The sequence below is a fragment of the Clostridia bacterium genome (assembly GCA_034926675.1).
Lineage (GTDB): Bacteria > Bacillota > DTU025 > DTU025 > DTU025 > JAYFQW01.
Genome location: JAYFQW010000062.1, coordinates 1 through 40,884, shown reverse-complemented (window position 1 = coordinate 40,884; position 40,884 = coordinate 1). Strand labels below are relative to the sequence as shown.

The 40,884-nt window shown below is 59.6% G+C and carries 31 protein-coding genes, 4 tRNA genes and 1 other RNA gene; 28 read left to right on the top strand and 8 right to left on the bottom strand.

Annotation, left to right across the window (positions count from 1 at the left end; genetic code table 11):
* Window positions 1–1,051: 1,051 nt before the first annotated feature.
* Window positions 1,052–1,127: transfer RNA gene (locus VB144_13295), tRNA-Arg, on the bottom strand.
* A 24-nt stretch (window positions 1,128–1,151) separates the two neighbouring features.
* A tRNA-Arg gene (locus VB144_13290) sits at window positions 1,152–1,227 on the bottom strand.
* A gap of 369 nt (window positions 1,228–1,596) precedes the next feature.
* On the opposite strand from VB144_13290, the gene VB144_13285 reads away from it, so the two are divergent.
* The 6 genes from VB144_13285 to VB144_13260 all read left to right on the top strand — a co-directional run bounded on the left by VB144_13285 (window position 1,597) and on the right by VB144_13260 (window position 10,396).
* Window positions 1,597–3,846 (top strand): methyl-accepting chemotaxis protein, encoded by a 2,250-nt coding sequence (locus VB144_13285; protein ID MEA4884600.1) that lies wholly within the window; start codon window positions 1,597–1,599, stop codon window positions 3,844–3,846.
* 226 nt (window positions 3,847–4,072) lie between these two features.
* Window positions 4,073–5,392, top strand: coding sequence for a solute carrier family 23 protein (locus VB144_13280; GenBank protein MEA4884599.1), 1,320 nt, complete (start codon window positions 4,073–4,075; stop codon window positions 5,390–5,392).
* Window positions 5,393–5,588: 196 nt separating this feature from the next.
* Window positions 5,589–6,161, top strand: a complete 573-nt coding sequence (locus VB144_13275; GenBank protein ID MEA4884598.1) for a hypothetical protein — start codon at window positions 5,589–5,591, stop codon at window positions 6,159–6,161.
* Between the two features lie 79 nt (window positions 6,162–6,240).
* Window positions 6,241–8,019, top strand: coding sequence for a phospho-sugar mutase (locus tag VB144_13270; protein ID MEA4884597.1), 1,779 nt, complete (start codon window positions 6,241–6,243; stop codon window positions 8,017–8,019).
* 509 nt (window positions 8,020–8,528) lie between these two features.
* Complete coding sequence (locus VB144_13265) at window positions 8,529–9,908, top strand: TrpB-like pyridoxal phosphate-dependent enzyme (protein MEA4884596.1); 1,380 nt, start codon at window positions 8,529–8,531, stop codon at window positions 9,906–9,908.
* 56 nt (window positions 9,909–9,964) lie between these two features.
* Complete coding sequence (locus VB144_13260; GenBank protein ID MEA4884595.1) at window positions 9,965–10,396, top strand: ParB N-terminal domain-containing protein; 432 nt, start codon at window positions 9,965–9,967, stop codon at window positions 10,394–10,396.
* Window positions 10,397–10,416: 20 nt separating this feature from the next.
* Here the strand turns inward: VB144_13260 and VB144_13255 are convergent, their stop codons facing one another.
* Both VB144_13255 and VB144_13250 read right to left on the bottom strand, forming a co-directional pair.
* A complete protein-coding gene (locus VB144_13255) occupies window positions 10,417–11,364 on the bottom strand; it encodes an SWIM zinc finger family protein (GenBank protein ID MEA4884594.1) in 948 nt (315 codons plus the stop codon).
* Entirely contained in the window at window positions 11,357–14,935 is a 3,579-nt protein-coding gene (locus tag VB144_13250) for a DEAD/DEAH box helicase (protein ID MEA4884593.1), read from the bottom strand. The genes VB144_13255 and VB144_13250 overlap by 8 nt, the downstream gene beginning before the upstream one ends.
* Window positions 14,936–15,285: 350 nt before the next feature.
* Between VB144_13250 and VB144_13245 the strand changes: the two genes are divergently transcribed.
* From VB144_13245 to VB144_13180, 14 genes are all read left to right on the top strand, one after another.
* Window positions 15,286–16,914: a transglutaminase-like domain-containing protein gene (locus VB144_13245; protein ID MEA4884592.1), complete on the top strand. Its 1,629-nt coding sequence runs from the start codon at window positions 15,286–15,288 to the stop codon at window positions 16,912–16,914.
* Window positions 16,915–17,180: 266 nt separating this feature from the next.
* Window positions 17,181–18,071 carry a hypothetical protein gene (locus VB144_13240; GenBank protein ID MEA4884591.1) on the top strand — a complete coding sequence of 297 codons (891 nt, stop codon included), beginning with the start codon at window positions 17,181–17,183 and terminating at the stop codon, window positions 18,069–18,071.
* 7 nt (window positions 18,072–18,078) lie between these two features.
* Window positions 18,079–18,642 carry a PRC-barrel domain-containing protein gene (locus VB144_13235; protein MEA4884590.1) on the top strand — a complete coding sequence of 188 codons (564 nt, stop codon included), beginning with the start codon at window positions 18,079–18,081 and terminating at the stop codon, window positions 18,640–18,642.
* A gap of 4 nt (window positions 18,643–18,646) precedes the next feature.
* Window positions 18,647–19,873, top strand: coding sequence for a polysaccharide deacetylase family protein (locus tag VB144_13230; GenBank protein MEA4884589.1), 1,227 nt, complete (start codon window positions 18,647–18,649; stop codon window positions 19,871–19,873).
* A gap of 281 nt (window positions 19,874–20,154) precedes the next feature.
* Complete coding sequence (locus tag VB144_13225; protein MEA4884588.1) at window positions 20,155–21,942, top strand: hypothetical protein; 1,788 nt, start codon at window positions 20,155–20,157, stop codon at window positions 21,940–21,942.
* A 91-nt stretch (window positions 21,943–22,033) separates the two neighbouring features.
* The gene (locus VB144_13220) at window positions 22,034–22,741 is read left to right on the top strand and encodes a hypothetical protein (protein ID MEA4884587.1); all 708 of its coding nucleotides are present in this window, start codon (window positions 22,034–22,036) and stop codon (window positions 22,739–22,741) included.
* A gap of 199 nt (window positions 22,742–22,940) precedes the next feature.
* A complete protein-coding gene (locus VB144_13215; GenBank protein ID MEA4884586.1) occupies window positions 22,941–24,590 on the top strand; it encodes a hypothetical protein in 1,650 nt (549 codons plus the stop codon).
* Window positions 24,591–24,651: 61 nt separating this feature from the next.
* Window positions 24,652–25,887 carry a secretin N-terminal domain-containing protein gene (locus tag VB144_13210; GenBank protein MEA4884585.1) on the top strand — a complete coding sequence of 412 codons (1,236 nt, stop codon included), beginning with the start codon at window positions 24,652–24,654 and terminating at the stop codon, window positions 25,885–25,887.
* 20 nt (window positions 25,888–25,907) lie between these two features.
* On the top strand, window positions 25,908–26,813 hold the full coding sequence (locus tag VB144_13205; GenBank protein MEA4884584.1) for a hypothetical protein: 906 nt from the start codon (window positions 25,908–25,910) through the stop codon (window positions 26,811–26,813).
* 73 nt (window positions 26,814–26,886) lie between these two features.
* Window positions 26,887–28,350: a HAMP domain-containing sensor histidine kinase gene (locus VB144_13200; protein MEA4884583.1), complete on the top strand. Its 1,464-nt coding sequence runs from the start codon at window positions 26,887–26,889 to the stop codon at window positions 28,348–28,350.
* Window positions 28,351–28,640: 290 nt separating this feature from the next.
* Entirely contained in the window at window positions 28,641–29,684 is a 1,044-nt protein-coding gene (gene argC, locus VB144_13195) for an N-acetyl-gamma-glutamyl-phosphate reductase (GenBank protein MEA4884582.1), read from the top strand.
* A 48-nt stretch (window positions 29,685–29,732) separates the two neighbouring features.
* A complete protein-coding gene (gene argJ, locus VB144_13190) occupies window positions 29,733–30,989 on the top strand; it encodes a bifunctional glutamate N-acetyltransferase/amino-acid acetyltransferase ArgJ (GenBank protein MEA4884581.1) in 1,257 nt (418 codons plus the stop codon).
* A 15-nt stretch (window positions 30,990–31,004) separates the two neighbouring features.
* Window positions 31,005–31,907, top strand: a complete 903-nt coding sequence (gene argB / locus VB144_13185) for an acetylglutamate kinase (protein ID MEA4884580.1) — start codon at window positions 31,005–31,007, stop codon at window positions 31,905–31,907.
* A gap of 29 nt (window positions 31,908–31,936) precedes the next feature.
* Window positions 31,937–33,175 carry an acetylornithine transaminase gene (locus tag VB144_13180; protein MEA4884579.1) on the top strand — a complete coding sequence of 413 codons (1,239 nt, stop codon included), beginning with the start codon at window positions 31,937–31,939 and terminating at the stop codon, window positions 33,173–33,175.
* 195 nt (window positions 33,176–33,370) lie between these two features.
* Here the strand turns inward: VB144_13180 and VB144_13175 are convergent, their stop codons facing one another.
* From VB144_13175 to VB144_13160, 4 genes are all read right to left on the bottom strand, one after another.
* Window positions 33,371–33,664: a zinc-ribbon domain containing protein gene (locus VB144_13175; GenBank protein MEA4884578.1), complete on the bottom strand. Its 294-nt coding sequence runs from the start codon at window positions 33,662–33,664 to the stop codon at window positions 33,371–33,373.
* A gap of 257 nt (window positions 33,665–33,921) precedes the next feature.
* Window positions 33,922–34,674 (bottom strand): SagB/ThcOx family dehydrogenase, encoded by a 753-nt coding sequence (locus VB144_13170; GenBank protein ID MEA4884577.1) that lies wholly within the window; start codon window positions 34,672–34,674, stop codon window positions 33,922–33,924.
* A complete protein-coding gene (locus VB144_13165) occupies window positions 34,667–35,452 on the bottom strand; it encodes a PRC-barrel domain-containing protein (protein ID MEA4884576.1) in 786 nt (261 codons plus the stop codon). Before VB144_13165 ends, VB144_13170 begins: the two co-directional genes overlap by 8 nt.
* A 21-nt stretch (window positions 35,453–35,473) precedes the next feature.
* The gene (locus tag VB144_13160) at window positions 35,474–35,923 is read right to left on the bottom strand and encodes a helix-turn-helix transcriptional regulator (protein MEA4884575.1); all 450 of its coding nucleotides are present in this window, start codon (window positions 35,921–35,923) and stop codon (window positions 35,474–35,476) included.
* A 137-nt stretch (window positions 35,924–36,060) separates the two neighbouring features.
* On the opposite strand from VB144_13160, the gene tadA reads away from it, so the two are divergent.
* From tadA to VB144_13120, 8 genes are all read left to right on the top strand, one after another.
* A complete protein-coding gene (tadA, locus tag VB144_13155) occupies window positions 36,061–36,522 on the top strand; it encodes a tRNA adenosine(34) deaminase TadA (protein ID MEA4884574.1) in 462 nt (153 codons plus the stop codon).
* Between the two features lie 15 nt (window positions 36,523–36,537).
* Window positions 36,538–36,627 (top strand) — tRNA-Ser (locus tag VB144_13150).
* Window positions 36,628–36,681: 54 nt separating this feature from the next.
* Window positions 36,682–36,775 (top strand) — tRNA-Ser (locus VB144_13145).
* A gap of 31 nt (window positions 36,776–36,806) precedes the next feature.
* Window positions 36,807–37,071, top strand: an RNA gene (ffs, locus tag VB144_13140) — signal recognition particle sRNA large type.
* Between the two features lie 205 nt (window positions 37,072–37,276).
* Window positions 37,277–39,202 (top strand): DNA polymerase III subunit gamma/tau, encoded by a 1,926-nt coding sequence (dnaX, locus tag VB144_13135; protein ID MEA4884573.1) that lies wholly within the window; start codon window positions 37,277–37,279, stop codon window positions 39,200–39,202.
* 34 nt (window positions 39,203–39,236) lie between these two features.
* The gene (locus VB144_13130; protein MEA4884572.1) at window positions 39,237–39,545 is read left to right on the top strand and encodes a YbaB/EbfC family nucleoid-associated protein; all 309 of its coding nucleotides are present in this window, start codon (window positions 39,237–39,239) and stop codon (window positions 39,543–39,545) included.
* Between the two features lie 24 nt (window positions 39,546–39,569).
* Window positions 39,570–40,169 carry a recombination mediator RecR gene (gene recR / locus VB144_13125; protein MEA4884571.1) on the top strand — a complete coding sequence of 200 codons (600 nt, stop codon included), beginning with the start codon at window positions 39,570–39,572 and terminating at the stop codon, window positions 40,167–40,169.
* Between the two features lie 146 nt (window positions 40,170–40,315).
* A complete protein-coding gene (locus VB144_13120) occupies window positions 40,316–40,627 on the top strand; it encodes a hypothetical protein (protein MEA4884570.1) in 312 nt (103 codons plus the stop codon).
* Window positions 40,628–40,884: the final 257 nt, after the last annotated feature.

Genomic DNA, 40,884 nt, shown 5'->3' with positions numbered 1-40,884 from the left:
GAACTCATCGACTATGGGTCTCCATTTCGCACTCGATAGCGTCTCGGGCATAAGCAAATCCCCCTAGAATCGGTATTCTCAAGGGGGATTATCGCATGCTCGCCGGCATAGCTCCAGGTGGGCGCTATTTGACGCTTACGGCCAAACCGGCATTGTCGCGCGCTCAATGCGACTCAAATGGACATTGACCACGGGGTCAGTGTCCATTTGGTCGACATTGACGGTCCGACTCCCGCGGCCGAGGTTCGCGCAGATTCCATGACGCGCGCGGGCGATTTCCGAAAACACGTCTAGCTGCCAGTCAGCCACGCCACATTATGCCATGATCCCGCCCTCTCGCGCGCAGTGTCGCCAATCTAGCCGGAACGTGCGTCTGGAGGGTCTCAATGCTGGTTTCATCGACATCGCGGGCGTCTCAACGTCGATTCCGTCGACATTGAGCTCATCTCACTGCTGGATTCGTCGACAGTATCGCTCCAGGGCTCGATCGCGTTGGTCACACCTCGTCAGGCGGCGCGGGCGCGCAGCCGGGGGCCATGCATGTGGCGCGCGGCTACAGCAGCGCGCCACGCTGACTACCCGACCCTGGCCAAACAGGGCAGCACTTGAGAAGATCAAGCACGAGAGTCGCCATGTGCTATACGAAATCTCGGGAGATGTGCAGGCTCAAGGAGCAAGAGTATGAAGATCTGAAGCCACTAACGAGGAGTTGCCCATCCCGGGCAAAAAGACAACAAAACGGCCTACAGCACGGATGATCCTAGACTCGTTTGATGCTGTCATCGTTGTTCAGCTTCCCGATGGCAGTCGGCTGCTTTCTGAATCAAAGCTGTTCCCGGACAAGATGTTTCGGGCTCTGGGAGTATCGCACTATCGCCGTCGGTCCCCATCACGATTCCGAAAGAAAATCGCTTCCTCTGAAAACCAAGAGATTCAAGGCCCGAGGGTGCTGAATATGGGCTTGGGCTATCGGGTGTGCAACAGGTGTGGAGAAAACACAGATGCAGCGGGAGTTCATCCTGCTGCACAATTGTCGCACCTAGTGGCATGATGGTGGCCCTGGCAAGAATCGAACTTGCGGCCAACGGTTTAGGAAACCGCTGCTCTATCCCCTGAGCTACAGGGCCACGCAATTCTGTTGTGAGATAAGATGGCGCGCCCGGCTGGATTCGAACCAGCGGCCTGCGGATTCGTAGTCCGTCACTCTATCCACTGAGCTACGGGCGCACTGCCAGATGATCGCGCAGCGCCTTCGAGCGCCGCCTCACCCATGAATTATAGCACGCTCGGCAAATAGGAGTCAATGACATGCGCGGACTGTCATTCATCCCCGTCTGGCGGAGAATGCCCAAGAGTGATGCATTTCTTTTGGCAGCTGCCATCGTGGTTACCCCCTCGGATTGTATTGCATTACACCCGAAGAGAACCACATGGCGGCTGTCCCTATCAATGCTCACAGGATCCTTCCGCTGGATTTACACCACTACCTAAGACACTAACACTCCGCACTGCACTGAACTGCCCCTAATGGGAATCGCGGTGGATGCCGATACTGTTGTGTAACAACATGGCGACACGATGGGGGAGGAATACACCATGTTCAACAGGCTGAAGCTTGGCGCTAAACTCGCTGCCGCTTTCATTCTGGTATCGCTGATCCCGCTTGGTCTGGTGTCGGGATTTGCGTATATGCAGTTCCGGGGCGCCATGAAGAAACAGGTTCACGGAGCTACTCAGGCTTTCTCCCAATCTGTCCGTCAGCAACTCAGTGCTTGGATAGCCGGGAAGGGCAACGATGCATCAGTGCTTTCCACTACGAAAGACGTTCGCGGCAGCCTTGCAGTGCTCGAGGCGTCCGCATGGAACAGCGCGAGCCCGGAATGGCGGGCGATGAAGACGGGTGTGCTGGACCATCTTGCCGACGAAGTAGTGCGCAACTACGGGTACGCATTTGTGTTCATCATGGATCCGAATGGAACAGGTGTGTGGTCAAACGCCAAGTCCATCGAAGGAGCTGACCTGTCATCGCGCGATTACTTCCAGGGCGCCATGGCAGGCAAGGTCACGTATTCGAGCATCTTCTATTCCGGCGTGGTGAACGACAATGTCATCGTCACCGGGGCGCCGATATACGCAGGTGCAGGAAGCAGCCGAATCCTTGGGGTTCTGGGCCTTTCCATGACCACGGCAGACATGGAGCGCAAACTCCAAGCCGGCCTCGAAGAGCTCGGGGAGTCGGCAGATGCCTACATCGTATCTCAAGACGGTACGTTCCTGACCAACACCAAGCACGGCGTCTACTCGAAGGACGCGGTGCTTAAGCAGAAGATCGACACCGAAGCCACGAGGCGTCTTGCCAAGGAGATTGCCGCGGGGAACACGAATTACTCTCAGTCAGTCGAGTATAAGGACTACGATGGCCACACGGCGCTATCCGCGATAGGCGTTGTCATGCTAGGCGATCATCCTGCTGGACTTGTGGTTGAGCTCAATGCCGCGGAGGCTTTCGCCGGCGCAAACACAATGGCGAAGGGGCTTGCCATAGCGGTGGGCGTGGTTGCGGCATGTGTTGCAATGGTTGGGCTGGTCTTCGGACGGCGCCTGGCGAGGCCGCTTTCCACAACTGCGGTGATGCTAAGTGATATCGCGAGTGGCGAGGGCGATCTCACAAGACGGCTCGCGGTTGCAGCCAGCGACGAGATCGGTGATGTGGCAAAGTGGTTCAATGCCTTCGTAGATAAGATCCAGACCGTGGTGAAGAAGGTGCAGGTGAGCTCGGAGCAGGTTGCCGAGGCAAGCGCGCGCCTCTCCGATGTCGCCCAGGAGGTAGGCAAGGCGAGCCTCCAGGTGACATCCGCCATCGACCAGGTCGCACAGGGCACCGGGGAGCAGGGCAAGATGTCGAGTGATGCTGCGGCGATGATGAGCGAGCTTTCGCAGGTGATCGATTCCATAGCCGCTGGAGCTCAGGCACAAGGAAAGTCTGCCGACAACATGGCGTCAGCAGTTCAGAGCATTTCGGAGACTCTTGGCAAATCCCAGGAGGCAGTTGAGAAGACATCGGAGTACCTGAAACATGCCACCGTTTCGGCGAACGATGGTGTTCGGACGGTGCAGATGACTTCAGACGGTATGGCCAGGATAAGCCGAACGGTGTCGGAGGCAGCGGGGCGGGTTGAGGAACTCGGAAGGCACTCCGCGCAGATCGGCGGCATCGTCCTTGCAATACAGGATATTGCGGAACAGACGAACTTGCTGGCTCTGAACGCTGCCATAGAGGCCGCCAGGGCCGGTGAGCACGGCAGAGGCTTCGCGGTAGTGGCAGATGAGGTGAGGAAACTCGCGGAGGGGGCCGGCAGGTCCGCGCGGGAGATCGAGTCCTTGATCAAGCAGATAACTGGGAGCATAGGCCAGTCAGTTGAATCCATGAACGCGAGCGTGAAGGAGATTGAGAACGGGGTGGCGCTCTCTGCCGAGACCCAGCAGGCTCTGTCGAGGATCTCGGAGCAGGTGAAAAGCACAGAGGGGCAGATGGCTCGGCTTGAGACCGCGTTTGAGGAGTTTGCCCGCTCCCAGGCCGTGCTGAAAGAGGCTGCCGACAGCATCGTGAACATAACCGAGGGGAACTCCGCCGCCGCGGAGCAGATGGCGTCCCAGAGCGCGCAGGTATCGGATGCAGTGTCTTCTATAGCAGCTATCATCGAGGAGACGGCAGCCAGTTCCGAAGAGGTCTCAGCTTCATCAGAGGAGCAGCACGCGGCTATTGAGGAGGTTGCGGCATCAGCGAAGAGGCTGGCAGAACTCGCTTCCGACCTCAACTCGATGGTGGGAGGGTTCAAAGCGTAGGGAGCATCGGAGGATCGAGAATCTGATCGCCGGATCGCGAATCCAATTGACAAAGACTCGATGGAGTTGTAGCATTTGCCCAAGAGGTTACTCTTTAAGATCGGTCCTGTGAGGCCGGCAAGAGTGTACGGGGTGGGCTTCTATGCACTTCTGGCCGGCGGGCGGAAGTGCATTTTTCATGCCCGCCGACCCCCGGACGAGGGTAACCGCAGGGAGGTACATGCAGATGGCGACGAAGAAAAACCCTGAACTAACCGGCTACCTGCCAGATGACACACCACCGTTCTGGAAACTAATCTTCTTCGCACTACAGCAAGTGATAGTCATGTTCCCCGCCACGGTCTTGGTAGCACTCCTCACTGGGTTCCACGTTTCCACCACCGTGTTCGCAAGCGGCCTGGCCACGATCGGCTTCCTGCTCGTTACCCGCGGAAGGATTCCTCTCTACTACGGCTCCAGTTTCTCATACATCGCTGCAGTCGCAGCTATCACCGGAGTAAAGCAGTTCGGCGAAATCGCGACCGATCTGGCCATCTCGCAGGCGCAATGCGGGATCATCGCGTCTGGGCTGGTGTCGATTGTCGCAGGGCTCATCATAAACAGGTTCGGCAAGAAGCAGGTCGAGAGAGTCCTGCCCCCAGTGGTGACTGGGAGTGTCGCCATCGTGATCGGAATCGCCCTGGCTGGGGCCGCAATGAACTCCGCCTCGTCGAATTGGACGGTGAGCGTCGTGACGCTCGTCGCGACTATCCTGTTCTCCGTGTATCTCCGGGGCACTCTGGGGCAGCTCCCGATCCTCCTCGGCGTTGCAGTCGGGTATGCGGTGAGCGCAATGATCGGCGCGGTGGATTACTCAGTGATCTCTGCGGCGCCGGTGTTCACGACCCCTCACTTCACATTCCCATCGTGGAGCCCTGCGGCGATGCTTGCGATCATGCCTGTCGCAATTGCGACCATACCTGAGTCAACTGCGCACCTCTACCAGATAGACCTGTACGTGAACAATCTGGCCAAGAGACTCGGGCGTGAGAAGAGATACAACATATCCAATCTGTTGGGATCTAGCCTCGTCGGAGACGGTCTGGGCGATATGATCGCCGGGGCACTGGGCGGACCAGCGGGCACCAACTACGGAGAGAACAACAGCGTGATGGCGATAACCAGGAACTTCTCTGTTCCCGTCCTCGCCGTGGCGGCCCTTGTCGCAATAGCACTCTCATTCCTCGGCAAGCTGGCGGGCGCCGTAAACTCCGTTCCAAACGCCGTGATCGGCGGAGTCTCGGTGTATCTGTTCGGCGTAATCGGGGTGCAGGGCGTGGCTCTAATGATCTCGGAGAAGGTCGACCTGTTTTCCTCCAAGACTTTGGCCATCGCAGCGACGGTCCTGGTGATAGGCATCGGTGGAACCTTTGCCTTCCCGAGCGGGATGATCCCCGTCTTCGGCATCAGCCTGCCTGCCATAGCAACTGCGGCCATATTCGGCATACTGCTGAACATTGTGTTCCAGCTGTTCCCTGGCCCAGATGCTGCGGCTGCTGAGAAGTAGACGACGTCATCCGGCAAAATCGGGTTCTGGACGCAGAGACGGGGGCTGGGCCTGTGCCTGGCGCCCCGTTTCTGTCTAGTGATCGCGGGATAGCCAGCCACGTCGATGGCCCCGACCTAGCTGCACTGGGAACATCGAGATAGATGCGGCGTCTCTAGATGTGGCGCGCGGAATATCGTGCCGAGGAGGGAATGATTTGCGTAGGTATCGTATCTCTCGAAATGCAGCACTGATCATGCTCGTCCTTCTGTTCTTGGCGAGCGCCCTATCTGGAATGGCGTCAGCGAAGGTTGGCTCGAAGCCTCCTAAGGGTCCCAAGCCGCCCAAGGAGAAGAAGATCGACTGTGTTGAGACGCTCCGCACAGCATCACTGAAGACGTCACGCGGGCTGTTGGTGACGGAAGTTCCGGCTGGAACCGTGTTTCAGGCAGCGGAGCACAAGGGCAATGTGGTCTGGGTATATGGGCCGAGCGGGCAGAGGTACCAGATGCGCCGGCAGGACGTTAGGACAGTGCCCGGGCATAGGATCTCGATAGAGCACGTCCACGACGACCAGTATAAGGCCCTTGCGCAGCAGTACACTATCCTGCAGGTTGTGGCAGTGATGCAGGCGGCGCACCCGCAGTCAGATACCCAGCTGGGCATCTCAATGCGCACTGAGTGGTTCGACAAGGTTCAGATTGAGCTCGCGATAAAGATGAAGATGGAAATCCCGCAATACTCGATGATGACCGCGTGGGCGATGTACGCTGGGTTCATCATCAAGTAAGCGCGACCGGGAGGAAATGCGGCCAGGATGCCGAAGGCACACCGACGATGACGCTAGGGATACGAAGAGGTGATAACGTATGGACTACGGAGCTGTGTTCTCCCGGTGGCTTGATTCGCCTGGCCTAGACGACTTGGCAAGGAAGGAACTCATGGGTCTGTCTTCCGATCTCCGCGAGATCGAAGACAGGTTCGGGCGTGATCTTGCGTTCGGCACTGGGGGCATGCGCGGGAAACTAGGCGTGGGCACTAACAGGATGAACCGCTACGTGGTTCGCAGAGCCACTGAGGGTTTCGCCAGTTTCCTCCTGCAGGGGGATGAGCGAGCGAGGGAGTCGGGAGTTGTGATAGCCTACGATTCCCGCCGAGGATCCCGGGAGTTTGCGGAGGCTGCCGCACTTACTTTGGCGTCGCGTGGAATCCCAGTCCATCTCTTCGACGAAATAGCCCCCACTCCAGTCCTTTCATTCGCCGTGCGCGAACTCGGGGCGGCAGGCGGCATTGTGATTACGGCTAGTCACAACCCTCCGGAGTATAACGGCTACAAGGCGTACGGGCCTAATGGCGGGCAGCTGCTTCCAGAGCCCGCCGCTGAGGTTGCCGCCAGGGCGGAAGAGGCGCTTGATTACCTGGATGCCCCCGGAGAGCCGAAGGCGCAGATCAGCCAGGTAGGCAGCGCCCTCTTCGATAACTACGTCGGTCGGGTAGTTGACCTGATCGAGGAGATCGCCGGGGGAATTGTTCCTACGGAAGCCAGGGCTGGAATGGGCATAGTGTACACGCCATTGCACGGAACCGGGTATCGTCTGGCGCCGAGAGTGCTTGAGTCCCTAGGATTCTCGAATGTGTACATGGTAACTGAGCAGTCCGTTCCCAATGGGGATTTTCCCACTGTTAAGCTTCCTAACCCCGAGGATCCGGCTGCATTCGCCATGGCGATATCGCTGGCCAATGAGGCGCGCACAACGCGTACAAGAGGGATGAACACGGAGGGAGCCTCGGGCGTGGCGCCAGAGATCCTGTTAGGCACCGATCCCGACTGCGACCGGGTGGGAGTGGCGGTTCGGGATGGCGATGGCTGGAGGGTGCTGACCGGAAACCAGGTCGGCGTCATCCTGTGCGACTTCTTGATTGACAGCGCCGAGCAACGTGGCGTTGATCTCCGGGAGTGCGCCGTGGTGAAGACCATCGTCACCACCGAGATGGTCCGCGCGCTTGCCTCTGCGCACGGAGTGGAGACTATCGATACCCTTACTGGATTCAAATACATAGGCGCGCTAATGGGCGAGCTTGAGCAAACAGGGACCAGCTTCCTGCTCGGCCTGGAGGAAAGTTGCGGGTATCTCGCTGGCACATTCGTGCGTGACAAGGACGCCATAATCGCATCGGCGCTAGTGGCGTGCGCCGCTGCACGGCAGCACGCACGTGGACGCACGCTCCTGCAACGCCTGGAAGAGCTATATGGGCAGTATGGCTATTATGTGGAGAGGCTTCATACTGTAGCAGTTGCAGGGGCATCGCCGGCGGGAGGGCCTGGCGGAGCTGATGACGCAATGGACTCACTTCGGCGGGATGTTCCCGATTCCGTGGGCGACTTCCTCGTGACTGAAGTTCACGACTACCTCACCGGATGGACGAAGAAGCGTGGGGCGGGGGTGATGGTCCCGATCAGCCTACCGAGGGAGAACTGCATCCAGCTGGTTCTTACGGGCGGAGGAAAGATCACACTTAGGCCTTCCGGAACCGAGCCCAAGCTGAAGCTGTATGTCGCGGCGATGGGCCGTTCGGCGCAGGAGGCGGAGGAGCGTGCAGGCGTGCTTGAGGCCTCAACGCGCAGGCTGCTTCCGGTGGCGCCCTAGTCGGGAGTTCGGTCTGCGCGATTGTGAGTGAGGCCACTGTAATTGAAAGGGCAGTGCCCGGTGGAGTCTATTGGTTCATCGTCCGGAGATTATGACTAGGTTTGTTCCTGGGGCTACTTGACATCTCCTCACCCTGAATGATATCATTCTGCAAACGAATAGCGACGGTGCCAATGATCGGGGCTAGTAGGCGCATCGCCACTGGCACAGCGAGTTGGGGATAGTGTGAGCCCAACGCCGGTAGGAGCGGCTGAATGGATCCGTGAGGCGCGGAGCCGAAAGGCATGCGAGTAGGTTCCGCCGGAGGTCCACCGATAGAAGGATAGGGTATTAAGGGCCACGAGGCCTGCGTACCTGGAACAACGAGTGAGTTCGGAGCGATGCCTACCCGCAGGCGTGCGTGTAGCCATACGTCCGGGCTAATCGGGGTGGCACCGCGGTTACAGCCCGTCCCCATTTTGTGGGGGCGGGCTTTTGCGTACCCATCTTAGGGAAAGGGAGCGATCGATATGGAGAAAGCCAGAGTGAAATACCTGCTTGACGAGGGGAATCTGCCGACCGCCTGGTATAACGCGGCGCCGGATCTGCCGTACGCCCTAGATCCTCCTCTGAATCCCTCAACCATGGAGCCTGTTCGGCCGGAGGACTTGTTTCGTATCTTCGCTCCGTCCATCGTTGAGCAGGAGGCATCGATGAGGCCATCGGTGGACATACCCGGAGAGGTACTGGATGCGTACCGGCAATGGAGGCCAACCCCCATGTTCAGGGCGAGGCGACTTGAGACTGCTCTCGGCACAAACGCCAGGATCTACTACAAGTACGAGGGAGTCAGCCCCGTAGGAAGCCACAAGCCCAATAGTGCGATTGCGCAGGCCTACTACAACAAGCGTGATGGCGCCAGAAGGTTGGCAACTGAGACGGGCGCGGGTCAATGGGGCTCCGCGCTCTCCATGGCATGCGCCTTCTTCGGGCTTGAGTGCTTCGTGTACATGGTTCGTGCAAGCTACGATCAGAAGCCCTACCGTCGCGCGCTAATGCAGGTTTATGGGGCGGATGTCATCCCAAGTCCGAGCAACAGGACCAGGGCTGGCCGGGCAGTGTTGGAGTCTGACCCCGATTCCCCAGGCAGCCTTGGCATCGCCATCAGTGAGGCGGTTGAGGATACGGTGACTCATGATGGAACGAAGTACGCCCTGGGCAGTGTGCTGAACCATGTCTTGCTTCATCAGACGATCATCGGTCTTGAAGCGAAACAGCAGATGGAGATGGCCGGGGAGCAGCCGGATATGGTCGTAGGCTGTTGCGGAGGAGGAAGCAATTTCGGCGGAATCGCTCTGCCGTTCCTTGAGCCATCCTTGAAGGCCGCCGTCGCGGAAAGGCCGCATGATGGGCCGAGGGCCATCGCTGTGGAGCCGACAGCCTGTCCTTCTCTCACCAGGGGCGCCTATGCCTACGACTACGGCGATACAGCGGGGCAGGCGCCGGTAGTGAAGATGTACACTCTCGGTCACTCGTTCATCCCACCTTCGGTTCACGCTGGAGGGCTAAGATACCACGGCATGTCGCCGCTGTTGAGTTCGCTCTACAAGCACAAGCTGATCGAGGCCGTAGCGGTGCAGCAACTGGATACTTTCAGGGCGGCGACGTTGTTTGCCAGGACCGAGGGGATTCTGCCGGCGCCTGAATCGGCCCATGCCATCGCTGAAGTGGTGGAACTGGCATTGAGGGCGCGCGAGAACGGGTCGGCGCCTGCTATCCTCTTCTGCCTCAGCGGGCACGGCCATTTCGACCTGTCGGCCTACGACGCGTACGGAGCGGGGCGTCTCTGCAACTACGAGTTCCCGCAGCAAGATATCGACCTGGCTTTGAAGGGACTCCCGAGGGTCTGAGGGGCACGGCAGAGTAGACCCCACAGTGTGGCGTGAGCGAAGGAGGAGGATCTGCAATGTCGGAGTTTTGGGTTCGCGCCTTCGGAATTGTGGAAGCTGGGGCGCTCTTGCCTCATGAGCAGGTCATTAAGGAGCACCTCGTGGAGCTCATTGACCGAATATGGCGCGATGGTATGCTTCGTCAGCCAGTGATCGTGGATCGGGCCTCGATGGTCATCCTTGATGGGCACCATAGAGTCTCGGCTTTGAAGAAGCTGAACTGCCTCTTCATCCCGGCATACCTGGTGGATTACCGTGACCCATGCATAGTCGTTCACCCTAGGCGGGCCGACATCCAAGTGGATAAGGAGAGCGTGGTAAGGACTGGGCTCCGGGGCGTTCCGTACCCGCCGCTGACCTCTCGTCACGAGTGGCCATCCACTCCTGATTCCCGTCCGGTAGCCTTGGCCGATCTGATGGACGATGCGCCTCGCATCGCTACCGGGTAGGGAATGGCGCGAGGCGCGCGTCACGTCCTGTCTCGATGCCCGGAGAGTGCGCGTGCTGCGTGGCTTACCGCCTGATACCCTCGGGCGAGCGCCTCTGGCAGGCTCGACGCGCCCTCTCCGAACGGTGGAGGCCCCATGAGTCGGATGATCGTGGTCGGGTCTTTGGCCGCCAAGCTCTGAGCGGCGACCTGAGCGGTTGCCTCGGTGAGGTCGCTGCCCATGAGCCAGAAATCAGAGAGGCGCGATTCGATTGGCGGAATCTCAGCGATAGCGGCAGTGCCGCCGTCTGCAGGGCAGCCTCGATCATTGTCAGCACCGAGATCTGGCCCCGGTTCGGCGGATTTGCGCGTTTCTGAAGCATCGTGCCTGGCATCGCGGAGTGCCTTCACTGTGTCTGCCGCCGTCCGTCCTCTGAGGGTGAACAGCATGAACGGATCGCGGTCGAACTGCTCGGCCATGATGAGGCAGACTGCGGCGACGTGCTTGCACGGGTTTACCCAATCCGGACAGCTGCAGTTGGTCGAGATATCGTCGGGGGATTGGGGGAAGAGCGAGACCCCGGCCTTTGTGAAGATGTCCTCGATGTCGGCAGGCATTTCACCGGCGAGGAGTTGAGCCGCGGTGCTGGCCTGCTGAGACATGAGGGCGTACACCCTGGCCCAGTCCCTGTTGCTTATCGCCTTGACTTTAACAGAGACTCGATACGGCCTGGTCCGTGCGCCCTGAACGAATGCCTCTGCCTTGCCAGGGGATATCTGAAGGGAGAACACCTGCCCTTTCCGTGCGTAGGTCTTGCCTCTCGCGAGCCTGTCGCCGATGCTGCTTATGTCCAGTGAGTTCAGCCAATGCTGCGACCACCAGGTATCGCCGATCTTGCCACGCGTGCTGCGGGCCTTGATTCCTCCTACTACGGGAATCGGCCCATCCGGTGTCGATCCCCAATCCCACCAGTTGCTTCGTCTAGACATTCGACTCCTCCATCATCGCGCCTGGCGTGAGTTCCAGAAGGCCGCGAAGATCGTCGGTGGACAGCTCGGCGAGCCAGCTCTCGCCTGCCCCCACTATCTGTTGGGCGAGGGCCTTCTTATCCTCGATGATCTGATCGATTCTCTCCTCCAGAGTGCCTGCACATATGTACTTATGAACCTGCACATTCCTGACCTGCCCGATCCGAAACGCTCGGTCGGTAGCCTGATTCTCCACAGCTGGATTCCACCATCTGTCGAAGTGGAACACGTGGCTCGCCTGGGTGAGGTTCAATCCGACACCCCCTGCCTTTATGGAGAGGATGAATACCGGCGCTTCACCGCAGGGATCCTGGAAGCGTGCCACTGCTGCATCCCGCTCCGGCTTCGGCGTTCCCCCGTGCAGCAGGAGAACATCCCGGCCCAGCTTCTGTTGGAGGTAGGGCTGGAGGAGCTTGCCCGCTTCAGCGAATTGGGTGAACACGAGGGCCCGATCTCCTGCCTCGATGATCTCCTCCAACATCTCTTCGAGCCTGGAAAGCTTGCCTGATCGCCCATGGAGGGCGCTCCTGTCCTGCAGAAACTGGGCAGGGTGATTGCATATCTGCTTGAGCTTCATGATCGTCGAGAAGATCAGGCCTCTCCGCTGGAACCCTTCGAGGGTCTTGATCTTGTGCGTCATGTCATCTACAACCGCCTGGTACAATGTGGCCTGCTCACGGGTTAGGCTGCAGAACACCTTCATCTCGATCTTGTCGGGGAGGTCCTGGATTACGCTGGGGTCGGTCTTCACTCGGCGAAGTATGAAGGGTCGGACCATCCGGCGCAACTCCTCGCTTCGTTCCTGATCCCCATCCTTCTCGATAGGCGTGGCGTATCGTTCCTTGAAGCGGGCCCGGCCTGGAAGGTAGCCTGGGTTCAGGAACTCCATGATCGACCACATATCCCCAAGATGGTTCTCGACCGGCGTTCCCGTAAGTGCAAGCCGACACCTGGCCGAAAGCGAGCGTATGGACTTAGCTTGCTTTGTGTCGGGGTTCTTGATGTTCTGCGCTTCGTCCAGGACGATTCTCTCCCAGTTCACTCTGGCAAGATCCTCGCGGTCCCGGTTGGCCAGTGCGTAGGTGCTTACTACGATATCCGCGGCTTGCGCGTCCCGGGCGAAGTCCTCGCCTGATAGGCGCAGGCAGCCGTGGTGGATCATGACTCGGAGTGTCGGCGCGAACCGCGCAAGCTCATGCTTCCAGTTCTCTACTACCGACATTGGGCAGACCAGTAGTGTGGGTCCTGGCAGCGTCGCCTGAGCAGACGGAAGAGCTTCAGAGGCCTGGGTCGAGGTTTCGGCCTGGCCTTGCTTTTCCAGGTGAGGGCTGCACCCATCCTCCCGTTCGTGAAGGAGCAAGGCGATAACCTGAATCGTCTTGCCGAGGCCCATATCGTCTGCGAGGCAGCCTCCAAGGGAGTGCCTGCTGAGGAAGGCAAGCCACGAGAGCCCCCGTTCCTGGTAGGGGCGCAGCGTGCCCACGAAGTTGGCTGGAGCTGGAACCCGTTCGATCCTGACGCCTGGCGATAGGCCGGCCAGGAGGTCTGAGACCCATCCCTCAGATTCCACCTCTACTACTGGGAGAGTCGCCTCGGCGCCGCCCACTGGATGATCGCTTGGCTGAAGTGCTTCACCCGCTTCAGCATGCAACTGAAGCCGCAAGGCTTCAGCCAGGCTGATGCCTCTGGACTTCCGCTTTCTGAAGAATGCCAGTGCGGCCTCGATGTCCTCCGGCCGCAGTTCCACCCACTGGCCTCTGATCTGCACCAGGGGCGCCTTCAAGGCGGCGAGGCGGGCGAACTCCTCCGGGGAGATGGATTCCGAGCCGAGGGAGACCTTCCAATCGTAGTCAATCAGTGATGAGGCGCTCATCAGTCCGCGTGATGCACCTGCCTGCTTCGGCCCTGCCGCTGGCTTCAGGCGGATCCTCAGGCCCAGGCGGGCGGATCGATTGTTCCACCACGGAGGCACGAGCACTCCGTAGCCTGCCTGCTGCAGGAGGGGGACGCTCTCCTTGAGGAATCGGTAGGCTTCCTTGGGCGACAGCTCGCAGCCTATGGGGATTGGGTCGTTAAGGGCGCGCTTCAGCTCAGGAGCGAAGGCGGAGGCGCGCCATATGTCTGCAAGGAGGCGTTCCTGCGGGTTGCGCAACCAGCGGTCGGCCACAAGACCGACCTGCACTCCGGAGCGCCACAGTGTGCAGGCGTCCAGCAGCAGGCTCGGATCATCGGATGCCTGCAGATGGAAGCTAATCGTCCAGGCATCGGGGGCCGAGTCAGCGCCTGCGTCGGCCTCTGGATTGCCGGCATGGTCCGGGTCGGGAGAAGGCTCACGATCATTGGGGGCAGCCGGCGACGCCGGCGGCTCAAGCCGGAAGCAGGTTCGGAAGGAGTCGCCCACAGGCGCCATCGGGAGACCCTCGATCCACGAATGAACCTCCGCAGAGAACCTGGCGATCTCTGCGGATGTGGCTGCGATGCCAGGATGCGACGACGCCAGAGCACGAGCCCATCGAAGCCACAGTGGCCCTGGCCCAGTCCGGTGGCTGAGAGCGAGCGCGCTGGAGCTGCCAGCCCATATGCTCCGTTGGAGCTTGCTCATGTGTTGCCGAACGAATGAGTCAACGACGGTGCGAAGGAAGTCGGTGATCATTGCCTCCGGATCGGTGGAGATCGGATCCTCTGGGCATGCCATGCAAACTGGTGGGCAGGCCTGAGAGAGAACCCTCACCCTGGAGCGGACAGCTGTGTCATTCAGCAGCGGAACCCACACTGCGGCGGCGCTTTCCAGGCCTGATCCGATGACAACGTCGGGCTGAAAGTGGTTTGGGCCCAGGTCCGCTTTGCCGTGGAACGGGGCGCCGGCGGCCTCACTGCCGAAGGACAGATCCGGAGCGTACTGGCCATCAGCCAGGATGTCAAGGGCAAGGCGGGCGACATCCGCCCAGAAGTGGAGCGATGCGCCGGCCAGTGGATACTGGTCGTCCAGCGTGGAGGCGATATCCCGCCGATTGCCGCCATCCAATTGGGAAACGGCGATGCCTGCCAGGTACTCGAGGGCGGGCTCGGGCGGAACGCGAAGCGCAGCGACGGTCCAGGCAGCGAGGGATACTGGACTTGCTCCTCGGCCTGGTTTCGCGGAGGGCTTCGACCCTCGGGCAGTGCGTATCCTGGGAACCTCCGAGACTTCCGAGATCTCCGAGACCTCCGGGCCCTCGGCGGATCCGTCGAGGGGCGCAGACCAGTTTCTACTGGCCATCCCCGCTAGCTCCTGGCTTGGCAGCGGCTCACGGCGCGTGGAAGGAAGGGTCACTGTCAGAACGGCGTCCTGAGCTTCATCTGTCGTTGATGCCGGACCCATCTGCTCCACTGCCCACGCAATAGGCACGATCCTGGCGGCGAACGGATGAGGACGGCCGCATGACCCGGCGCGGCGCCGTCCGGCGCCCGGAGATGTTTCGGTGATGAGGCCGGGGTCCTCTGCCCATATGCAGAGCTCGCCTTTGAACCATGTCGCATGAAGAACCAGCAATAGCGCACGCCTCCTGAGACGGATAACATACCCCAAAATATCAATAGCACTGCGGGAGACCTTTGTCTACGGGCGCAGATGGCAGCGTCGCAGTCTTGCGAGAATGGACCTGTTCATCTGCAAGAAGGTGCAGCCCGGGATGGACAAATCGCATAACGCCGTGCGGCGCTCCCTGAATAGTGAACTGCCAGTCCGTATTCGCTCACTAATCGCAGAGGATTGCATTTATCCGCTGGCATTTCTGGGTTCGGAATCGAGAGGGATCTACACGGTTTTCGGTCCTGCGGTCAGTAGCATGTACGCGTCTAGGTGTGATCCCGTTTCGGGAGATCTGGAGAGGGCGTGTGGACATGCACTGGTCCGGGCGTAAATTCGCCGCATTATTCTGGCTGTGGACCATCCTAGGGAGTGTTGTTCTCATCGGAATGGTGCGACCGCTGGCATGGGCCACTGCCGCGCCTGCGTCAACCGTAACGCCTTCGACTATTCCCGAGACCGGATCAACGTTCGAGACCTACGTAGGCTACGGCAGTCTTCTCACTCTTACTGCTCCTACGTCCTCTGAGAACAGGGCCAAGGCCTGCTTTTCGGTGTCCGGATGGTCGCAGCACCCTGATGTGGCAGCGATCTGCGCGAGGGAGGACACGGGAGAAGCACGGAACATCGGGCTGACGGTGGCGCCGGATGGGAAGTTCTCAGGGACGATCTGGCTGATGGATGGCCCAGGTAGGTATTCGGTAAGCATGGCGGTGCGCCCTCCCGGGCGGACTTCGTACATAGTGGTATGCAGCATGTGCGTTGTGAACACGGCGGAGTCGATACCGCTTGTCCCCGCTGAGTACGTGGGGTACGGGACGGACCTCACGATCAGCTCCCCGAGGTCGGAGTCGAATTCGGTTGTGGATGAACTCGTCGTGAAGGGCTGGTCGAAGTACTCGCGAGTGAGGGCGACTGTGCAGAACACTGCCACCTCCGAGCTGAGGACCTACTTCACGATTGCTGGACCAGATGGCCTGTTCGAGTTATGCATCCCCCTGGAGGCAGGCTTCGGACCATGCGAGGTGAAGCTGGCGTCCAAGCAGGTAGACGCCAGAACCTGGCGTGGCGTCGCGGTGTACCGGGTGATCGCGGAGCGTCCGCCAGTGAGCATGATCGAACCCGGATACCAGCGGGGATCCATCTTCGCTGTCGGAAGGTTCAAGCTCCGGGGACTTGCAGGTGGCTACCGCGATGGGAGCAGGCGGGAAGGACCATCTCCGACCGGTGTGAGGATAGAGGTGCGCGGGCGCGAAGAGAAGAAGGGCAGCGGATCCGCGCCTGTCGACCACGTGATACAAACGATAGAGGTTCCAATCGTTGACGGCAAATGGGAAGCGTGGATCAACCCGCCTGAGGGCATGAAGCTCTTTGCCCTGGCTGTAGGGGAGGCGGTGAAGGCCGCCGATTTCCAGCCAACGCGGTTCTACACCGTTGTGGTCGTGCGCCCCCGTGCTGAACCTGAACCGACTGAGAAATGGGTGATCCATTCCTGCTACAGGACGATACAGGATCTTGCTCTCTCCATAGCGTCAGGCGCCGATGACCCCTACGACCGGGCGAAAGCTATCCACGATTGGGTTGCCCGAAACATCGACTATGATGTTGCAGGCGCCAAAAGCGGCCTCCCCGGACCTGCCGACGCCATGTCGACTCTCGCACGTCGGCAATCAGTGTGCCTGGGCTACTCAAACCTCCTTGCAGCGCTGACGAAAGCGTCGGGGATTCCTGCGTGGGTTGTGACGGGAATGGGCGATGACGGCTCATCAGTCGTACTGCACGCCTGGAATGAGGTGCTGGTGAACGGGCGACTGGTGCTCATGGACGCCACTTGGGACTCTGGCGTCTCTGATGGCTGGAGTTTCGTAAGGCGCTACACTAATGCGTATTTCGACCCATCTCCGGAGACGTTCGCCCTCGGGCATTTCGGAGACGCCAGGTAGGGCATTACAGATTGCGCTGGAATATCTCGCAGACGTCTGGCATGTCTGCGAGTTCTGCATATCTTGCCATGGATGCACGGCTCTCCTCGATCGCCTGGCGCGCGTGTGAGGCAGTTCTCGAACTACGCAAGATCCCGGGGGTTTACCGCACAATATCCCGCTTGTAGCTGGGAAGGGATAAACCAGGCCCACATCGAAATCCATTGCCCACTGGATGGAAGCACCCCCATTTCACCGATCTTTCATCCGATGGGGAGGTTGGAACGATGGGGAGGTTCGTGGGGATCGTGCTGGGGACGAGCGTGCTCGCAACTATCATCTCGTCATCTCTTCTGTATTCCCGTCTGCCCGCGAAATACCGCATATCGCGCCAGGCCTACGTCGCAGCTCAGGTCATAGCCGCTGCCACCTGTGCCATCCTGGTCCTTCTCGTAGCTGCGTCTCGGATTCACTTCCAGGCCATACTGGCCTTCGCTGCTTTTGCGGCCTTGATGTCGGCAGCCGTGGCGGTGACTATGGAACGTAGGCTTGCAGGCCTCAAGACCATAGACATGGCGCACGCGTCGAGGCTCGCCTCCGCTGATGCAGCAGCCGCTGAGATCACTGCCAGTTCGGATGGGGTCGACACAGTTGAGGCTGTGAACTGTGTTCACGATGCGACTGATTCCAACGGCGGATTCGCAGCCAGCGCTGAGGCTGCACCTAGCCTCTCTACAGGCGAGGTCGCCACAAGGGAAGTGGAGGGCGTGGGCGCGGTCTGGCAGCAGCCTGAGGCGCTTGGAGGATCGGTGCTTAGCGTCGCGCAGGATCTGGCGAGGAGGGGTCGCGGCATGGAGGCGGTGGCATGCGCACTTGGGCAGGCGACGTCGGTGCGCCCCGCTGATGGCCTGTGCGATGCTCTTGTGGAGCTTGCGCAGTCGGTCACCGATTTGAGTGACTTCGATATGGCCCTCGCCATCACGATCAGGCTTCTTGTCCGCCCAGATGTGGGGCGGAACGCTAGGCTCCGACAGGAGTTGGTGTCATTTCAGAGATACCTGCACGCACGGCGTGCTGCAGCGACCGCGGCTTCCGCAGATGCCCGGATGGATGTGGATGCTCTCGCTGTACATGCCCAGCGGAAACTGGCAAAGATCGATTCGATGCTCAGGAGGTAGCGAGGACATGAGCGATGTGAAGCGCAGTGCTGAGTTGGTGGGAAGGCCAGTTATCACAATCGAGGAAGGCTTGGAGATCGGACGCGTTGGAAGCCTCGTGATCAACACCGGTTCCGGCGAGATCGCCGCAGTAGCAGTGGGGAGTTCTAATCCATTCCTTGCGCCCAAGGTGGTGCCTTTCGCCTTGATACAGGGTGTGGGCGAGGATGCCATCGTGATTGAGAACAGCTCGTCCCTGGTGGAGATGTCTGCGCTTCCTGAGCTTGCAGCCATCGCCCGATCTGAGGGCGAGGTGCGTGGAACGAAGGTCATGACCCGGACCGGGCACTTCCTCGGTACTGTGAAGGAGATCATCATCGATATCGATGCTGGTCGGATAGCCGGGTACGAGGTGGACATCGCTGGCGCCTCCGGGGTGCTGCCAGCTGGAGAGGTCATAACCATAGGCAGGCAGGTTCTGGTGGCTGCAGCAGACGCAGGCGACAGGGTTGTCCATGACGCCACTGAGCTTCCACGGAGAGTCGAATCGTGCGATTCGGCGGTGCGTGAGGCACTGACGCTGGAGGGATAGCCGCTTGGGCGCGCCGAGCCTTGTAGGAATTGGATGGAACACTGGCGCCCGAAGGACATCGCCACCGGTGTTCACGGATGGCGTCCGGGCGTATATCCCCGTGATGGCCCGGGCTGGAGCAGCGGCGGCGACGTTCGCAGCCGTCGCTGTAGTCTGCTCAGTCGCTGCGCTGGCGACCTTCGGGGTGCCGGTCTACGTGTGCGATCATCGGGTGACGGCATCACCTTGGAACACGGTGGACGGGCTCATACGGGCGGCCGGGATCGATACGTCGCCCGGGGATCTTGTGGATGTGGACGGGGCTCTTCTGGAACAGGGAGGCGGCCAGCCTTCCAGGTGCATGCTGAACGGTGTGGAGGCTCCCCGGGGCCTGAGGGCGCGGCCATTCGACAGGCTCTCGGTGGTTCCAGGGTCGGCTATTGTGGAGGATGTGAGGGTGGAGGCGACTGCCTGCGACCCGCAGCTGCAAGTGACCGGGAGCGGCTCATTCGTAGAGGTTCAGAGGCAGGGGCGCCCTGCAAAGGCACTGCTGAGGCGGGGCGTGTCAACAGGGAAGGTGCTTGGCGCCAAGGAGACGAGCCCTGCTGTGCCAGAGAGGGTGGTGAGGTTTCAGTACACGTGCCCATCGAAGATCGTTGTGCTAACCTTCGACGACGGCCCCAGGTCTCCTTATACGGAGGGAATCCTCGACGCACTAAAAGAGGAAAAGGCCCACGCGGTCTTCTTCGTGCTGGGTTCGCAGGCGGAGGCCCATCCGGATCTGCTGAAACGGATCGCAGATGAAGGACACGAGATCGGGAACCACACCTACTCCCACCTACTATCCGCGGGGTCAGATCACAAGGAGATGGAGGCTGAGATCACTCGGACATCGGATGTGGTGAAGGCCGCGACCGGTCGCCCTACCAAGTGGTTCAGGCCGGTAGGGGGCGCCCTGGATTACGGCGCCCTTCGGGCAGCGCGGGATACCGGGCATACGCTCGTGCTGTGGAATGTGGACCCGCGCGATTGGGACAATAGCCGAGCTGCGTCTATCAGAGGGGCTGCTCGCATAGTATCCGAGGTGATCGGAAGGCCCATCTCCAACGGCTCTGTCATACTCCTCCACGACGGGGGAGGGCCGAGGGGCGCGACGGTCCAGGCAGTCCGCGAGATTATCCCCGCGCTCAAACGACAAGGCTACAAGTTCTGCACTCTTTCCGAGCTGTATCAGCACCTAGGCCTCGATTGACGTGGGATATGGCAGGACAACACGGCCGTGCAGCGCAAACCATCAGAATTTCTAGGAAGGATTGCCCGAAGCACCGCAGAATACTCTTCCCCGATACCTGGCAACGGAGTGAGCGCCGTTACGCCAGGTATCGGGCATAAATGGGCCATTCGAGGATAGATGAGTCAGTCCGTGCCGCCACAGGGTAGAACGAGGGCGGGCATGGAGAAAAGGGACGACCGCACTGTAGACACATGATTCGGAAGATTACGATAAATGCGGGGTTACTGGGAGGGCTTCAGATGGCAGACGGAAGACAGTTGCGCCGGACACTGATGATCATGATTGCGCTGCTGATTGTGTTGCCGGCTTTTGCGGCCGGCACGAACCAGACAGTCTACCGTCTCACGGAGCCCGGTGCGTGGACCCAGCTGGAGCCGGTGAATGCGTATGCTTCGATGATCGCTGCTGGTACTGCGCAGGGGTGGGGCAATGGCAGCAGTACCGCAATCGGAATCACTGCCAAGGCGGTGTTTGAACCAGATCTGAGCCGTGCCGAGATCAGCGCGGAGTTCGTGCCGGTGTCGGGAGAAATCACCACGAGCGATTCGCGGTTGTTCATAGCTCCCCTGGGACGCAGGCTAGAGTGGAAGGCCATCGTGACGGTGAGGAATCCCAACGATGTGCCAATGACCGATGTCCGCGTCCATAACCAGTTTGGGAAGGCCTTTCGGGTAACGTTGACTGGCCGGTCGGTCGGAGACGCGCGCATTGTGGATGGAGACGTCAAAGGTTTGCTGCCGGCCAGCAACGGTTTCACGTGGGATATCGGCTACCTGGGGCCAGGCGAGGCTGCACGGGCCGAACTCATGGCAGCTACGAACCAGAGTGCAGGCCGGGCGGAGTTTGCCGAGGAAGGTGTGTATTCCATCGACACTGGGTTTCAGCTTACATACCGTCTGCTCGGCAAGAACGAGGTAAGAGACACCGCCCCATGCTCGGTCATCGCCCGCGTGAATCCAGCCGCCCTGCGGACAGATGCCGGACCATACGACGTAGCTCCAAAGCCGATCGAGAGTGGACTGCTGCTGCCGGAAAGGCCCTTTCCGCAGAGACCGATTCCGATACGTCCGGGGGCTGAGCAGCCTCTTGTGACACAGCCATCCGCGAGCCAGCAAGGCCGTGTGGTGATAGGGAGAATCCCATCCGTTCCTGGGTATGAGATCGGGGCAAAGTACGTGCTAGGATATGATCCACTATTCTACTTCTCATGGTATGGAGACGGCGTTACTCCCAATGTGTCAGACGACGGGGAACGGTTTATGGCGCCAGCCGGACAGTACGCAGAGTGGTACGTGAGTCCTATGGTGCTCAACGCGATCAACCCCTTGTGGGAATCATGGCTGATGACCATGGAGTTCGGCCCGGAACTCGAGGTGGAGTATTGGGACATGTGGCCATCGGGCAGTGTGCCCGCGCCCGCCATTGTGAAGAATCCGGCTACAGGGAAGACGCTAGTCGTATGGGGCTGTCCTAGGCCATTCTACGGTGGCTTGGCATCGCTGCTATTGAAGGTGAGAACTCACGCCGGCGGTTACACGTCAGCTGGCGACCACGTGTTTTGCGAGAATATGTCTCTCACTCCTATCGTGGCCGGCGTTCCGAAACCCATCCAGCTGGATCCTGTCTATGTCAGGGTTGGGTCTACGGCGGCTGCGACAGTGACGATGAGCGGAACTCGGCTCGACTGGCGCGTGCGCAAGCCAGGGACATATGGGGCGCTCGCTACGGAGATTAGCGCCACAGGCTGTGGCAAGCTTTCGATCCAGTTTAGCGAGTTTGCGAATCTCGCAAGGACGGATGGAGAGTCGGGAACGGTGGCCTCGGATTACGGTTTTGGTCAGGATCTGGCCGCTGCGGAGGCGGCGGGCTGGCATGCCGCGGCAAGCCTGAACGGCACATCACAGACAATCGACCTGTCGAACCCAAATGCGGTTCGAATGTGGTCAAGGATAAGTGTGGGCGAGGAAGATTCGTCCGCTGAGTATGAGAACAAGGGGGTGATCACTTTCATAGTCAGCAACAATTAGGAAGGGGACGGGGACCAGAAGCCCCTGAACCTCGACGGGCCGGAGCCCGTCAGCGCAGCCCGAATCAATACTTCAAGGAGGCTAGACACTAATGAAGAGACTATTTGTCCTGTTCGCGATCATGGCGCTTGTCTTTGTGCCGGCCATGGCGATGGCCTACAACCCCGGTCAGGAACTGCCGGCTGGCGCTGTCGAGGTGGAGCACTGGGAAATGGTGAACGGCGCATGGGTGAGCCATCCGTCAGGGGACGTCACATCCCTTGCTCGCTGCTGGCGTTCTGGCCCCACGCAGGGTTCGTGCAACAAGGAGAACTGGGTTATCGACTTCACGCATCATGCCTCTATGGCGCAGTGGTCCGATTGGACGATCGGCGGGACTCGTTGGGATTGGCGCATACTGAAGCCTGGCACATATGCTGCAGACTGCATTGAGTTCACGCTGAAGAGCAACAACGATGTGCTAATCGACTATGAGGGGTTTGCTGACCTTCAGTACCTGGAAACAGGAGCAGGGGTCAAACGGACCATCGACACCTACTATAGCTTCGGCGAAGATATTGTGGCAGCGGAGAGAAACGGATGGGTAAGAGCTGTGGACTTGAACACAGACGATGACCTGATCCTCGACAGCGCTGCCCTACATGGCGGCATGAGCACGAAGCTCCTCAACAAAATAGTGGTGGAGAACTGCAACTCCTCTTGCGAATACGAGGACACCGCGACTATCACACTCAAGCTACAGAACATCAAGCTCTGGGTTGATGGCGTCAACGGCACCTGGGCGAACCCGCAGGTGTAACCCAGGTCAGGTCCGAAGTCAGACTGCCTACCGATGGCAGTCGGCATTAGCATCTCGTATCCACTAGGGTGAGTCTGAGATCCGGGGGGTGGCCTTCCTGGCCGCCCCCTTCCGAACAGGAAGGAGAGAACCTGTAATGCACCTCCGACTGAAGTCTCTTCGATGTAGAGGCAGGGTGGTAGAAAGCGGACGCACCCTAATGAAGAGAGCGATTCCTGCGCTGATCAGCCTGGCCGCCGTCTTTGCAATGGTCGGCGGCTATGCCGGTGCGCAGATATCTTTGAGTTTCACTCCCATGCTTGTGGAGTTGACGGCAGCCTCCGGATCTGTGAACACATTTGAAGTAATCATGATGAACGAAAGCAAAGCGGTAACCGCGGACTTCCTCATATACACCGCCGACCTGGCTCAGAAGCCCAACGGTGACTATGAAGTGTTCGGCGCGGGAACCGCAGAACACTCGTGCGCCAAATGGATAAAGCTTTCGGCAGATAAGGCCACGATAGGGCCGAGCGGGGCCTTCGCCGTAAAGGGAACCCTCACAGTGCCCCGTGGAGCGTCAGGCGGCAGGTACGCTGCGGTCGTGTTCGAGCTCGTTCCGGAGGAGAGAAAGGGCGAACCGGCTCTTGCCTCTACGAAGTTTGTGCAAAGATTTGTGACAGTTGTGGAGCTTTCCATTCCTGCGCGTCAAGTGAAAAAGCGGCTCGACGTGACGGGGTTCAAGGTGACACACGCCAGTGAAAAGCCTGTTTACGCCAGCGCATACGGCAAGCAGGCCATCATACTGACGGCCCAAGTCAAGAACGAAGGCGCCATCCACGTGTTTGCCCAGGGGAGCATGATCCTGCGTGATTCTGCAGGAAAGCGCCTGAGGGAGATCCCGCTTGGCGCAGGCCGAGGCGTCGTGCTGCCAGGGGCTGCCATAAGCCTTGGATCGGTTCTGCCTGGCGGCCTCGCTCCAGGCGACTACATCGCCGACATTTCTGTGAAGTACGGGGGAATGAGGCCTGCCAGCGCCAAGATCCCGTTCAGTGTTGGGGCGAGCGGAACGGAAGTCGCCAGGGCCGAGACGGCAGCGGTGATCGCGCCGTTTTCTGTCGATCCTGGGGACCTCGACTTGAGCTATCCTGCTGGCGCTACCGCAGCGAAATCTCTGGTCATCGAAAACCGCTCCGACCAGACAATCCGAATCGAAGGCCGCGCGATTCCGCTTGCCTACGACGAGGAAGGCGAGCTCATTTTCGAGGGCTTGGAACCGTCAACATCTAGTTGTGCTGACTGGATCGAACTGCGGCCCAATGCAGCCGAGATCAAGCCGAGGTCGCGTCAGGTTGTGCGTATGATGATCTCCATTCCCAAGGGCGAATCGGGCGGCAAGTACGCCAATGTGATCTTCACGGCAACGCCGGTATCGACAGGTGAGACTCCGACATGGTCAGGCGAGAGCGGCGCGGTTGTATTTCTCAAAGTCGGCAAGGAGTTTGAGACTACTGGAGAGCTTTCCCCCATTGCCATTGAGGATGGTGGGCCTTCCGTGGGGATGGTCTTCAGCGCTGCCCTCAGGAACACTGGGTCAATCCACATGAAACCCAGGGCGTCTGTGACAATAAAGAAGCGAGTCATGCCCGAAAGCGTCCCTGGCATTGAATACGTGGGCCCGGGTTCGCTCGTGAATGTCAACTCAGTGGACCTCGGAGAAGAAGAGAACGTAGTGTTGCCCGGCGGCACGCGAGCGTTCAACGTGGCCATTTCGGGTCGCCTTGAACCAGGGGATTACGTGGTGGAGTTTCTCGTGAACTACGGAGGCAAATCCCCACTATATGCAACGAGAGAGTTCACAGTCAAGTAGGGCGGCGCCTGCCTTGAGGCGGCCTGTATGACAAGGCAATTGGAAATTGGAGGGAACTACAATGGCAAACGGCAAGACATTGTCGACGGCGCGTGCGGGCAGAGCGCTTGTTCTAGCTGTGACGTTGATCGCAGTAACACTCATTCTCCCCGCTGGTCTGTGGGCGGAGGAGACGAAGGTCACCAACGTATTCGACAGTGAGGACGTAATAGGCGTCCTACGCAGTATCTCCGCCCAGACGGGCATCAACATTCTGGCCGAACCGGCCGTTCAGGGTTGGGTCACCCTGGAATTGGTGGACGTGCCGTTGGAGCAGGCCTTGGACATGATCGTTGCTCCGCTCGGCTACACATGGGTTCGGGTGGGGGATTACTACATAGTCGGTTCGCCCGACGCAAAGAACCCGGCGTTCCCGCTGTTCACCAGGACTGAGGTTGTGAACCTCAAGTACGTAAAGGCAGATGCCGCGGCGAAGCTGCTGTCCGACTTCTTTGCGCCCAACGTCAAGGTCAACCCTGCCAGCAACATGATCGCGATTACTGGCACACAGGCGGTGATCGATCGAGTCAAGGCTGACCTGGCGAAGATGGACAAACCATCTGCGCAGGTGGTCATGGAGGCGCTGGTTGTAGAGGTGACTGCCGATGCGGGCAACTCGCTCAAGTCCGACTGGCGGTATGAGGGGAGCGGCGGCGAGGGAGATTCGACTCTTCCGGCGTCTGGGTTCGTCGATTTCGTGTCTGGAATATGGAGCGGCAAACTCAACGTGGCCGGCGGCCTAAGCCACGTGCTAGGGGCGTTGAAATGCCTGGTGGATTCGGGCAAGGCCGAGATCAATGCCACACCCAAGCTGATGGCCATGGATGGGGAGACGGCCGAGATATTCCTGGGGCGCGAGAAGTACATCACCGTCTCGACATCGGTAAGCGAGACTTCAACGACTACGCGTCTCGAGTCCATCAAGACCGGAATCTCGCTCAAGTTCACTCCTAGGATTACGGAGAGCGGCGAGATCATCCTGAAGATCGAGCCCGAGGTCTCGGACGCGGTTGAGGTCACCAACGGGCTGCCCGTTGTGAACAGGCGCAAGGTGTCGACGACCGTAATGATCCGCGATGGCGAGACTCTGGTAATCGGTGGGCTGAAGCTGAAGTCGGAGTACGAATCCAAGAGCAAGTTCCCGATCCTCGGGGATCTTCCTGTGCTTGGGCTGCTGTTCGGCAACTCCAAGAAGGCTTCCGTGGAGACGGAGACTGTCATATTCATCACTCCGACCATTGTGTATCAGGGCAAGTAAGGAGAGGCGAGGTGAACAAGATGGCAACATGTCTCGTTGAGGGGCGTCGGCTGGCTGTGGTCGGCAGGGCGGTACTGGGAACGGGGCTTTCGCTCCTGTTCTGCCTGGCCCTGTTTGTGGCTCCTGCGCTTGCCTATGGAGGCCCGCTTCCGCCAGACGCCCGCCTGGTCGGCATGGGCTGGACCTACGTGGGGGTCCTGGATCTGCCCAACCCCGCCTGTGCGAACCCGGCTGCGTTTGGTTTCGGGGTTGACGGAATCTCCGGCCTAGTTGGCATCGGAATCGGCGGTTCGACAGCGGATGGCGGCACTCTATTTGCCGGAGTTCGCGATGTGGACCGCGGAATCGGGGCGGGAGGTCTATCCATCGCCTACAGGCGCCCTGCCGGCGCGGAGCCCGCGGTGATGCACCTTGGCTATGGCATCGGCAAGAAGCTAGGCGACCGGTACGCACTGGGGCTGGGGATAGGCTACGCCAGGATTGCAGATTCCACAGTGCAGACACTGACCACCGACGCAGGTCTTGCCCTCAAGTTCGGAGCCTTCTCCGCGGGCGTGATGGCGTCGGGCATCACGGCCAGCAGGTTCGGCGATGGGAACACAATGGAGACGGATTTCGTGCCGGAGGTCTCTTTTGGGCTTGCGCTCAGGCCGCTGAAACCGATCACCCTTGCTGTTGACGCCCATGATGTCTTCGGCAGAGACAGCACGAGAAACCCCTGGTACTCCGGGGGCGTTGAGGTGTGGATCCGCGATCGCTTCGCTCTGCGATGTGGGGCGATCGCATCCCCGAAGACCGAAGGCGTGGAGATGTCGTACACGGGAGGGCTGGGGTTCAGAGCTGGGAAGGTGGACTTCGGGTACGCACTGACCTGGGAGGCGGGCGCTGCATCGAACCATTGCGTCACTATTGGAGCAAAGTTCTAGGCGCCTCGAACTGCGGCAGTGACAAAAGGCGCGTTCCTGTGAGGAATGCTATTCAGGGTCAGGGGTGTTCATCTTGACGCGAATAGGCCTGAGAGATCGGCTTCTTCCCAGCCAATACGCATGGCAGGTGTATGCGGGGATACTCGCCGTGACGCTCTTGCCGGCTCTGATTGTCGCCGGGCTCGGCTATCGGGGATTTGCCGGCGCGGAGCGGCAGGCGGGTGAGCGGCAGCTGTATTCCATATGCCGTCTTCTCGATCTGGAACTTGCCTCGACTTATGGATCATATCAGGAGATTCTCGAGGAGCAGGACGCAACGGCGGATGCTCCGCAGGAACAGGCAGCACTGCTGCATTCCGCGCTCCAGCCGGTGGTGAACAACGTGTGCTCGGCCTTCCCAGGCGTGGAGGCAGGGTATTACGTGAGGCAACTGGGGATTGAGGCTGCGGCAGGGCCCGGGTTCGATGCAGGCAGGCTCTTCCTGACCCAGCCGGAAGCGGAGTTCCGCCTTTACCAAACTGGCCGTCCTGAACTTTCATATTCCTCGTCTGGCGTGAGGGTGCACGGGAGAGGCGGCACTGCCACTCAGACCTTTCCCGTGCACAGGGACGGCGAGATCGTGGGGCATGTGTGGGCCAGGTCGTACGTTCCCAATCTGATGATCGGAACCACTGCCTCAGCCTGGGGCCTCCTCGGAGCGGCGGTGGCGTCGGCAGCTGCTCTCATCGTCGGGGCATGGGCGTTGATGACCGAGTGCAAGCGGCGTGAGGTTCTCACGGCGAATGCGGCATCTGCGGCGAGCCAGCGTGCAGTGGAGCAGTCGGCAGCTACGGCGCAGCTCGCTGCGGGCGTGGTCCACGAGATGCGGAATCCGATTACCGTATCGCGAGGCGTTGCGCAGCTCATCCTGGCCGCGGAGACCGACCCGCGGAAGCGGATGTGGCTGCTGAATATCGTTAGGCAAATGGATCACATGGGCATTCTGGCGAGTGACTTCCTGAAGTTCGCCAGGCCGCGTGAGCCGAAGCTTGTGTCCGCTCCCCTCGGCGAGATCCTTGGCAGCGTGGGAGCTGAAGGGTCTGCAGTGGCAGACGAGGCCAGGACGGCGCTTCTTGTGTCGTACGAGGGAGGGGATGTCAACGTATGGTGTGACCCCGATCAGCTCGGGCAGGCATTGCTCAACTTGGTCAAGAACGCAGTGGAGGCTGCATCTGATGAACCGGACCCAAAGGTCAGTGTGCGCTCGAAGGCTGGCAACTCGAAGGTGCTCATAGAGGTCACCGACAACGGTCCGCGCATCCCCGACGAGATCATGTCCCGTCTCTTCGAGCCTTTCTTCACCACCAAGCCCGACGGGACCGGGCTTGGCCTCGCAATATCGAAAACCCTCATAGAAAGCCAGGGTGGGTCCTTAAGGGCGAGGAACAACCCAGACGGTGGTGTTACATTCACGGTGGAGATGCCGAGGGTGGGAAGGGTGGAGACTGCCCCATTCCCTGTTCCTGCAGGAGCTCCATCGGCACGACAATCATCGTAGCGCCAAACAGGGCGGCTGGTAATAATACCGTCCAGCGCGCCTCCGAAGAGCGGTGATTCTGCGGCTGCATAAAGTTGCAGAATCCATCTGCGCAGCCTTAAACCTCCACCAACTCCTCATTATGACATTACCCCTCCCTTTCGCGAGCCATTCCGCTGATAGGCAGCGAAATTGCTCCCAGTATCCAGCAATGGGACGACTCTGGAAGATTGCCTATTGCACACCGGGAGGTGCGAGAGTATAATTGCGTCATGTAATTTTACACGCATATCTGTTAGGGGGTGGGCTCGATCATCGAAGTGGGGATTGTGGGCGCCTCGGGCTACACCGGCGGGGAGTTGATCCGCATTCTGGCGGGGCATCCGGAGGCCCGAGTGAGGCGCGTGTCCTCTAGGACATACGCAGGCAAGAAGATCGGAGAGGTGTTCCAGAGCCTTTGGGACAGGGTCGATCTCACGTGTGAAGACCTTTCTTCTGAGGAGATGGCATCCCGATGTGATCTGGTGTTCACGGCTGTGCCGCATGGAGCTGCGATGCCAATCGCGCCCACGGTGCGTGCTGCAGGCAAGAAGATGGTCGACCTGGGGGCGGACTTCAGGTTCGACGATGCATCAATATACGAATCGTGGTACAAGGTGAAACATGAGCAGCCTGGTCTGCTTGAGGAGTCTGTATACGGCCTTCCTGAGCTGAACCGCGACCGCGTGCGCAAGGCATGGCTTGTGGGCAACCCTGGCTGCTATCCTACTACTGTCGTCTTGGGTCTTGCGCCTCTTCTGCGTGCAGGGGCAATCGACACTGCCGGCATCATCATCGATGCTAAGTCCGGTGTATCCGGAGCAGGCCGCAAGCCCGGCTTGGCCTACCACTACCCCGAGAGGAATGACTCCCTTGCTCCATACGGCGTTGCGGGTCATCGCCACACCCCAGAGATTGAGCAGGAGCTATCCAAGCTTGCGGGCAAGCCTGTAACCGTTACGTTCACGCCTCATCTCGTTCCGCTGACTCGCGGAATGCTCAGCACCATATACGCGTCGCCAGTCGGGAACTGTCCTAGCTGCGAGGAGCTCGCAGGCATGTACCATGAGTTCTACAGGCGCGACCACTTCGTTCGGGTGCTTCCCCCTGATAGGCTCCCGGAGACGAAGGCGGTATGCGGCTCCAACTTCTGCGACATTTCGCTGCGCGTCGACAGTCGGACTAACAGAGTGATCATAATGAGCGCCATAGATAACCTAGTAAAGGGTGCATCGGGGCAAGCGGTTCAGAACATGAACCTCATGTTCGGCCTGGACGAAAAGACCGGTCTTGACATGATGCCCGTGTATCCTTAGACTGCATCACGTTGAGTCCATTCTAGTCGAGAGGAACTGATGTAAGGGATGGCCGCAGAGTACGCCGAGTACGCCGAGGAATCGCACTTCCACGCCAGCGCAGATATTGTCCCTATTAGTGGGGGGATAACGGCCGCCCGGGGCATGAAGGCCTCTGGGGTTTTCGCTGGCGTGAGGAAGGCGCGGAAGGACATCGCAGTGATTTACTCCGATACCCCTGCTAGGGCAGCGGGTGTGTACACCACGAACAAAGTGAAGGCTGCCCCAGTGCTCGTGTGTATGGACCATGTTGGCGCGGGAACGATCCAGGCGATCGGGATCGTGAGCGGCAATGCCAATGCATGCACTGGAGAGGCTGGGCTCCGTGATGCGTACATGATCACTGAGGTTCTTGGCCGTGAACTCGGGATCGACCCTAGGACCGTTGCCTGTGCATCCACAGGCGTTATTGGGGTAAGGCTTCCCATGGACAAGGTCGTGCCGGGCATGGTCGACGCCGCGAGGCAGCTCTCCCCTGATGGAGGGCGAATGGCCGCAGAGTCGATAATGACTACCGACACGTTTGCGAAAGAGTGCGCGGTGCAGATCCGGCTCGGCGGCGCCGTAGCAACCATCGGCGCGATGGCCAAGGGCTCCGGAATGATCCACCCGAACATGGCCACGATGCTTTGCTTTGTGGCCAGTGATGCTGCGATCGAGGGGCGGCTTCTTGAGAGCGCCCTGAAGGACGCGGTGAACAAGTCGTTCAACTGCATCACCGTGGATGGCGATACCAGCACCAACGACATGGTGATCGCCATGGCGAATGGCCTTGCCGGCAATGAGCCCATCGTTGACCAGGGTGATGACTATGCCAGATTCCAAGAGGCGTTGCAGGTGGTCTGCCAGGATCTTGCGAAGAAAATAGTAATGGACGGCGAGGGCGCAAGCAAGCTCGTTGAGGTGGCAGTGGTGAACGCGGCTACGGAGGCTGATGCGAAAACCGTAGCCATGGCCATTGCCAAATCCGAACTGGTCAAGACGGCCATCTTTGGCGCCGATGCGAACTGGGGCAGGATAATGTGCGCCGCAGGCTACTCCGGGGCGGATTTCGATCCTAGCATTGTGGACATCTATATCGGACCCGTGAAAGTGGCGGAGAGAGGCATGGGCCTGCCATTCTCTGAGGAGAGGGCGAAAGAGGCGCTCTCCAGCAGGGAGATCATGCTTACCATCGACATGAAGTCCGGGCCTGCACGGGCGTCGGTGTGGACGTGTGACTTGACCTTCGATTACGTCAAGATCAACGCCAGCTACCGCAGCTAGGTAGGGGGAGATGCAATGATGACGGCACTCACTCCTGAAGACAGGGCTGCGATGTTCGTTGAGGTCCTGCCATATATAAAAGAACTGTGCGGCAAGACCGTTGTGGTTAAGTATGGCGGGAACGCTATGGCAAATGAGGAGCTTAAGCGGGCTGTCGCCTTCGATCTGGTGTTCCTCAAGAGCATCGGCGCCAACCCAGTGGTTGTGCACGGGGGAGGACCGGACATCAACCAGATGATGGCGAGGATCGGGAAGAAACCCGCCTTCGTGAGCGGCCTTAGGATCACAGATCCTGAGACAATGGAGATCGTCCAGATGGTCCTGTGCGGGAAGCTCAACAAGGAGATCGTATCACTCATAGGCGACGAAGGCGGGCGGGCCATCGGGATATCGGGTCACGATGCCCGGCTGATCCGCGCCAGGAAGCGTCCGCCCGAGCGTGTGGTGGATCGCGAGACGGGCGAGGAGCAGCTCGTTGACTTGGGACAGGTCGGGGATGTGGAGGAGATCGACCCTTCCATCTTGCGCGACCTAGCGAGGGATGGATACATCCCTGCGGTCTCCACGGTGGGCATGGGCGACGATGGCAGGGCCTACAACATAAACGCCGACTACGTGGCGGCCGAGATCGCGTGCTCCCTAGGCGCCGACGTGCTGGTCATGCTCACCGACGTAGAGGGCATATTCGGGAACTACAAGGACAAGTCCACGCTCATTCCTCAGCTCTCGATCGATGATGCCCGCGCCATGGTATCCGACGGACGTGTTGAGGGCGGGATGATACCGAAGGTGCAGTCATGCATAGGCGCGCTAGAAGGTGGAGTGGGCCGCGCCCACATCATCGATGGCAGGCGTCCTCATTCGATAATCCTGGAGCTTTGCACCCATGCGGGGATAGGAACTGAACTCGTGCCATAGTGATGCCGAATACAGGGGGCGACAGCATGATGAATACTGATGAAGTAATCGCTCTCACCCAGAAGTACGTGATGAAGACCTACAACCGCCTACCCATCGCCTTCGTGCGCGGAGAAGGTTGCAGGCTGTGGGATGCAGATGGCCGGGAGTATTTGGACTTCATGACGGGACTCGCCGTGAACTCCCTGGGCCAGTGCCATCCAGCGGTGGTGCGTGCCATATCCGAGCAGGCTGCAACGCTTATGCATGTATCGAATGTATTCCATATCGAGCAGCAGGCAAGGCTTGCACAGCTGCTGGTGGAGAATGCTACGGGGTCTGGCCTGAGCAAAGTGTTCTTCTGCAACTCCGGGGCTGAGGCGAACGAGGCTGCGATAAAGCTTGCGAGGAAGTACAGCCGCTCCAAGTATGGCAAGGGGCGCTACGAGATCATTACCGCAGAGCGAAGCTTCCACGGCAGGACGCTGGCGACGGTCACCGCGACTGGCCAGCAGAAGTATCAGAGTGGCTTCGAGCCTCTGCCAGAGGGGTTCCGCTACGTCCCATATGACGATCTTGCCGCGGTTCAGGGGGCTATATCTGCAAAGACCTGTGCGATCATGATCGAGGCGATCCAGGGCGAGGGCGGGGTGTACCCTGCATCTGAGGAATACATGCAGGGCCTTGCCGAGCTGTGCAGGGAGCGGGGGCTTCTGCTCATCCTTGATGAGGTGCAGACAGGGATGGGCAGGACGGGGCGGTTCTATGCGTACCAGAACTTCGCAGGAGTGCGCCCAGACATCATAACTCTCGCCAAAGCTCTAGGCGGTGGGATTGCGATAGGAGCGATGATGGCCACTGACGAGGCGGCCTCTGGTTTCGAGCCAGGCAATCACGCCTCCACCTTCGGTGGAAACCCCGTGGCTTGCGCTGCCGGAATCGCGGTTGTGGAGACCATGCTCAAGGAGGGAATCCCAGAGCACGCCGGAGAGATGGGAGCGTACCTTGGGGAAAGCCTCCGGAGAATGGCCCGGCGCCACTGGTGTGTTTCGGATGTTCGGGGGCTCGGCCTAATGGTTGGAGTGGAGCTCACTATCGATGCGAATGAAGTGACACGGATTGCCCGCGAACGAGGATTGATTGCCAACTGCATCGCGGGGAAAGTAATTCGGCTTCTGCCTCCACTGATCGTGGGGAGAAGCGAAATCGACGAGGCGGTCCGCATCATCGATACGGCCATATCCCAGGTGGAGGCAGAGGCATCTTGCGTGCCCATGGGCAGAGCATAGATCATAGTGGCCTTGTGAAGGCCTAAGACGCTGGCAGCAGCGATAGCAGCGATAAGCGCCGGAAGCGATACAGGAAGCCCCGGGGAGATGCTCCCCGGGGCTCTTTCGAGCTAACAACAAATCCTGCTATGTCGGATCCGATGTGGCTCCCGTGCCCGCCTGGGCTGGATATGTCCTACGAGCCACACTGGCTGACTACCGCTGCCTGCCGCCCCTCTGAGCTGCAAAGCAATCGCTGCAGTAAACTGGCTTGTCGCCGCTGGGCTGGAAGGGGACGTAAGCGACCTTGCCGCACGATGAGCAAACTGCCTCATACATCTGACGGTTGCCCGAGCCGGTGTTGGTGCTCCTGCGGTTCCGACGGCAGTCGGGGCACCTGGAGGGCTCATTCTGGAAGCCGCGCTGTGCGAAGAACTCCTGCTCTCCGGCGGTGAATACGAAATCCTGGCCACAGTCCCTGCAATTTAGAACCTTGTCTTCGAATGCCAACCTGATCATGCCTCGCTTTGGTGATTAGTCTCTTGATCAAGCCGGCATGCATGGTTGATGCGTGCGCTTGAACAACAGCCACGTATATCATAAAACGTTTGCGCCAAGATTGCAATATGCTGGCAAACATCAGCTGGGTTCCGGATGCCCGAAAGATGCCCTGGCGATGGACGTGTTCATACCAATACGCGTGATTTCTTGCATTGGCGTGTTCTGCCTGCGCCGCGCGGGCTGAACAGGCCGAGGGCCGGAGGCGCCTATCGGCCGGGCCTGCCCACTGGCGCTGCGTAGATAACGAACTCCTCCTCACCGTCGAGGCCGAGAAGCTCGTCGGCTGACCATTGATCGTACGCTCCGATTGCACACGTCCCAAGCGATAAGGCCTCACAGGCTATGTACAGATTCTGACACAGATGCCCCGAGTCCTGAATCATGGTCTTGTGGGCGGCAACCGAGTAGCGCCACTCGCACCGATAGGGCAAAACGCTCCAGAAGAACACTACAGAGGCAGTGGCCACGAAGTCCTGCCCGAAACAGGCCTGTGCGATTCGAGATGGCAACTCCTGCGGGCAGCCGATGAATAAGAGCCTGTGCCCGATCGGCAGGTATCTGTATATCCCTGGCTTAAGGCCTTCCACGCGGTTGACGGCCAGATAGGTCTCGAACGCGTGCCGAGACCCTCCTGATGGAACCGTTCTCAAGGCAGCGAACCCATCTTTCACGATTGCCTTGATCCCTTGGGTTGCCCACAGGAGGAACGAAACCTCAGCAAGTGATATGGGATCGGAGGAGTACTGCCGCCTGCTCTCGCGTCGCTCGATGAGGTCATACAGATTCACGTTTTCCGGAACCGCGTCGCGCGGCGATGGAAGATCTACGGTTTGGGATCCGGGGTCGAACGGCTTTACGAGGGGAGGCTGCGGGGCCCCGAGGCGCTGGTCAGATGGATTGCGGCGTGCTTCAGGAAATCTTGACTTCATGGTGCTCCGCCGGTCGCTCATACTATCCATTGTGCTCGACCTTCCTCGCCTTCACAGTGTTGACCAGCTGCTCAAATCTTCCCGCCGACTTCGCAGATGCGATTGTATCGGGAGTGATATCGTCGCCTTCATGTATGATCACAATTCCATCATCAGTTCGGATTGTGGCCGCCGCCGTCCGACCCACCAGGAATGTTTCGCGGGCGGCGCTGAACGCTTCCGATAGTCCGGAGCCGGCAGTAGACGAGGCCGTATGGGCGGCTGATGGAGTTCCGATGGGGCCTGAGTGCAGGCGTGCCGCAGATTCAGCGCTCATGCCTGTTCCACACGCATCATCGCCCTCCATATCTCGGATCACCATCACGTGCTGACCCAGGCTTATCAGGCGTTCGCGCGGAACACGGATGAGCTCGCTTCCCGATGGGATATCAAACCCAACCAGATATCCGGTTTCACAATCTATTAAGAATTCACTCACAGTTCCGACCTGAGCGCCGGTATCTGTGAAGACTCGTACACCCCGCACACGCACGTTTGCGCGGGCTTGCTCCTCTACCTCCGGGATCGAAGACAATGGCACAAGCGACCCAGTGTCCTGGATCGTGACAGCGGCGTCTCCAATGCCTTGAATAGCGGAAAATGGGACTACTCTCGGGGGATCGAACCAGTAGTCCCCCTCCACCGCGATGGCGCACACTACTGCGTTGGCGAAGTCGATAACGAGAGCCTTCACTGAGCCAACCTCGCGGCTGTCGTCTATGCTAATGACAGGCAGACCAATGAAATCACAACTGCTCTTCAGGCCCATACACAACTACGCCTCCCAGCTTTAGTGTTTTGCGCCAACTTCCCTTGTGACTATCTCTGCGGCGCGGCTCAGCAGGTCTTCCCGATCCGGAAGCTTACAGACCATCCGCGCGATTCGCTGCAGACCGGGCGATTCCTCGAATGCTCGCCTGAGATACATGGGCGTACGTCCGACTATCATGAATAGCTCGTCCTGATCGGCGTGAACTGCTTCTCCGAACCTCTCATAGATGCGATCGGGATAGGATTTCTTGCCGGTCTCGATTTCCGATACCACGTTGGGGGAAATGCCGAGTTTTCGTGCTACTTCCCGACCCGAGAGGCCTTGGCTCTCTCTGTGCCCTCGAAGGAAGTCGCCGAGTCGCTGCAGCCGGACGAATTCTTCTAGACGTTGAGGGGCACTCTGCTTGAGCTGCTCCAAGTACATCTCGGTGTACGGACTCATCTGCCGCGGGTCTTGGTCGTCGTGCATGCGCAGCCCTCCTGAATGCGTGTTGTCAACTATGATGATCTCCAATTTGGCCGGCGCGATTCGCGGAACTCGCGCCAGCTGTTATTGATTTCCCCCTAACGGTATGGTAACATACTTGACGGCGGTGTGCTTCATAAATGATACTTTGCTCGGAACTCGACGCTAAGTTTATGCGCCTGGCTATCGAGGAGGCGCGCACCGCTGGGCAAGCGGGTGAAGTGCCGGTAGGCGCTGTGATCGTGGCGCGTGGCGAGGTTCTTGCAAGGGCCCACAATCGCAGGGAAACCGATGGCGACCCTACTGCCCATGCAGAGATCTGCGCCATCAGGATGGCTGCTGCTGCATGCGGGTCATGGAGGCTCTCTGATGCCACGATTTATGTGACGCTTGAGCCGTGCCCGATGTGTGCGGGCGCGATCGTGCAGGCACGGATGGAGCGGCTTGTGTACGGAGCATCGGATCCTAAGGCCGGAGCTGCGGGAACCCTGTGGGATATCCCTCGCGACATGCGGCTAAACCACTGGGTGGCCGTAACAGCGGGAGTGCTCGCAGATAGCTGCGGCGCTATGCTCGGGGAGTTCTTTGCACAGAGAAGATAGTCTTTCGATCTTCACGGAGAGATGGCTGAGGGGTCGATAGCGCCCGCCTCGAAAGCGGGTAGGCGGGTGACCGCCTCGTGAGTTCGAATCTCACTCTCTCCGCCACGAATTTCATATGGTTTCCCTTTCCGGATGGGCTTACGGGTCTATCCGGGCTGCGGAGAGGTGGCTGAGATGGTCTAAGGCGCTCGCCTGGAGAGCGAGTAGGCAGATGACCTCTGCCTCGTGGGTTCGAATCCCACCCTCTCCGCCATTTTGTTCAGTATGGTTCTGCATGATCTTGGCCGTGCTAGATGGGGAGATAGCGGTGCCCTGAACCCGCAATCCGCTACAGCGGGATTGAACTCCCACCCGAGGCCTGTCTTCTTTGGGGCCTGCCCGGCGCGTGCGGTGTTGATAGCCGGGTCCTGCGCAACGGGGCCTTGTGAACCCCGTCAGGACCGGAAGGTAGCAGCGGTAAGCAAACCACCTCGTGTGCCGCGGGAGTGCCTGGTTGGAGCTGGCTACGTCGGTTACGCCTGGAGGAGCTTGTCGAAGGTGGGTGCACGGCCTCTAAATGGATGGGGGTGGCTCGGATGGGCCATCCCCTTTTCCTTGTGCGCCCGGCATGATCGTTGTCTAAGGGGTGAAAGTCCCCGAGGATGCGCCAGGCGTGAAGGACGTACCGTGGGCGCGGGCGAATATCTCCATACGACATCGTAGGGCCCGGACCATGGGAGTCGGCCGTGACAACATATCCTAGGGGGTTGATGAATTGGACTATGTTTCCCTCTACCGGAGATGGCGTCCTCAGACATTCGGCGATATTGTCGGACAGGGCCATGTTGTCAGGACTCTGAGGAATGCAGTGTCGGCAGGGCGGATCGCTCACGCCTACCTATTTGCCGGGCCGCGTGGGACGGGCAAGACGTCTACCGCCCGTGTGCTTGCACGCGCTCTCAACTGTGAGCATGGCCCGACCCCTGATCCGTGCGGTGAATGCGCGTCTTGCGTGTCTATACGCGATGGGAATGCCATGGACGTGATAGAGATAGACGCCGCATCGAACCGCGGCATTGAGGAGATCAGGGATCTGCGGGAAAAAGTAGTGTATGCCCCAACTCAGGGGAGATACAAGATATACATTATCGACGAGGCGCACATGCTAACGGTGCCGGCCTCTAACGCGCTGCTAAAGACGCTTGAGGAACCACCAGCCCATGTGGTGTTCGTCCTTGCCACCACTCAGCCGGAGAGCATCATCGGCACCATCGTATCTCGCTGCCAGAGGTTCGATTTCAACCGCCTCACCGCGTCTGATCTCGCCGGCCACATCGCGAGGGTCGCAGAGGCGCAGTCGATCCCGATTACGGCTGATGCGGTCTCCCTCATCGCCAGAAGAGCGGAGGGAAGCGCGAGAGACGCCCTTGGGCTCCTCGAACAGGCATCAGCCTGGTCGGAAAATGTGACTTCCGACTCCATTCTGCAACTGCTCGGAGTATCGGACTTCGAGACGGTGGCGGGATTCGCAGATGCTGCACTTGCGCGGGAGCCGGGTCCCATGTTTCGCATGATACAGGAGACGACGGACGCAGGGGCGGACCCTCGACAATTCCTGCAAGACCTGGTTGTGCACTTCCGAAACTTGTTGGTTGCCAAGGAATGTCCAGGAGCGCCAGGCCTGATAGATGTTGCGGAATCATACCGAGCTACCCTATCGGAGCAGGCCAGGAAGTACTCTAGGCAGGATCTTCTCAGGGCGATCCGCATAGTAGGCGATGGCATGCAGGAGATGCGCAGGTCGTCCAGCCCGAGGTTGTCAGTGGAACTGACTGCAGCGCGGCTGTGCGCTCCAGAGGAGATTCTTGCCGAACCTCGGAGTGAGCCCCGAGCTGAGCCTCGAACCGAGCGCCGGGCTGAACCCCGAACTGAACCCCGAACTGCATCTGCAAAGGCCCAGAGTGGGGAGGCTGCCCGAAAGCCGCAGAGAGCCGGCGGCGCGGCTGGGGTGAGTACTGCCCCGCTGGGGCCTTCGACGAAAGCGGCTCCGGCAGAGCCCGGGGCGGATGTTTCCTCAATTGCGGCGAGTGCGGCGAGTGCCGCCACCGCCGTGACTGCCGCGAGTGGCGCCGGCGCCGGGCGTACTGGAGCGTCTGTGCCAGGCGCGCGGTCCCGCGCACGCGGCCAGTATTCAGGGATAACACCTGAGCAATGGGGAGAAGTGCTGGCGCGGGTGAAGGGGCAGAAGGTGATCCTAGAGGCCTTCCTGCGAGAGGTTGTCTCAGTAGAGGTGGACGAGGGTCAGGTTCGTATAGTGTACGAGCCGGACTGGTCTGTTCATATGCAGAAGGCGTCGGAGCCGGACAATAGGCGCATCCTGTCCATGGTAATGTCGGAGATCCTCGGTCGGAGCGTCACCGTGGAGCCGTGCACAACTTCGGCGTCACGCGCAACTGGACTAAGAGAAGAGGCGCCTGAGGCGAATCCTGTAGCCCCCTCAGGCGCTTTGCAGGGCTCGACCGGTATGGGGCGCGTGGTGAGCGATATTGCGGTGGGGTCGGCGCCGGCGCCGACAAGGGATGGGCCGAGGGTCGGCGCCCAGTCGGGCGGCATCAGTCGCGAGGACGGATCAGATGATCCAGGCATCAGGCGTGCAATGGAGGTTTTCAGCCCCGTCGAGGTGCGGATGATCACGAAGTAAGTGGGTCAAGGGGGAAGAACACGTGGGCGGGAACATGCAGAAGAACATGATGAAGAGGCTGCAGAAGATCCAGGCAGACATGGAAAAGGCCCAGCAGGAGCTTGGCGAGGAGCGCATAGAGGGCAGTTCGGGCGGTGGTGCGGTGAAGGTCGTGTCCAACGGCCATCAGGAACTGCTTGAGATCCACATCGATCCATCGGCAGTGGATCCGGACGACGTGGAGATGCTCCAGGATCTCGTGCTTGCAGCGTGCAACGAGGCGTTGCGGAAGGCCAAGACTGCCTCCGAGATACGGATGTCCAAGGCGACTGGCAACCTGTCCATACCAGGCATCAAACTATAGGCGGGCGCCCGGAGGTATCTTGTAATGTTGTTTTACGCAGAGCCTGTGGGCAGGCTCATTGAGGAGCTTCGGAAACTCCCGGGCATTGGATCCAAAACAGCTCAGAGGCTCGCTTTTCATGTCCTATCGATGCGTACAGAGGATGTGAAGAGGCTCTCTGATTCGCTGCTGGAAGCCAAGGATAAGGTGCACAACTGCTCTGTGTGCGGAAACCTTACCGATGTTGATCCATGCGCCGTATGCGCGGACTCATCGCGAGATCGTGCTGTGATCTGCGTTGTGGAACGACCGGAGGACGTAATCGCGATGGAGCGGACCCGAGAGTATCACGGTGTGTACCACGTGCTCGGAGGGGCGATCTCTCCTATGGAGGGCATAGGTCCGTCTGACATTCGGCTGAAAGAGCTTCTGGCTAGGGTCAGGGAGGGAACCATCGGTGAGGTGATAATCGCCACTGACCCCAACATTGAGGGAGAGGCCACGGCGATTTACATTTCCAGATTGCTTAGGCCCATAGGCATCAATGTGACGCGTATAGCCCATGGGCTGCCTGTAGGAGGCGATCTCGAGTACGCCGACGAGGTCACCCTAGCCCGTGCCCTAGAGGGAAGGCGGGGAATCTGATACCGATCTGCCGGCAGCATGATGCCGGCGATAGTTGGGCGAGAGCCACGTCCAGTCATATGGGACATCCAGTCAGGGCATAATCTCTACGGGAGAGATGGCAGCCATTGGAGTCCCAATATGAACAGAGGAATGGGGTGTGGCTATTGAACCTGAGGGAACTGTGCGTTCATGCTGCGCGGTCGGTGCGGCTCAGGGCGGGGGAACGGCTGGCCCGCCGCGAGCCCTCTCTAGAAGACTGGATCCGCGCCGAGATTCGCGCGGTGTGCATGCAGATCGACCAGGCTGACCAGGTGTTCAATTGTTCGACAGACCCTGACCTTATCGACTCATCCATATTCATCATGCGTGCGTGTGAGCGCAGGCTTGGGTATCTGTTCAAGCAGGCGAAGACGGTCGTGGAATCCAAAGGGGCAGAGCGTGCGCCGCGGAGGAATCAGGCATCAGTTCTTCCGTAAATTGGTGTTGACACCCCTATGGCCCGATGGTAAGATAACGATTGTCGCGCCGATGACGCGGGCTACTGATGGCTGACGGGGAAGCCCTGATGCTACTGGTGCAGACCCACGGATGAGGCCGGCGGATGTTCCTTGAAAACCAAACAGCGTGGAGCCTGAAGTCGATAGCAAGAGTTTGAAATTGCGGGCGACTAGAGAAGATAAGAGCGCGACAAACTCGAAAGAGTCATCGCGAGATGGTTTTTTGGAGAGTTTGA

Bases quoted from the DNA above. Each gene is read 5' to 3' on its own strand.
- VB144_13170 (MEA4884577.1), bottom strand. From the start codon at position 34,674: ATGGATAGTATGAGCGACCGGCGGAGCACCATGAAGTCAAGATTTCCT.
- VB144_13225 (MEA4884588.1), top strand. From the start codon at position 20,155: ATGGCAGACGGAAGACAGTTGCGCCGGACACTGATGATCATGATTGCG.
- argB (MEA4884580.1), top strand. From the start codon at position 31,005: ATGATGACGGCACTCACTCCTGAAGACAGGGCTGCGATGTTCGTTGAG.
- VB144_13280 (MEA4884599.1), top strand. From the start codon at position 4,073: ATGGCGACGAAGAAAAACCCTGAACTAACCGGCTACCTGCCAGATGAC.
- VB144_13160 (MEA4884575.1), bottom strand. From the start codon at position 35,923: ATGCACGACGACCAAGACCCGCGGCAGATGAGTCCGTACACCGAGATG.
- VB144_13180 (MEA4884579.1), top strand. From the start codon at position 31,937: ATGAATACTGATGAAGTAATCGCTCTCACCCAGAAGTACGTGATGAAG.
- VB144_13215 (MEA4884586.1), top strand. From the start codon at position 22,941: ATGAAGAGAGCGATTCCTGCGCTGATCAGCCTGGCCGCCGTCTTTGCA.
- VB144_13210 (MEA4884585.1), top strand. From the start codon at position 24,652: ATGGCAAACGGCAAGACATTGTCGACGGCGCGTGCGGGCAGAGCGCTT.
- VB144_13260 (MEA4884595.1), top strand. From the start codon at position 9,965: ATGTCGGAGTTTTGGGTTCGCGCCTTCGGAATTGTGGAAGCTGGGGCG.
- tadA (MEA4884574.1), top strand. From the start codon at position 36,061: ATGATACTTTGCTCGGAACTCGACGCTAAGTTTATGCGCCTGGCTATC.
- argJ (MEA4884581.1), top strand. From the start codon at position 29,733: ATGGCCGCAGAGTACGCCGAGTACGCCGAGGAATCGCACTTCCACGCC.
- VB144_13255 (MEA4884594.1), bottom strand. From the start codon at position 11,364: ATGTCTAGACGAAGCAACTGGTGGGATTGGGGATCGACACCGGATGGG.
- VB144_13285 (MEA4884600.1), top strand. From the start codon at position 1,597: ATGTTCAACAGGCTGAAGCTTGGCGCTAAACTCGCTGCCGCTTTCATT.
- VB144_13165 (MEA4884576.1), bottom strand. From the start codon at position 35,452: ATGGGCCTGAAGAGCAGTTGTGATTTCATTGGTCTGCCTGTCATTAGC.
- VB144_13265 (MEA4884596.1), top strand. From the start codon at position 8,529: ATGGAGAAAGCCAGAGTGAAATACCTGCTTGACGAGGGGAATCTGCCG.
- recR (MEA4884571.1), top strand. From the start codon at position 39,570: ATGTTGTTTTACGCAGAGCCTGTGGGCAGGCTCATTGAGGAGCTTCGG.
- VB144_13270 (MEA4884597.1), top strand. From the start codon at position 6,241: ATGGACTACGGAGCTGTGTTCTCCCGGTGGCTTGATTCGCCTGGCCTA.
- VB144_13220 (MEA4884587.1), top strand. From the start codon at position 22,034: ATGAAGAGACTATTTGTCCTGTTCGCGATCATGGCGCTTGTCTTTGTG.
- VB144_13205 (MEA4884584.1), top strand. From the start codon at position 25,908: ATGGCAACATGTCTCGTTGAGGGGCGTCGGCTGGCTGTGGTCGGCAGG.
- VB144_13130 (MEA4884572.1), top strand. From the start codon at position 39,237: ATGCAGAAGAACATGATGAAGAGGCTGCAGAAGATCCAGGCAGACATG.
- VB144_13245 (MEA4884592.1), top strand. From the start codon at position 15,286: ATGCACTGGTCCGGGCGTAAATTCGCCGCATTATTCTGGCTGTGGACC.
- VB144_13235 (MEA4884590.1), top strand. From the start codon at position 18,079: ATGAGCGATGTGAAGCGCAGTGCTGAGTTGGTGGGAAGGCCAGTTATC.
- VB144_13240 (MEA4884591.1), top strand. From the start codon at position 17,181: ATGGGGAGGTTCGTGGGGATCGTGCTGGGGACGAGCGTGCTCGCAACT.